The 57,671-nt window shown below is 48.2% G+C and carries 48 protein-coding genes, 9 tRNA genes and 1 pseudogene (1 of these 58 running past the window's edge); 16 read left to right on the top strand and 42 right to left on the bottom strand.

What is annotated here, in order from left to right; genetic code table 11:
* The 3 genes from H579_RS0107090 to H579_RS30065 all read right to left on the bottom strand — a co-directional run.
* A protein-coding gene (locus tag H579_RS0107090; RefSeq protein WP_028300097.1) for a hypothetical protein crosses the window boundary here: on the bottom strand, positions 1-219 show its 5' portion. 129 nt of this gene lie to the left of the window's left edge; only the first 219 of its 348 coding nucleotides appear in the window; its start codon is at positions 217-219; the stop codon falls past the left edge of the window.
* A 40-nt stretch (positions 220-259) separates the two neighbouring features.
* The gene (locus tag H579_RS27715) at positions 260-2,242 is read right to left on the bottom strand and encodes a diguanylate cyclase (protein WP_051227398.1); all 1,983 of its coding nucleotides are present in this window, start codon (positions 2,240-2,242) and stop codon (positions 260-262) included.
* 348 nt (positions 2,243-2,590) lie between these two features.
* On the bottom strand, positions 2,591-2,932 hold the full coding sequence (locus tag H579_RS30065; RefSeq protein ID WP_028300096.1) for a LysR substrate-binding domain-containing protein: 342 nt from the start codon (positions 2,930-2,932) through the stop codon (positions 2,591-2,593).
* Between the two features lie 513 nt (positions 2,933-3,445).
* Between H579_RS30065 and gbdR the strand changes: the two genes are divergently transcribed.
* Positions 3,446-4,588 (top strand): choline metabolism transcriptional regulator GbdR, encoded by a 1,143-nt coding sequence (gbdR, locus tag H579_RS0107075; protein ID WP_028300095.1) that lies wholly within the window; start codon positions 3,446-3,448, stop codon positions 4,586-4,588.
* 119 nt (positions 4,589-4,707) lie between these two features.
* Here gbdR and H579_RS0107070 read toward each other — a convergent pair whose 3' ends face one another.
* The 9 genes from H579_RS0107070 to H579_RS0107030 form a co-directional block, all read right to left on the bottom strand.
* The gene (locus tag H579_RS0107070; protein ID WP_051227397.1) at positions 4,708-5,850 is read right to left on the bottom strand and encodes a flavohemoglobin expression-modulating QEGLA motif protein; all 1,143 of its coding nucleotides are present in this window, start codon (positions 5,848-5,850) and stop codon (positions 4,708-4,710) included.
* A 563-nt stretch (positions 5,851-6,413) separates the two neighbouring features.
* Entirely contained in the window at positions 6,414-6,689 is a 276-nt protein-coding gene (locus tag H579_RS0107065; protein ID WP_028300093.1) for a TIGR03643 family protein, read from the bottom strand.
* A 45-nt stretch (positions 6,690-6,734) separates the two neighbouring features.
* Positions 6,735-6,881 (bottom strand): DUF2256 domain-containing protein, encoded by a 147-nt coding sequence (locus tag H579_RS28505; RefSeq protein ID WP_084623999.1) that lies wholly within the window; start codon positions 6,879-6,881, stop codon positions 6,735-6,737.
* Between the two features lie 249 nt (positions 6,882-7,130).
* Positions 7,131-7,685, bottom strand: a complete 555-nt coding sequence (locus H579_RS0107055) for a helix-turn-helix domain-containing protein (protein WP_051227396.1) — start codon at positions 7,683-7,685, stop codon at positions 7,131-7,133.
* Between the two features lie 478 nt (positions 7,686-8,163).
* Entirely contained in the window at positions 8,164-9,030 is an 867-nt protein-coding gene (gene purU / locus H579_RS0107050) for a formyltetrahydrofolate deformylase (protein WP_028300091.1), read from the bottom strand.
* 296 nt (positions 9,031-9,326) lie between these two features.
* Complete coding sequence (locus H579_RS0107045; RefSeq protein ID WP_051227395.1) at positions 9,327-9,992, bottom strand: sarcosine oxidase subunit gamma; 666 nt, start codon at positions 9,990-9,992, stop codon at positions 9,327-9,329.
* Entirely contained in the window at positions 9,985-13,002 is a 3,018-nt protein-coding gene (locus tag H579_RS0107040) for a sarcosine oxidase subunit alpha (protein ID WP_028300089.1), read from the bottom strand. Before H579_RS0107040 ends, H579_RS0107045 begins: the two co-directional genes overlap by 8 nt.
* A 13-nt stretch (positions 13,003-13,015) precedes the next feature.
* Positions 13,016-13,303 carry a sarcosine oxidase subunit delta gene (locus tag H579_RS0107035; protein WP_028300088.1) on the bottom strand — a complete coding sequence of 96 codons (288 nt, stop codon included), beginning with the start codon at positions 13,301-13,303 and terminating at the stop codon, positions 13,016-13,018.
* A 29-nt stretch (positions 13,304-13,332) separates the two neighbouring features.
* Complete coding sequence (locus H579_RS0107030; protein WP_028300087.1) at positions 13,333-14,586, bottom strand: sarcosine oxidase subunit beta family protein; 1,254 nt, start codon at positions 14,584-14,586, stop codon at positions 13,333-13,335.
* 612 nt (positions 14,587-15,198) lie between these two features.
* Here H579_RS0107030 and H579_RS0107025 point away from each other — a divergent pair.
* From H579_RS0107025 to H579_RS0107010, 3 genes and pseudogenes are all read left to right on the top strand, one after another.
* Positions 15,199-15,408 (top strand): addiction module protein, encoded by a 210-nt coding sequence (locus H579_RS0107025; RefSeq protein WP_028300086.1) that lies wholly within the window; start codon positions 15,199-15,201, stop codon positions 15,406-15,408.
* Between the two features lie 25 nt (positions 15,409-15,433).
* Positions 15,434-15,835: pseudogene (locus H579_RS30060) on the top strand (hypothetical protein); the annotation flags it as partial.
* 225 nt (positions 15,836-16,060) lie between these two features.
* Positions 16,061-17,335 (top strand): MFS transporter, encoded by a 1,275-nt coding sequence (locus H579_RS0107010; protein WP_028300085.1) that lies wholly within the window; start codon positions 16,061-16,063, stop codon positions 17,333-17,335.
* A 188-nt stretch (positions 17,336-17,523) separates the two neighbouring features.
* On the opposite strand, the gene H579_RS0107005 is transcribed toward H579_RS0107010, so the two are convergent.
* Positions 17,524-18,462, bottom strand: a complete 939-nt coding sequence (locus H579_RS0107005; protein WP_028300084.1) for a LysR family transcriptional regulator — start codon at positions 18,460-18,462, stop codon at positions 17,524-17,526.
* Between the two features lie 310 nt (positions 18,463-18,772).
* On the opposite strand from H579_RS0107005, the gene H579_RS0107000 reads away from it, so the two are divergent.
* From H579_RS0107000 to H579_RS0106980, 5 genes are all read left to right on the top strand, one after another.
* Positions 18,773-19,744: a TauD/TfdA family dioxygenase gene (locus tag H579_RS0107000; RefSeq protein WP_028300083.1), complete on the top strand. Its 972-nt coding sequence runs from the start codon at positions 18,773-18,775 to the stop codon at positions 19,742-19,744.
* Between the two features lie 179 nt (positions 19,745-19,923).
* Complete coding sequence (locus H579_RS0106995) at positions 19,924-21,438, top strand: FAD-linked oxidase C-terminal domain-containing protein (protein WP_051227394.1); 1,515 nt, start codon at positions 19,924-19,926, stop codon at positions 21,436-21,438.
* A gap of 1 nt (position 21,439) precedes the next feature.
* Positions 21,440-22,543, top strand: a complete 1,104-nt coding sequence (glcE, locus tag H579_RS0106990) for a glycolate oxidase subunit GlcE (RefSeq protein ID WP_211224680.1) — start codon at positions 21,440-21,442, stop codon at positions 22,541-22,543.
* A 34-nt stretch (positions 22,544-22,577) separates the two neighbouring features.
* Entirely contained in the window at positions 22,578-23,825 is a 1,248-nt protein-coding gene (glcF, locus tag H579_RS0106985) for a glycolate oxidase subunit GlcF (RefSeq protein WP_028300080.1), read from the top strand.
* A 46-nt stretch (positions 23,826-23,871) separates the two neighbouring features.
* Positions 23,872-24,897, top strand: coding sequence for a TRAP transporter substrate-binding protein (locus H579_RS0106980; RefSeq protein WP_028300079.1), 1,026 nt, complete (start codon positions 23,872-23,874; stop codon positions 24,895-24,897).
* Between the two features lie 347 nt (positions 24,898-25,244).
* Here the strand turns inward: H579_RS0106980 and H579_RS24625 are convergent, their stop codons facing one another.
* The 8 genes from H579_RS24625 to H579_RS27705 form a co-directional block, all read right to left on the bottom strand.
* Positions 25,245-26,255 (bottom strand): DUF1835 domain-containing protein, encoded by a 1,011-nt coding sequence (locus H579_RS24625; RefSeq protein ID WP_051227393.1) that lies wholly within the window; start codon positions 26,253-26,255, stop codon positions 25,245-25,247.
* A 143-nt stretch (positions 26,256-26,398) separates the two neighbouring features.
* A complete protein-coding gene (locus H579_RS0106970; protein ID WP_028300078.1) occupies positions 26,399-26,884 on the bottom strand; it encodes a P-loop NTPase family protein in 486 nt (161 codons plus the stop codon).
* A 61-nt stretch (positions 26,885-26,945) separates the two neighbouring features.
* A complete protein-coding gene (locus H579_RS24620; RefSeq protein WP_036565616.1) occupies positions 26,946-27,482 on the bottom strand; it encodes a GNAT family N-acetyltransferase in 537 nt (178 codons plus the stop codon).
* A gap of 85 nt (positions 27,483-27,567) precedes the next feature.
* A complete protein-coding gene (locus H579_RS24615) occupies positions 27,568-27,759 on the bottom strand; it encodes a glycine zipper domain-containing protein (RefSeq protein ID WP_036565612.1) in 192 nt (63 codons plus the stop codon).
* Positions 27,760-27,782: 23 nt separating this feature from the next.
* The gene (locus H579_RS0106955) at positions 27,783-28,268 is read right to left on the bottom strand and encodes a hypothetical protein (RefSeq protein WP_028300077.1); all 486 of its coding nucleotides are present in this window, start codon (positions 28,266-28,268) and stop codon (positions 27,783-27,785) included.
* A 163-nt stretch (positions 28,269-28,431) separates the two neighbouring features.
* Positions 28,432-28,830 (bottom strand): hypothetical protein, encoded by a 399-nt coding sequence (locus tag H579_RS27710; RefSeq protein WP_051227392.1) that lies wholly within the window; start codon positions 28,828-28,830, stop codon positions 28,432-28,434.
* 93 nt (positions 28,831-28,923) lie between these two features.
* Positions 28,924-29,247: a heavy metal-binding domain-containing protein gene (locus tag H579_RS0106945; RefSeq protein ID WP_028300076.1), complete on the bottom strand. Its 324-nt coding sequence runs from the start codon at positions 29,245-29,247 to the stop codon at positions 28,924-28,926.
* A gap of 135 nt (positions 29,248-29,382) precedes the next feature.
* Complete coding sequence (locus H579_RS27705) at positions 29,383-29,784, bottom strand: hypothetical protein (protein ID WP_051227390.1); 402 nt, start codon at positions 29,782-29,784, stop codon at positions 29,383-29,385.
* A gap of 334 nt (positions 29,785-30,118) precedes the next feature.
* Here H579_RS27705 and H579_RS0106935 point away from each other — a divergent pair, with 334 nt between their 5' ends.
* Positions 30,119-30,370, top strand: a complete 252-nt coding sequence (locus tag H579_RS0106935) for a hypothetical protein (RefSeq protein WP_028300075.1) — start codon at positions 30,119-30,121, stop codon at positions 30,368-30,370.
* A 46-nt stretch (positions 30,371-30,416) separates the two neighbouring features.
* On the opposite strand, the gene H579_RS0106930 is transcribed toward H579_RS0106935, so the two are convergent.
* A complete protein-coding gene (locus tag H579_RS0106930; RefSeq protein ID WP_028300074.1) occupies positions 30,417-31,022 on the bottom strand; it encodes a pyridoxamine 5'-phosphate oxidase family protein in 606 nt (201 codons plus the stop codon).
* Between the two features lie 547 nt (positions 31,023-31,569).
* On the opposite strand from H579_RS0106930, the gene H579_RS0106925 reads away from it, so the two are divergent.
* Entirely contained in the window at positions 31,570-32,751 is a 1,182-nt protein-coding gene (locus tag H579_RS0106925; RefSeq protein WP_028300073.1) for a pyridoxal-phosphate-dependent aminotransferase family protein, read from the top strand.
* 133 nt (positions 32,752-32,884) lie between these two features.
* On the opposite strand, the gene H579_RS0106920 is transcribed toward H579_RS0106925, so the two are convergent.
* From H579_RS0106920 to H579_RS0106850, 15 genes are all read right to left on the bottom strand, one after another.
* Complete coding sequence (locus H579_RS0106920) at positions 32,885-34,744, bottom strand: SurA N-terminal domain-containing protein (protein ID WP_028300072.1); 1,860 nt, start codon at positions 34,742-34,744, stop codon at positions 32,885-32,887.
* Positions 34,745-35,000: 256 nt separating this feature from the next.
* Positions 35,001-35,077, bottom strand: a tRNA-Asp gene (locus H579_RS0106915).
* A gap of 23 nt (positions 35,078-35,100) precedes the next feature.
* Positions 35,101-35,373 (bottom strand): HU family DNA-binding protein, encoded by a 273-nt coding sequence (locus H579_RS0106910; protein WP_028300071.1) that lies wholly within the window; start codon positions 35,371-35,373, stop codon positions 35,101-35,103.
* Positions 35,374-35,495: 122 nt separating this feature from the next.
* Positions 35,496-37,931: an endopeptidase La gene (gene lon, locus H579_RS0106905; protein ID WP_028300070.1), complete on the bottom strand. Its 2,436-nt coding sequence runs from the start codon at positions 37,929-37,931 to the stop codon at positions 35,496-35,498.
* Between the two features lie 180 nt (positions 37,932-38,111).
* Positions 38,112-39,398: an ATP-dependent Clp protease ATP-binding subunit ClpX gene (gene clpX, locus H579_RS0106900; protein ID WP_028300069.1), complete on the bottom strand. Its 1,287-nt coding sequence runs from the start codon at positions 39,396-39,398 to the stop codon at positions 38,112-38,114.
* A gap of 144 nt (positions 39,399-39,542) precedes the next feature.
* The gene (clpP, locus tag H579_RS0106895) at positions 39,543-40,166 is read right to left on the bottom strand and encodes an ATP-dependent Clp endopeptidase proteolytic subunit ClpP (protein ID WP_028300068.1); all 624 of its coding nucleotides are present in this window, start codon (positions 40,164-40,166) and stop codon (positions 39,543-39,545) included.
* 72 nt (positions 40,167-40,238) lie between these two features.
* A complete protein-coding gene (tig, locus tag H579_RS0106890) occupies positions 40,239-41,573 on the bottom strand; it encodes a trigger factor (protein ID WP_028300067.1) in 1,335 nt (444 codons plus the stop codon).
* Between the two features lie 289 nt (positions 41,574-41,862).
* Positions 41,863-41,939, bottom strand: a tRNA-Pro gene (locus H579_RS0106885).
* A gap of 28 nt (positions 41,940-41,967) precedes the next feature.
* Positions 41,968-42,043, bottom strand: a tRNA-His gene (locus H579_RS0106880).
* A 66-nt stretch (positions 42,044-42,109) separates the two neighbouring features.
* Positions 42,110-42,186: transfer RNA gene (locus H579_RS0106875), tRNA-Pro, on the bottom strand.
* Between the two features lie 31 nt (positions 42,187-42,217).
* Positions 42,218-42,293, bottom strand: a tRNA-His gene (locus H579_RS0106870).
* 62 nt (positions 42,294-42,355) lie between these two features.
* A tRNA-Pro gene (locus H579_RS0106865) sits at positions 42,356-42,432 on the bottom strand.
* 36 nt (positions 42,433-42,468) lie between these two features.
* Positions 42,469-42,544 (bottom strand) — tRNA-His (locus H579_RS0106860).
* Positions 42,545-42,567: 23 nt separating this feature from the next.
* Positions 42,568-42,644, bottom strand: a tRNA-Arg gene (locus H579_RS0106855).
* A gap of 13 nt (positions 42,645-42,657) precedes the next feature.
* A tRNA-Pro gene (locus H579_RS0106850) sits at positions 42,658-42,734 on the bottom strand.
* Between the two features lie 210 nt (positions 42,735-42,944).
* Between H579_RS0106850 and folD the strand changes: the two genes are divergently transcribed.
* Positions 42,945-43,802, top strand: a complete 858-nt coding sequence (gene folD / locus H579_RS0106845; RefSeq protein WP_028300066.1) for a bifunctional methylenetetrahydrofolate dehydrogenase/methenyltetrahydrofolate cyclohydrolase FolD — start codon at positions 42,945-42,947, stop codon at positions 43,800-43,802.
* A gap of 108 nt (positions 43,803-43,910) precedes the next feature.
* Here folD and cysS read toward each other — a convergent pair whose 3' ends face one another.
* Together cysS and H579_RS0106835 are read right to left on the bottom strand one after the other, a co-directional pair.
* The gene (cysS, locus tag H579_RS0106840) at positions 43,911-45,296 is read right to left on the bottom strand and encodes a cysteine--tRNA ligase (RefSeq protein ID WP_036565610.1); all 1,386 of its coding nucleotides are present in this window, start codon (positions 45,294-45,296) and stop codon (positions 43,911-43,913) included.
* A 6-nt stretch (positions 45,297-45,302) separates the two neighbouring features.
* Positions 45,303-46,985: a glutamine--tRNA ligase/YqeY domain fusion protein gene (locus H579_RS0106835; RefSeq protein WP_028300064.1), complete on the bottom strand. Its 1,683-nt coding sequence runs from the start codon at positions 46,983-46,985 to the stop codon at positions 45,303-45,305.
* A gap of 482 nt (positions 46,986-47,467) precedes the next feature.
* Here H579_RS0106835 and H579_RS0106830 point away from each other — a divergent pair, with 482 nt between their 5' ends.
* From H579_RS0106830 to acnB, 3 genes are all read left to right on the top strand, one after another.
* On the top strand, positions 47,468-47,968 hold the full coding sequence (locus H579_RS0106830) for a peptidylprolyl isomerase (RefSeq protein WP_028300063.1): 501 nt from the start codon (positions 47,468-47,470) through the stop codon (positions 47,966-47,968).
* 78 nt (positions 47,969-48,046) lie between these two features.
* Complete coding sequence (locus tag H579_RS0106825) at positions 48,047-48,766, top strand: UDP-2,3-diacylglucosamine diphosphatase (RefSeq protein ID WP_028300062.1); 720 nt, start codon at positions 48,047-48,049, stop codon at positions 48,764-48,766.
* Positions 48,767-49,115: 349 nt separating this feature from the next.
* Positions 49,116-51,719 (top strand): bifunctional aconitate hydratase 2/2-methylisocitrate dehydratase, encoded by a 2,604-nt coding sequence (gene acnB, locus H579_RS0106820; protein WP_028300061.1) that lies wholly within the window; start codon positions 49,116-49,118, stop codon positions 51,717-51,719.
* Positions 51,720-51,843: 124 nt separating this feature from the next.
* On the opposite strand, the gene H579_RS24600 is transcribed toward acnB, so the two are convergent.
* The 3 genes from H579_RS24600 to H579_RS27700 all read right to left on the bottom strand — a co-directional run bounded on the left by H579_RS24600 (position 51,844) and on the right by H579_RS27700 (position 56,291).
* On the bottom strand, positions 51,844-52,884 hold the full coding sequence (locus H579_RS24600; protein ID WP_051227389.1) for a CaiB/BaiF CoA transferase family protein: 1,041 nt from the start codon (positions 52,882-52,884) through the stop codon (positions 51,844-51,846).
* Between the two features lie 352 nt (positions 52,885-53,236).
* Positions 53,237-53,698, bottom strand: a complete 462-nt coding sequence (locus H579_RS0106810) for a CreA family protein (protein WP_028300060.1) — start codon at positions 53,696-53,698, stop codon at positions 53,237-53,239.
* Positions 53,685-56,291, bottom strand: a complete 2,607-nt coding sequence (locus H579_RS27700) for a bifunctional diguanylate cyclase/phosphodiesterase (RefSeq protein WP_157834569.1) — start codon at positions 56,289-56,291, stop codon at positions 53,685-53,687. Before H579_RS27700 ends, H579_RS0106810 begins: the two co-directional genes overlap by 14 nt.
* A 149-nt stretch (positions 56,292-56,440) precedes the next feature.
* Between H579_RS27700 and H579_RS0106800 the strand changes: the two genes are divergently transcribed.
* On the top strand, positions 56,441-57,247 hold the full coding sequence (locus H579_RS0106800; RefSeq protein ID WP_028300059.1) for a substrate-binding periplasmic protein: 807 nt from the start codon (positions 56,441-56,443) through the stop codon (positions 57,245-57,247).
* The last annotated feature ends 424 nt before the right edge of the window (positions 57,248-57,671 follow it).

Here is a 57,671-nt window from a genome sequence, read left to right as displayed (position 1 = left end):
CAGCGCATACAGAGCTTCAACTTCGGCAGACGCCTTTGCTTGCTCCAGGTTATCAATAGAATCAAAAATGCAAATAACCGACAGTGACTCAGGAAATTTGTTGAAGTTTGCAATATGGGTTAACCATTGAAAGCCTTCGACACGATCCAAAGCAGCATCACATACATGAGTCAATGCTGTGATTAAATTTTTTTCTATCTTCTTATCCGTTTTCTTCATGAGGCTCGCCGAGGAGGTTAGACACAGGCGCTATCATAACCTAAGCATCACCTGGTAACAGATGATCAACACAACAAACATCATTACGGCCATTATCCTTGGCTTGATAAAGCGCGACATCCGTTCGCTCCAGCAAGCTTTCTGCATTATCGTTAACCTGGTACAGGCTGACACCAAAGCTTGCGGTAACACAACCCACTTCAGGAAAACTTTGCTGCTCAACATGTACCCGGAGTTTTTCAGCCAGACGGATAGTCGACTCTAAATCACTTTGCGGACAGATAATAAGAAATTCCTCTCCCCCCCAGCGACCAACTATCTCGCTGCCCTGGCACACGGCTCGTAGAATAGAGGCAAACTCTTTCAGGACCAGGTCACCCACATTGTGACCAAAGCTATCATTAATCGCTTTAAAGTTATCAATATCGAGCAAGATAATGGTAAAGCCTTGATGACCTTGACCCGCATACTCCAGCTGTTGCGACAGAGATTCATACAGCTTGTGCCGATTAAACAACTGAGTCAGCGGATCAGTTTCTGCGATTTTGGCAAGGAGCTTATTTTTCTCGTGCAACTCCTCGGTACGCTGCTTAACCTCATCTTCCAGTTTCCTGTGATACTCCTGAGTTAACTCCTTTGAATGCCGCAGTTTCTCGATCATACGACCAAAGTTTTTAAACAGAACGCCCATCTCGCCAGAGTACTGGGTTGGCAGTTCATGCTCTAAGTTGTCATCACTGATCTCTGTCGCAATACTGGATACACTTTGAATGGGGACAAACAAACGAAAGTAGTAGATAAAGCCAATGGCCAGATACAAGAATGCCAATATAAAAGCAACTGACACCTGCATTCTTTCATTGACCTTGCCTAAAGTGCCTATAATGGCTGAATTAGGTACCGCATTGATAATCGTCCAGCCTGTCGCCGGGATTTGTACCGCACTGACCTGATATACTTCTTCCTGACCTGAAGCCTGCACCACGTCCAATTCAAACGACAGAGATCCTTTATCGGCGAGTCGCTGCATGACACTGCCAGATAACTGATTCAGTTCAGAAAAATCAGAGATCACAGACTCTGGGTTATCTTGCTGCTGCCTAATCAAATGTTGTGGGGATAAGTAATAGAGCACACCGCGGTAACTGTCTTTGTTCCTGGCTTCAATCTCATCATTGCATATCTGCTGATTAGTTGAGATCGCTTTACCATAGCGGGAGGTCACTACAATAGTGGAGTTATCATACAGCTCGATATCTTTTAGAAAGGCATCCAGCAGCTGTTGAATCTTAATATCGTGAGAGGTTACACCCTTCAGCAGGCCTTGCTGATCATAAAAGGGGTAGGAAACCGTCACCATTTGCCCCTCTCCAGCCAGATCACTATAAGGCTCTTCCCAGCCAAAAGTTTTGTTCTCAAAGTCAGCTGCCAGATACCAGTGTTTGGTGGTCGGAGCTGTGGAAGCACTGGAATATTCCAGGCTTACACTGGGGTAGATATGAACCAGATCATCTTCTGTACTGATATAAACCCAAGAGTACTGATAGTTCTCATAGATCCCCTGAATCAGATATTTCACATCTTCAGCTGCAGCGATTTGTCTGGCAACATCACTGTCAAAGTGAGTTTTTTTATCAACAAAGCTGGTCAGCGCAGGTGATTGAAACGGAGTTTCTGGCCTGTTGCTGCCATCATGATAAAACGCCCAACTGGTTTCAGTGCGATGCATTTTTGAGCGCCATTCTTCCGTCTGGCTCAAGCTTTGCTCGGGTAGGGCCTCGTATGCACGCATATAAGCATCAGAGATAATCTTGGTAGTAAACGCGACCTTATTAAGTTCTTCATCCACCTGCTGGGCAACCGTTCGTGTCATGGTTGCCATATCAGTCAAAGCCTGTGACTTAGCTTGCCCTGATAAGGTTGAAAAAACAAAATTTAGCAGCAGGAAAATCGCTGCAGCTTCAATCAAAATAATGCCAAAGAAGATCTGCTTGGTGTTAAAACGATGTAAAAGGGTCGTCATATCAGTCTATCTTCTGTATTCCAAACGCCGTGTTCGCTTTAATTATCCATTATTGATACTTAAATTTTACTCTAAACAAGATATCAATCAGGTAATCTGGACAATACAAGGTTTTTTACAGTGTAAGTACCTTATTACCAGTACGAAAAGACCAGGAAAAGTATTGTCGCCCCTTAAAACAGGTGACAAAATTGCTACCAACAAAGCAAAAACCATTTGATCTGCAAGGACTTTAGCAGAATAATCCGATTCAGCCACCTGGGGTAAACCCTAATGTTATCTACCCGCTGATACAAATCAGGTTATTGGCCCTATGGCGATCATTTCCCAAACAAAATCCCTTTTATATTATACGCTCTCTGACTGCGCTACCCTGTTGAAATGGTAACAGATTAACTGGTAGAAGCGACTAATATGAATTGGTTTATCACCCATATACTGATGCAAGAAATAAAAATGCCACGCACGCCCATGAACCTCAGGTAATACTTGCACCAAACGTTCTGCTCTAATATCGGCCTGGACAAGGAGGCCAGGGCATAATACTACCCCCATGTGATTCAGTATCATCTCACGCAACGTCGGTAACGTGTTGGTTTTTATAGTACTATCAATCGAGTATAGCTGCCTTTTCCCTGTCTGAGTATCAAGTAAGTCCAATTCCGTATGTTGCCACCGTCCCGTCACCATCACTTCTGGCTCAAGTAGAGAAAACTCAACACATAACTGGCTCATGGCAGGTATGACAATATTTTTTCAAAAAATGGCGGCACTGAAGCTTTAAATAATAGATGTGAAGGCAGTGTTTAAAACGAGCCTTCACTTATTCTTAGACTTGATCTACCTAAAATAAAAAGCGACATCCAGCCCTCAAAAAGCGTCATAGCTCTATCTTTTTGGCCCACAAACCAGCTATAAACCTTTCCTTGGATAACTGGCTAACTACCGGCTTGAGAATAAGTCTTCTAACGTACGTTAGACTCATCGTTGAGGCGTTTTTTTCAGCTACCCTACATTCAAATAAATGTCGTATCCTCTAGATACAACACAAGGTGCCGTCAGCACTGGACGCAAACCTGACCTTGCATAGCATTCCGATAGTAAAATAGAAAAACAATCGACTTGCCAGCGTGTAAAGCGGCCTCACAACAGGAGGCATTTTACTTCCATGAAGACTGGCGAGCACTAAGGTGCACTGAGCTTATGAGCAATTCCAATCAAGAACATACCAGCAGCCGCAGAGTACGCACCATAGGCTTTCTGCTGCTGAACAACTTCACCATGATCTCTCTGGCTTCAGCAGTAGAAGCTTTGCGTATGGCTAACCAGTTATCCGGTGAGGAACTGTATGCCTGGTACACCCTGACTGAAGACGGTGAACCCATCAGCGCCAGTGATGGCATTAAAATCACACCCGATGCCAGTATGTATTCCAATCTATTTCTGGATACCGTGATAGTCGCCGGAGGAGTCAATGTCACCAAGGCCTATCACAAAAAGCATATCAGCTGGTTGCAGGAGATGGATCGCAAGGGCTGCAAACTGGGCGGAGTCTGTACCGGTCCTTATCTGCTGGCAGAAGCGGGCCTGATGGATGGTTATGATTGTAGTGTGCACTGGGAGTATCTGGCTTCCCTGCAAGAAACCTTCCCGAAAGTAAACTGCTCGAATCGTCTGTTCAGTATGGACGGCAAACGCATGACCTGCTCCGGGGGCACCGTACCGCTGGATATGATGCTGAATATGATCAAGCAGGAGCATGGTGCTCAGCCATCTGCGGCTATCTCAGAGATGTTTATCTGTGACCGTGTGAGAGATGAAAGTGATCAACAGAAAGTTCCTCTGCGTCATGTCTTAGGTACCAACCAGCCTAAGCTGTCGGAAGTGGTCGCTCTGATGGAAGCCAATATCGAAGAGGTGATTGGTATGGATGAACTGGCTCACTATGTCGGGCTCTCACGCCGCCAGCTGGAACGAGTCTTCCAAAAGTATCTGCACTGTTCGCCGTTTAAGTATTACCTGAAGCTCAGACTGCTTAGAGGCCGTCAGCTATTAAAACAGAGCACTATGCCCATTGTAGATATCGCTACTGCCTGCGGTTTTGTCTCAGCGACCCACTTCAGTAAATGCTATCGTGAGCAGATGGGCGTTGCCCCAAGCGAAGAGCGTACGACCATGACCAAGGAAGAGAAAGCCAAAGTGCGCGAAGCTGAGCAGAAGCTCCCCTCGCAGAAGCCACCGTTCAAATCGATGAGAAGCTATCAGGAGTCGTTGGCAAAAGGGGCATTTACCGAAGCCAAAGCAGAGTCGACCTTTGGCTCGGTGAATCTAAAAGAGGGTAAGTAAAAGCGCGCGCAGCACTGGCTACTATTGATGGATTCCACCGGCCCTCAAAAGTATTAACCGATAAGGACCCGAGCTTTTTAAACCCTTCACATCAATGGTTAAACATATTCCAACCGCTGCTATTTAATCGCATGCGCCATAAAGCGGCTGACACCTTCAATAGGACTAGGCTGGCTGATTGCCGGGCTGATATAGGTCGGGGCATTCAGATAGCCTTTATTAATCAAACGTGTGACCAAAGGTAATTGCTCTATAGACACCTTACCGGCCAACAGGTGATGGAAATCCGGGCAATTTTCATAGGCATTCAGCATCTGATGAAACCCTTGCAGATACAGATAATCTTTCGTAAAACCACCACCCCGATACACCCTGGCACAGATTGTAAAAGCCAGTTGATCATCCACCTTGTACTGCTCTTTCAACAGCTGAAATGTGCGTTTAAAGTCTTTCTCAACCAGCATCGACTGAACCGCAATCACCCGTAAAGCCAATACCTTCAGCCGGGGGACTGTCAGATAGCCCGCCAGGTACTCACACAAAATCGCCAACCCTTCCTGCGTGGTAGTATTAACCGGACTGCCCAGTGATAGAATGTTCAACGGCTGCTGTCGGGCATTTAATGTTGTCACCAGATGCACACCCAGCTCATGGTGAGCCAGCGCATAGACTTCAGTCTGACACACTTTTGCACGGGTATTGATTCGCACCCGAGTACCGGATACAAGCGCATTAGCAATCATGCCTTCAGATAACACAAGCTCATATTGATAACCCTGCATATCCGCGAACGCTTTCAAGTGAGCCAGAATACCTTCCGCATCAACCGGTACACTATCCTCTACACCCAATTCGTTAGGCACATGCAAAACAAAGTGCGCGTTACGAATATCTTTGACTGTTGGCTCACCGTAGTAACGCAGAGAATCATAGACAAAGTCACTGGTACCAACGGAACGATACTGGTCCAGTTTATCCACGTAGGACTCAATCACTTCGCTATAAAGCTGTATCAGATCGGGATCAGGCAGATTCTCAACCGGCAATTGATAGAGCGCCCTTTTACGTTGGAAAAGATCGATCTTGTGTTGCTCATAAACAAACGCAGGATTGAGCGTACACTTTGAGTCAAAAAACGCCTGTTTCTGCTGCTGAAAGTTCTTTGGCGCCACGGCTTCAAGAATTTCAACACCATTAACCAGCGCATACAGCTCACGATCAAGCTGTGCCAAAACGGGGTGATCGACCACAGATTTATCCATAATGGGGTCTCCTGAGAATAGGAATGACCAAGGGCGTTTAAAGGAAGGCTGAGCACCGGAACAGCCCCACAACCCTGGCTAACAAAAAAGCAGCAAAAAAAGCAAAAAAAGCAAAAAAAGCAAAAAGACAAAAAACTGTCTTTTTGCTGCGTGCACCAAGGGTGAAAATATTGGCTTAGAAAATGATCAAACTGTGTCTTTTGATCAGCCAGTGTTCCAAGTGGGCGATTTTTAATTCAGTTGCCAAACCAGGTCAATGTTTTTTTTCACGGCACGAATCCCCTTGTTACACCCCTGCTATTTATAGCACTAATTAAAACAATCGCTTTCAATACTCTTGCTATACAGATCTGTATAAAATCATTTACTTATCCACGGCCATTGTCTTCAATACATGGTATAGCGCTTAGGTAATGGATAGCCCTAAGTCTTTACAACACAACACCTAAGCGGACACATACCCCCTCAGATCACGATAAATCATGCTGGTGTTAAAACTAATATTTTTAGCGCTAACGCAGACCCAAGCGCTCAGCCAGCACCCTGCTACCGGCTTAATGCTCTTACTTGCCTGAGCGTATTTTATATTGAGTTGGGCAATAACCCCGGCTGATATTAGGATCTCTCAACTGCTGATGCTTACTCTTCCGACCCGATACGCGCTTGCGCCATAAGCGAAATGAGCCTGGCTTTAAAGAGCCGCGCATCAAAGCGATCACATCAGGCTCTGTTAGGCTCCAATTTAATGCAATCGCTTCAAAAGGAGTACGATCTTCCCACGCCATCTCGATAATACGCGACTTATCCGCTTCAGATAATTGATAGGATGTCTTAGCCATTAGACTCTCTTCTTTAAATACAGGAAAACCCTGTTCCTGATTCTGTTATGTTTCAGTAATGCTGCTTTTGCCAGAGCGACAACGGCGGGAACAATAGATCACCTGCTCCCAATCCTTTTGCCACTTTTTTCTCCAACTGAACGGCCGGTTGCATACGGGGCATACTTTCCAGGGCAGATGGGCTTTCTTCACTTTGATTACTCTTCGTCATCCATAGTCATATCAACAAGCGCTTTACCAGCAACCTATCTCCTACGATGGTTGGCAAAAATCAGATTAACGCTCAGCTGAAAAAGAGACCCTCTGTTAAAAGATACAACCTGCAAAAAGAAAGGATATTTTGAAAAGGGCTACTCTGGAAAACATTACCCGAATGGTATTCCTAAACAGGCGCTGACTGAAAACTTGCCCGGAAGTTATGCTTTGTTCAGATAGCTCCTGTTATGCCGTGACCCACAACACCTCGGCATCCTCATCACCAGAAGAGAGCAGATTTTGCCCCATGCTACAGTCGTAGTAGATACTATCGCCTTTATGCAGCTCAATGGGCTCATAAAACTCTGAGAAGAGCACGATACTCCCCTTCAGCACATACAAAAACGCATCGCCACGATCTTTTTCTTTTACTTCTTCAGTAAACTCACGTACCGAACGATTGGTGATTTTTAATACCGTAGGCATCAGTTTTTTATTGGAGATCTGCTGCGCCAGAGCATGATCCGGGTTTGGAGCGCGGGTAATATCCAAACGGGCAAAAGGTTTAGGCTTATCCATCAGACGCTCAAACAACTGCGGCAAATAGATATTCAAACCGATCGCTATGGACTGAAGCGTTTCAAAGCTGGGAGAAATTTGATTATTTTCGATCTTAGACAGCGTGGATTTTGCGACCCCAGTTATCTGTTGCGCTTTTTCCAGGGTATAACCTTTTTCCTGACGGAACAGACGCATAGTGCGGCCAAAATCCAAGGGCTGGCGATTATTATTGATATCCATAGCGGTGAGCCCCTTAGGTTTGATATCAGAGTAAGCTGGATAAGCGAAGCGCCATCCGACGCTGACTCAGATACCGGATGATTGTCGGAAGGCAACTTACGGCTTTTCCAACCTGCAACAACTTATCTGGATTGGTATTAACGTGATCAGAAAGCGGAACCTCTGAGAGTCCTACAGGGGATGGAGGACTCAGTCTCGGCATGACAGACTCAGAGGTTCCTTAACGGGTTGAGCTAAAACAGCATCCCCTATACGAAGCGGCTGTTTTATACCATTCCTGATAAGTTTCTTGATATCAGAGTAGATGGATGAGCGGAGCGCCATCCGACATTGACTCCGATACCGGATGATTGTCGGAAGGCGCCTTGCGGCTTTTCCGACCTACAACAACTTATCGGATTGGGTATTAGCTGCTAGCAAATCAGTTACTACTCTCAAATTAATTACTGCTCTCAAATTAATTACGACTACTCTCAAATTAATTGCTAAAGACAACAGTACGACTGCCACTTAAGAAGACGCGCTTCTGAATGTGGTAACGCACAGCGTTAAACAGAGTAACGCGCTCAACATCCTGGCCTTTCGCCACCAGATCTTCCGGATAATGGGCATGGTCAACTACCTGGATACCCTGAGTAATGATTGGGCCTTCATCCAGATCGTTATTCACGTAGTGCGCCGTCGCACCCACCATTTTCACGCCCTTCTCCCATGCCTGGTGGTAAGGCTTAGCCCCTTTAAAGCCTGGCAGCAGTGAGTGGTGAATATTGATCGCTTTACCATCCAGATAGCGACACAGATCCGGTGACAGCACCTGCATATAGCGAGCCAGTACCACCAGCTCAATATCGTACTCTTCCAGCAAACGGATCACTTCCGCTTCCTGCTGAGGCTTGGTGTCTGCCGTGATGGGTAAATGGTAATAAGGAATATCATGCCACTCGGCCAGATGTTTCAGGTCCGGGTGGTTAGAGATAATCACAGGTACATCGATATTCAGCTGACCGGTACGGTGGCGGTAAAGCAGATCGTTCAGACAGTGGTCAAACTTGGACACCATAATCGCCACCCGTGGGCGATGTTCCGGTTCGGTTAACTGCCATTCCATATCGAACTCTGCGGCACAAGGGCCAAGCTCTTCGGAAAACACCTCAGGGCTAAAATCGTCTGCCTGAGGAGTAAATTCAATACGGATAAAAAACTTGCTGGATGCACGATCATCAAAAGAATGAATTTCATCCACGTAATTTCCAGAGGTCGCCATATAACGGGTGACCACATCCACAGTACCTAACTGGCTCGGACAGGTTGCAGTAAAGATCCAGGGTTTTGTTTTGTTAGTCATAACGATCTCTTTATTATTGTTAGCGGACTGATTGAGCTGGAAAGCGCGATGACGATCAGAGCAATCAGGTGTTACAGAAGAAAACCGCATCCCCTCACCCAAAAAAATGTGTTCGCTACAAAACATCTTTTCGGCAGATACACCCCATGTACATAAAGGGGAGCGGTTTACAGCATCCTGTCTGCTAGAGGTACAGACAGGACCCTGATTCGGTTAGACACCTAAGCCTGACTTCAGACTTAGGTGTCAGTGCTTAATTACTTAAGCATGTGGACCAGGCGTCAATCACCAGACGCTTAGGCCTCGATCACCAAGCCGAACTCACGACTGGCGTCTTGAATCCACAGCCAGATGTAGTCAGCAAAGCTGCGACGAATCACCAACTCAAAGCGCTTGTCACCGGTGCGGCGGATGATGGCACTGCTCTTGGCAAATACCGTCGATACCACTTTACCAACCGGGAACTCTTTCGGGTGCAGATCAATCGGCGTGGATTTTTTCAGCATATCTACAACGTTGTCGCCCGACAGTTCCAGAATGGTAGAGCCACCGCTGGAGTTCACCAGCGAGTGATGGCCTTCCATCTCTTCGCGGAAACGGGTTTCCACTTCGAACGCTTTCTCGCCCGGCACGACGATCAACCACTCATCCGGAGAGATCCAACGAATAGAAACATCACCTTTCTCCACTGAAGTCAGTGGTTGCAGTGGCAGAGCCACATCCAGAACACGCACTACCGCAGCGAGCTGCTCAGTATTGTTTGGATTGCAACGCAGCGTCAGGTGCGCCTGCAGCTTGTTTTCACGCAGGTGTACACCACCTTTGCGAACGCCTTTCTTGGACAACGCGTCCAGTTCAGCATGATGCAGCGGCGATTGACCAACAATGTCTGCACCCGGCAGTTGATTCATAATTGCCACGGTATCTACTGGCTTTTCTTCTACAACGACATTATCAGACATTTTGACGCTCCCCTTTAGGGTCCAGGAAGATCGGACTACAGATTTCTGCTTCTATAACTCGGCCATCTGCCAGTGGGTAGAATACTTTCTCACCCATCTTATCCAGGCCACCTTTGACAAAGCCCATGGCGATGCTACGACCCAGGTTAGCACTCCAGTAACTGGAAGTAATGTGACCCACCATCGGCATTGGGATTGGCGCATTAGGATCCAATACACCCTGTGCACCTTCCGGCAATACCACGTTTGGATCAAGGGTCTTCAGACCCACCAGTTGTTTACGGTTCGGGCGTACACAATCCTCACGAGCCATGCCACGCTTACCGATAAAGCTGAATGGTTTATTCGGAGATACACACCAGCCCATACCCAGATCGTATGGGTGAACAGAGCCATCCGTATCCTGACCGGCAATGATAAAACCTTTCTCTGCACGCAGAATGTGCATGGTTTCTGTGCCGTATGGTGTCAGGTTGTACTTGGCACCGTGCTCGAACAGTTTTTCCCACACATGCAGACCATAGTTGGCCTGAACGTTGATCTCGAACGACAGCTCACCGGTAAAGGAGATACGGAATACACGTGCTGGAACGCCAGCAACCTGCATCTCTCTCCAATCCATAAAGCCTAAGTTCTCTTTCGACACATCGTAATCGGTCAGTTCCTGCAGCAGCTTACGGCTGTTAGGACCTGAGATGGTCATCGTGGCCCAGTGATCGGTTACGGTGTTGAAGTACACTTCCATCTCTGGCCATTCAGTCTGATGGTACAGCTCCAGCCATTCGTAAACGCGGGCTGCACCGCCAGATGTAGTGGTCATGACGAAGTGATTCTCGCCCAGGCAAGAGGTCACGCCATCGTCAAACACCATGCCATCTTCGCCACACATCAGACCGTAACGACATTTACCGACTGCCAGTTTAGCCCAGGCGTTGGTGTAAACACGGCCCAGGAATTCACGGGCGTCTTTACCCTGGATATCGATCTTACCCAGTGTAGATGCGTCCAGAATACCGACGGATTCACGGGTGGCTTTACACTCACGGTTCAGCGCATCCTGCATGGACTCACCCGCTTTCGGGAAGTACCAAGGACGTTTCCACTGCCCCACATCCTCAAACTTAGCGCCGTTCTCAACGTGCCACTTATGCATCGCGGTGTAACGTTTAGGATCAAACAGCTCACCACAATCACGACCGGCAATGGCACCGAACGTCACAGGAGTGTAGTTTGGACGGAAAATTGTCGTACCGGTCTCTGGAATGGTCTTGTTCAGCGCACTTGCCGCAACCGCCATACCATTGATGTTACCCAGCTTACCCTGGTCCGTACCGAAGCCCATGGCAGTGTAACGCTTCACGTGTTCGATAGACTCGTAACCTTCACGACAGGCCAGTTCGATACCCGCAGCCGTTACGTCATTCTGGTAATCCACAAACTGCTTCGGTGCTTTTGCAGTCGACTTCAGGTGCGGAATGTGGAACAAAGTCATTGGCTGACCTTCGTTCACCTCAACCGCTTGTGGCAGAACCACTTCAGCCGCCTTCATGCCCAGAGCTGCAATCGCATCCAGAGCCGCTTGCTGACCTTCAGCCAGTGCTTTGCTGGTGCTGTAGCTACCATTGATCGCACCTGCCGTCAGCTGCTTCTGTACGGTCGGTCCTGGTAGGAAACCCACGACTTCTTCATTCCAAACCGGACGACTACCGGTGTGGCAAGACAGGTGAATCACCGGACTCCAACCGCCGGAAGACGCAACCGTATCCGCACTGATCTTAGTCACAGAACCCGCAACTGACTTACCGTCCGCGCTGATCGGTGCAACAGAGACACCGGATACACGCTTGCTGCCCTGTACTTCGATTACCGCAGAACCTGTGATCAGATTCAGGCCACGCTTGCGAGCCGCATCAACACGATCACCGCTTGGATTCTTACGGGTATCAACCACAGCCGCAACACGACGACCGGCATCGTGCCAATCCAGTGCCGCCTGGTAACCGGAGTCATTCGTGGTCATCAGTACCAGATCATTACCTGGCACCACACCGTAACGGGTGATGTAGGTCGAAACGGCGTTAGCCACCATACAACCCGGTACATCGTTGTTAGCGAATACCAGTGGACGCTCATGTGCACCTGTCGCCAGTACAACCCACTTGGCACGAACACGGTGCATACGCTGACGCACCTGACCGTCTGGTGCACGATCGGCAATATGATCGGTGCGACGCTCATGAATGGTCAGAAAGTTGTGATCGTGATAGCCGTTCACAGTAGAACGTGGCAGCATCATCACATCGTCATAGCCGCGCAGCTCATCAACAACAAAGCTCACCCACTCGCTGGCTGGCGCGCCATTCAGAGTCTCTTTGCTGCTCAGCAGACTGCCACCGAATTCGGATTGCTCATCAGCGATGATCACACGGGCACCACTGCGTGCTGCAGTCAGCGCCGCAGCCAGACCCGCAGGACCGGCACCCACAACCAGAACGTCACAGTGCTGATTCACCTTGTCGTACATATCCGGATCATTTTCCAGAGGTGAACGACCCAGGCCCGCTGCTTTACGGATGATGGACTCGTAGGTATCCCACATAGACTGCGGATACATAAAGGTTTTGTAGTAGAAGCCCGGTGGCATCATATTGCCACCGACTTTACCCAGTACGCCCATTACGTCAGTATCAACACTTGGCCAACCATTGGTGGCACCGGATACCAGACCGTTAAACAGCTCTTGCTGAGTGGCACGTACGTTAGGCACCTGAGTGGCCTCAGTCGCACCCAGCTGCATGATTGCATTCGGCTCTTCCGCACCCGCAGCGATAATGCCGCGCGGACGGCTGTATTTGAAACTACGGCCAATCACATCGATGCCGTTAGCCAGCATCGCAGAAGCCAGTGTATCGCCTTGGTAGCCCTTGTACTGCTTACCGTTGTAGGTAAACGTCAATGGCTTGGAGCGGTCGATGCGACCTCCACTCTGGAGGCGGTTTTTCTGTGTCATGGTTCCGCTCCTCTTATTCTTCTGTTACGAAAGATGGCTGTTCGCCAATCTTATAAACTTCTTTGATTTCGTAGGTCTGGGTGTCACGGGTCACATTGAAAAATTTGCGACAACCCGCTGCGTGCACCCACAACTCATGGTGCAGACCACGAGGATTCTTACGGAAGAACAGGTACTCACCCCACTCTTTATCAGAGCACGCTTCCGGGTCCAGAGGACGGGCAATATGGGCCTGACCTTTCGCGTGGAACTCTTCTTCTTCCCGGTATTCGCCACAATGCGGACAATAGATATGAAACATCGATTCTTACTCCTCAGACTCTGCCCGTATTAGTGTGCTACACCAGCAGCGCCGTGCTCATCAATCAGCGCGCCATTGTGGAAACGGAACATAGAGAACGGCTTAGCCAGTTCATGCATCTCGCCTTTCGCCAGAGATGCCGCAAATACGTTGCCGGAACCCGGAGTCGCCTTAAAGCCACCAGTACCCCAACCACAGTTGAAGAACAGGTTCTTAACCGGCGTTTCACTGATGATCGGACAAGCATCAGGGCAGGTATCAACAATACCGCCCCACTGACGGTTCATGCGCACACGGCTGAAGATAGGGAACAGCTCAACAATCGCCTGTACCGTGTGTTCAATCGTTGGGAAAGAACCACGCTGGCCATAGCCGTTATAACCGTCAATACCGGCACCGATGACCAGGTCACCTTTATCGGACTGGGATACGTAACCGTGTACATGGTTAGACATCACAACCGTATCCAGAATCGGTTTAATCGGCTCAGATACCAGCGCCTGCAGCGGGTGAGATTCCAGCGGCAGCTCAAAACCAGCCATCTTAGCCAGCACACCCGAGTTACCCGCCACAACACAACCCACACGATCCGCTTTGATTTCGCCGTAACGGTTGGTTTTAACGCCAGTAATCGTACCGTCTTCAATGATCAGATCGGTGACTTCAGTTTGCTGAATCAGATCCACACCGTGCATATCCGCACCACGCGCAAAGCCCCAGGCCACAGCATCGTGACGGGCTACACCACCACGCGGCTGCCAGGAAGCACCCATGATTGGGTAGCGGGTGTTTTCAGAACAATCCATATGCGGCACGATCTCTTTGATCTGCTTAGGATCCAGAACCTCACCATCCACACCGTTCAGACGGTTAGCATTCACACGACGCTCAATATCACGCATATCCTGCAGAGTGTGACCCAGGTTCAGTACACCACGCTGAGAGAACATTACGTTGTAGTTCAGATCCTGAGACAGACCTTCCCACAACTTCATCGCGTGCTCATACAGGTGAGCTGCCTCGTCCCACAGATAGTTGGAACGAACAATAGTGGTGTTACGCGCGGTATTACCGCCACCCAGGTAGCCTTTCTCAATGACCGCTACATTGGTTACACCAAACTGTTTTGCCAGGTAATAAGCTGTCGCCAGACCATGACCACCACCCCCAACGATGATTACATCGTACTTCTTCTTCGGTGTTGGGTTTCTCCAGGCACGCTGCCAGTCTTCGTGGTGGTTCAAGCTGTGTTTAAACAGCCCGAAGCCAGAGTATTTTTGCATTGTTATAACCCTCTCTGGATGCCAGCCAACCTGGCTGAAAAACCAGCTTAGAAGCGACGGTCTATTGTGACCGCTTCACCCCATTCAGCTCTTTCTTGTTACTGCTAAGGCCGAGTAATCACCTATGGCAGGATTGTCATTTGCAGCCTGCCGCAATGGTCAGATCTAAGCTTTGGCTGCATTGTGAGAGTAATACTAAACAGAGCGGGTTTAACGTAGCTGCTTAACTGCGGCCCAATAATGTCGATTTGCGACACCCCCATTATTTGCGACATCTAAACTGTCGTAAATTCAGCGTTGCTTAACAGCGGGCATCCCCAAGAGCAATGCCAACCTGTGACAAACCCATTATTTGCGACATCCAAACTGTCGTAAATTCAGCGTTGCTTAACAGCGGGCACCCCCAAGAGCAATGCCAACCTGAGGCGCGCCATTATTTGCGACATCAGATCAGCTAAATCATGATGCAAATTCGTAGAGGGGGAATTTAGAGAGGAAGGCGCTGGGGGATACCGGGATAGTCCAGAAAGCTCAATCAAACCCTATATGCCTTAGCCTGAAATAAGCGTTACACTAGGGATAACCTTTCCAACTCCCCCTCTGGAGTAAACCATGAAACCAGAGCTACGTGAGTTGCCTATCAGTCAACGTGTCCAGCTCGTAGAAGATATCTGGGACAGTATTACTGAAGACCAAGGTGTACTATCAGTTACCCAAACACAGAAAAATGAGCTGGATCGACGTCTGGAAAACTATCAAAAGGATGGTGACCAAGGCAGAAAAGCCAGCGATGCATTAGACGCTATCAGGAAAAAACTATGAATTATCAAGTTCGGTTTCTAAAGAAGCTGAACGGGATATTGAGGATGCTCCACAGTGGTATGAAACACAGAGCCAAGGACTAGGACACAATTACCTTGATCAAATTACTGAAGCTGTAGCCAAAATAGCAGAGAACCCTTTGCAATACCCGGTGGTACACAAAGGCATTCGTCGAGTTCTGATCAACAAATTCCCATTTGGTATTTATTTCCGATTAATTAATAGAGGATACTGTTCTGATCTTTGCTGTTTTACATGCCAGTCGAGATCCGAATATTTGGAAACAGAGACCAAGTTTCAGGCATTGATACTGGCTTACCCTAAATTGGGACAACTACAGGCAATGGGGACCAGGCAATGGGGACAACCACAGGCACCACCCTTTTCTGACTTCATGTGGAGTTATTGCAGGTTGGAAAAGCTGTAGGCGCCTTCCGACAATAGCCGCGCACCCAAGCCAATGCCGGATGGCGCTTCGCTTATCCAACCTCTGATACCAAGAAATTTATCGGGAATGATCCTGAACTCAAATTTAGTAAAAACAAATATATTCAGACAAACCATGCTCATTTTTCTGGTATCTTGATTTGGAAAATATCAGAATCGCTTAATTGCGCTATGTACTTAAAACACCTACCGTTAAGGTCTTGCTATGAGTTCTGCTACTGCTCAGCCGCTCCCACCATCAGAAGAATATCTATCCGAACAGCATCAACGTGGCAATATCTGGCGCTTAACTGCTGCTCAAGCCCTTGCGGGCGCTAACTCCGTTGTCACTTATGCCACTGGAGCCATCATAGGCAATACTCTGGCACCTGATCCCGCGCTGGCCACCTTGCCAATCTCCGTTTTTGTTGTCGGTATGGCCCTGTGCATTTTGCCTTTTGGTGTGCTGGCTAAGCGTTATGGCCGCAGAGCCGCTTTCCTGGCTGGCACAAGCGCTGGTATCATCACCGGCCTGCTGTCTATGCTGGCATTAATCACCAGCTCCTTCTGGTTATTTTGTGTCGCAACGCTGTTTGGCGGTGCTTATGCTGCTGTAGCGCTCTCCTTTCGCTTTGCCGCCACCGATGGCGTTGAACCCAAAAGGCAGGCCAGAGCCTTATCTCTGGTTATGGGCGGTGGGGTGCTTGCGGGTATTATTGGTCCGCAACTGGTGACCTGGACCATGTATCTGTGGCCACTGCATATCTTTTCCGCCACCTTTGCCGTACAAGCCGCCGTTGCAGCTCTGTCTGCCTTTCTGCTTTGGGGAGTGCATCAACCTAAAACCACACAGGCGCTACAGGGCGAACAAGGACAGGCGGAGAAAAACAAACCCGCAGGACGTCCACTCAAAACCATTGCGTTCAAGCCACGCTTTATTGTCGCGGTAACCTGTGGTGCCGTGTCTTATATGGTGATGAACTTCCTTATGACTGCTGCCCCCTTGGCGATGCACTTCTGCGGTCACTCCCAGACCTCTTCAAACCTGGGGCTACAGTGGCATGTGATCGCTATGTATGCTCCCAGTTTTTTTACGGGTCGTCTGATTGAACGCTTTGGGGCAATACAGATCTCGCTGCTGGGCCTTGGCTTAACGGCCCTATCCTCCACCGTAGGTTTGAGCGGTATTGAAGTCCCCCATTTCTGGTGGATGCTGATTCTATTGGGCCTGGGTTGGAACTTTGGCTTCTTAGGGGCGTCAGCACTGGTATTGCAGTGTCATCGCCCGGAAGAGAAAGTGCAGGTGCAGGGACTAAACGATTTTATTGTTTTTAGTGTAATGGCTGTTGGCTCTTTCTCTTCTGGTGGAATTCTGGCGCTGTATGGTTGGGATCAGGTTTTATGGGTATCTTTTGTACCCGTTGCTCTGGCATTACTGCTGTTTGCGTTGATTAAACAGCGTAGACAAGATGCTGATCAAGCCCGCAGTAGTTCCGTGTAGCCTTTATGTGTCTATATGTCTATGTCTTTATGTGTCCAGATTTACAATCCCTGCACCCTGTAGTAGTCGGGCTTTGAAGACGCTACTCCTAAAGAGGCGTTTCACCACATACTGCAGGGCATAAAGAGATCGGCCCCTATCACGTATTTATCACGTATTCGTCTGTAGGATAACGACAAACCAGGCGGTTAACCCTCAGACCGCTGTAATGCCTCACCGTCGAGTATATTTTGCTCACACAGGGTGGTGATCACATCGATCACCAGCCCTTCTATTGCACGACAGGCTGTCGTCACGGGTCGGTCTTTCAGGCGAACCAAGGCATGAACCCGGTCAATGGAGGGCTGAACAACTTTTAAAGCATCTAACTCGCCTCGCTGTAGCTCGACGCTCATCACATCCCGAGGAATAATGCCGTTGGCAATACCGCTATTGATCATGCAGCGCAAACCCAAGCCTGTATTTTGCTCGTAACAGATATTGAGAGGTCGGCGGGTTTCTAATGCGGTTTGTTCAATATGCATGCGGACATTATGGGGCCGTGCAGGTGCGACCAAGGGGTATTCTGATAGCTGCTCAAACAGAATGGTTTTTCCATCATGCCCTGCGCCGAGATCTTTGCCTACCAGATACATCGACTCGCGGTAGACCGGCAGTACTTCCACATCACTCAGATCCGCTGCGTTAGGGATCAGCCCCATATCAACCTTGCCATCCGCTACATGCTGAGAGGCCACTATACTCATCGCATCGGAAAGCTTGAGTTGCACCTCAGGAAAGCGCCGGGCTGCTTCGGTCACTAGCAACGGCAATAGGGTATAAGCCTTGGATGCGTCCACCACCAGACGAACTTCGCCTCTGGGAGAGATAGCATCTGAGATCACATCGGCACGGGCGTTCTCAACCTGGCGTAGAATCAGGCCCGCATGATGCACCAGCTTTTCCCCTGCAGGCGTGAGCTGTACACCTTTAACCGTGCGGGTAAACAGACTGACCCCCAGTGTTTTCTCAAGGGCAGAAATCTGATTACTCAGAGCAGGCTGGGCGATATAGAGCTCACGCGCCGCTGCAGAGACACTGCCCAGCTCCGCAATCTTAAGAAAATATTTCAGCTGATTGAGTTTCATATTCCTGCTCCCATCGTCTTTCCACCATCACCTTTTCCCCATCACCCGGCAGCTATCGCCCGATGCCTATCACCTGACAACACTTAGCACCCGGCAACACTTAGCACCCGGCGCCACCAGTCCGTTCTATCTCACCACCATAAATCAGGCCATATTTTTTTAATATGGATAAGCATATCAAATATGTATTTTTTCTAATATCAAATCCTGTTTACAGTGGACACCGTTGCTTCTCATCTGACGAGACACAACCCCGCTGTTTAACCTGTAGCATTTGTAGGCAGCATTAAAATAATAAGAGGAATAAAGTATGAGCGTCATTTGTAAAGAGAGAATCGAGGGTCCATCGGCCTGGAAAGGAAAAGATATCAAGGATGACAATGCCTTGGTTTATCACTGGTCGGATCAGGCCATTGCCGTTCTCGAAAGAGCCTTGGAAAACGTTAAGCAGAAAGGGCTACAGGTTCCCAACTTCACCAAAGAAGATTTCCCGATCAGTGAACTTGCTGAAGAGATCACTTACTTCAATGAGGAGCTGGAAAATGGCAGAGGTTTTGTCCTTATCCGCGGTTTACCCATTGAACGTTATACCGATGAAGAAGCGGCCATTATCTATTATGGTTTAGGCCTGAATATGGGCACTCCGGTTTCACAAAACATCAAGGGCGATATGCTGGGCCATGTGAAAAACATTGGTGCGGCGGATACCAGACAAGTTCGCGTTTATGAAACCAATGAATACCTGCCTTATCACGCGGATCTGTCTGATGTGGTTGGTCTCTTGTGTCTGCGTAAAGCAAAATCTGGCGGCATGAGCAGTATTTCAAGTGCGATGACTCTCTACAATGAGATTCTGGAAAAACACCCGGAGTATCTGGGTCTGCTGCATCGCCACTTCCTGTTAGAGCACCTGAATGATGGCGATGTGGGTTCCACGCCAATTTTCAGTCATTACAAAGGCAAGTTAAGCGCGATGTATCTGCGCCAATACATCGAAATCGCTCAGGAAAATGCGGGCCTGCCTTTATCTCCAGTGGAAGTTGAAGCTCTGGATCTGATCGATTCCATTCTGGTCGATCCGGATATTCGCCTGGATATGCTGATGGAACCGGGTGATATCCAGTTCGTCAATAACTACTATATTTTCCATTCCCGCACCAGTTTTGAAGACTACGACGAGCCAGAACGCCGACGTCATCTGTATCGGTTATGGCTGAAGATGCCGAATGCGAGAGAGTTAGCGCCTGATTTCCCAGGACGTAATGGTATTTCAAAGCGCTAAAACTCAGAAAACACCATGCTCGCATTTTGCTCGTCACCCCATAGGGAGACTCTGTTATGTAACAGCTATGGGGTGGCAGCATTTTTTGAGCATGGTCGTGATTTCAGTGCAATACAGCGCAATACAGCGTATTGACGCGCATAAACCGCCTCCATCCGTCAAAAAAACTGAGCCACGCTATGACACTCAGCCCAGACTCTTTGCATCCAGACTCTCAGCATCCAGAAGCGCAGCGCGAACAAAGATTGAATGATCTTCTGCCACTGCTAAGGCAGCTGATTCCAACGCAATACATTATTACCGAAGTTGAGCAGCTGCGGGCCTACGAATGTGATGCCTTTACCACCATGCGCCAACTGCCTCTGTTGACCGTATTGCCGGACACCATTGAGCAAGTCCAGCATGTGATGCGCTGCTGTCACCAGCTGGATATTCCAGTGGTGGCCCGGGGCGCAGGCACCGGATTGACTGCCGGTTCCATGCCGGTGGAGAACGGTGTCCTACTGGGCATGAGTCGTTTTGACCAAATTTATAATATAGATCCCGACAACCGCACCGCGCTGATTGGCCCCGGTGTCCGAAATCTTGCTGTGACTGAAGCGGCAGCGGTACATAATCTCTACTTCGCACCGGACCCCTCTTCTCAGCTGGCCTGCTCCGTCGGCGGCAATGTGGCCGAAAACGCCGGTGGCGTGCACTGTCTTAAGTACGGCCTGACGGTACACAATATCCTTGAACTGGAAATGGTCACCGCCAGTGGCGAGCTGATTACTCTGGGTAGCGCTGCGTTAGATGCGGCAGGCTATGACCTGACGGCCATTCTGACCGGTTCAGAAGGTTTACTGGGTATCGTGGTTCGGATACGAGTAAAACTGCTGCCCCGTGCGGAAAGCTGCCGGGTGATGCTGGCAGCTTTTGCCACCATTGAAGATGCCGGTCAGGCTATTGCAGCGGTCATCGGAGCTGGCATTATTCCCGCCGGTCTGGAAATGATCGACCAAACGGGTATCTGCGCCATTGAAGAGTTAATGCATGCCGGTTATCCGGTGGATGCCGCAGCGGTCATCATCTGTGAACTGGACGGAGGTGAAGCGGAAGTCGAAGACGAGTTGCAGCAGGTGATCCAGATCTTCCGTGAGCTGCATGCGACCGATATACAGATTGCTGAAGATGCTGAGCAAAGCACCCGTATCTGGGCCGCCCGTAAAGCGGCCTTCCCCGCATTAGCCCGATTGGCACCGGACAACTACATTATGGACGGCACTATTCCCCGCAGAGCACTGGCTCAGGTGTGGAAACAGATCAATCTGCTGGCCGACCAGTATCAATTACAGGTGGTGAACGTCTTTCATGCCGGTGACGGCAATATGCACCCCTCCATCCTGTTCGACTCATCGAACGAAGAGGAGCACCAGCGCGCCTTTGAGCTGGGAACCCGGATTCTGGAGCTGTGTATCGAGGTCGGCGGTACGATTTCCGGTGAACACGGTATCGGTCTGGAGAAGATCAACCAGATGTGTCTGCAGTTTAACCCTCAAGAGCTGGCGCAATTTCATGCTCTGAAACAGGCTTTTGACGCCAAGACGCTACTCAACCCCGGCAAACAGATCCCCACGCTGGCCCGTTGTGCGGAGTTCAACGGTCTGCATGTCCATAACGGTGAAATGCCGTTTCCCCATCTGGAGCGCTTCTGATATGCCTGTAAACCCAATGACATCATCTGAAGAAAGCCTGGCCGATCAGGTTATCCAGGCCTACCGGGATAAACAGCCGCTCAGGATTGTCGGCGGTGGCAGTAAATCGGCATTGGGACATACCGTAACAGGTACAGACCTTTGCCTGAATCACTATCAGGGCATCATCAACTATGAGCCTTCCGAACTGGTGATTACCGCCCGCGCCGGAACGCCGCTGCATATTATCGAAGCCACGTTGGCCGAGCAGGGCCAGATGTTGGGCTTTGAACCGCCCCGTTATAACAATAAGGCGACGCTGGGCGGCACTATCGCCTGTGGTCTGTCTGGCCCACGCCGTCCCTATAGTGGTGCCGCACGGGATTTTGTTCTGGGCTGTCGCATGATTAACGGGAAAGGCGAGCGGCTGAATTTTGGCGGTCAGGTGATGAAAAATGTCGCGGGCTATGATGTCTCGCGTCTGATGTGTGGTGCTCAGGGCACCTTAGGTGTGCTGTTGGATATTAGCCTTAAGGTCGTGCCTCGTCCGCAACTGGAACAGACTCTGAGTCTTGAGTGTGATGAAACTCAGGCACGTACCCTGCTCAACAATCTGGGACTGAAGCCACTGCCTATCTCGGCCACCTGCTATCAGGACGGTCAACTCTGCATACGCTTGTCCGGCAGTGAGTCTGCCGTGATGGCTGCTGCACAGTTTATTGGAGGAGAGCAGCAGATTGGCGGAGAACAATTATCAGGGGACGAAGCATTAACAGGGCGCGAACAGCTCTGGCAGCAACTGAGAGAACAGCAGCTTCCGATCTTTAAACAACCTTTTTTCTGGCGACTGTCACTGCCTCCAGCTACCGGCCCGCTACCTAAAGAGATCGTCGAGCAGCAGGTGATCGAATGGGGCGGCGCTCAGCGCTGGATCACCAGCCAGGCTGACCCGGAAACCGTCTGGAATCTGGCCCGGAGCTTAGGCGGCCATGGAACACGGTATGGCACAGATGAAAGTCTGCGTCAGCCTTTAGAACCGGGCTTGTTCAAACTCAGTCAACAGTTACGCACCAGCTTTGATCCAGAGAGAATTCTCAATCCTGGTCGCCTTTATCCCACGCTCTGATGTCAGCCATCTCTAACGACTAAAGGAAGATACTGTGCAAACCCAGATTGCCGAACCTTTACAACACACCGATATTGGCTCAGAAGCTGAAGCGATCCTGCGTAAGTGTGTCCACTGTGGTTTCTGTCTGGCTACGTGCCCGACCTATAAACTGACCGGGAATGAGCTGGATAGTCCCCGTGGGAGAATATACCTGCTTAAGCAGGTGTTCGAGGGCAACCCCGTCAGTCGCGATACTCAACGGCATCTGGATCGCTGCCTTAGCTGCCGCTCCTGTGAAACCACCTGTCCGGCCAGTGTGAACTATCACCGCCTGGTGGAAATCGGCACACCTTTGATCGAAGCCGAGGTGCCCCGTAATCTGAAACAGCGCTTATTACGCCGGGCTATTCTATCGGTTCTGCCTTACCCGCGCCGTTTCAATCCGATTCTGAAAACCGCCCGACTAATACGCCCACTGCTGCCAGGCCGGTTAGCCAAGACCATTCCTCCACTGTCGCAGACCCGTCTTAAACCTGTGGCCGCTAAGCCATCACCTGTGACCGCCGAACCATCAACAAACCGTCGAATGTTACTGCTGGAGGGCTGTGTCCAACCCGGTCTGGCACCAGAGATTAATCAGGCGGCCACCCGGGTACTGGGGCACTTGGGTATCTATCTGGAAACCGCCCCGGCTGCGGGTTGCTGTGGAGCCCTGAGTTATCACCTGCACCAGCAAGAGGATGGCCTTGATTTTATGCGCCGTAATATTGATGCCTGGTGGCCTTTGATCGAACAGGGTTGCGAAGCGATCGTTATTACCGCCAGCGGTTGCGGTACAACCGTTAAAGAGTATGGCGATCTGCTCAAAAAGGACCCGAATTACGCTGATCGTGCACAAAAAATCTCAGCACTGGCGGCAGATCTGGTCGAAATTGTGGCTGCAGAGGATCTATCCAGACTGAACCTCCAGCCGGATGCTAGCCTCGCCTTCCAATGCCCGTGCTCACTTCAGCACGGACAGAAACTGGGAGGGAAAGTCGAAGCCCTGCTGGGTCAACTGGGCTTTGATATGAAACCTATCCGGGATAACCATATCTGTTGCGGTTCTGCCGGAACCTATTCCATTTTTCAGCCAGAGCCGGCCTCTGAGCTGCGCAACAATAAAGTGCAGGCGCTGCAGGACAGCGGCGCCCAGGAGTACATCTCAGCCAATATTGGCTGTATTACTCACCTGTCTCAGACAGCCGACCAAGCTGTCAAACACTGGATCCAGATACTGGACCAGGCATTAAAAAACTGATCAATCCAGATCAGTAGAACCATAAAAATAAAAAGAGGGACTCTCTATGAAACTGCAAAAGCTAATAAAACCAATCGCAGGCTTAACACTGGGCATGACCTTATCAGCCGCAGCCCTGGCTGAAACTACGATGCGTGTCGCCAGCTGGCTACCGCCAACCCACCCCCAAAATGCCGTTGTGCTGGATACCTGGGGCAAGTGGATTGACGAAGCCACCGAAGGCCGTGTGAAGATGGTCGTTGAATACGGTATGGGACACCCAAAAAGTTTGTTTGATCTGGTCGAGGATGGTGTCGCCGATGCCAGCTGGAGCGTGCATGGCTACATTCCCGGGCGATTTAAACTGACCGAAGCCGTAGAGCTGCCTAACCTGAATGCCAGTGCCGAAGCGGCTTCCGTTGCCCTTTGGCGGGTTAACGAAAAATATTTCAAGCAGGCCAATGAACATGAAGGCCTTCAATTAGCCGCACTCTTTACCCACGGCCCAGGACAGATACACCTGGCAAAGCCGATCAAATCCCTGGAGGAACTGAAAGGTCGTAAGATTCGTCTGGGCGGTGGTATTCAAGGCGCATTAGGTGAACGGATGGAAATCACCCCGGTAGGCGCCCCGGCACCTAAGGTTTACGAAATGATGCAACAGGGCGTCGTTGATGGTGTTTTTATCTCAGCCAGTGAACAGAAAGCCCAGCGCCTAAGCGAAGTTACAAAGCAGCTGGTGCTACTTCCGGGCGGCATGTACACCATGAGCTTCTCTATGTTCCTTAACCCGGACTTTATGGAGGGACTCAGCGAGGCTGATCAGCAAGCGATTATGTCTGTTTCCGGCGAGAAATTGTCCGCTTTGGCTGGCCGAGCCTGGGATGCTGGCGATATTGAAGGCCTTAAAGCTGCGAGAGACGCCGGTGTTTCAATTGTTGAGGTGAAACCGGGCGATCCTATGGATCAGGAGTTTAAATCGATGGTGAAAGGTATGGATGAGGAATACCTGGAACGGGTTGCAGACCGGGGGGTTGATGCTGAAGCAGCCCTGAAAGAGCTACGTGAAATTGCAAGAAGCTATAAGCCTTAACTCGAACGCTTAACTCTTTTTCACTCAGATCTATTCCGAACAAAAGCCAGCCTATTTCTAACAAAAAGCGCTGGCTTTTGTCATTCTTAATCACAGAAAATAATTCCTGCCTTTTCCCATAGGTCAATATCCTGCTTATTATGTTCGGAGTGTGTACGAATTTATTTCCACAATCTCAGCATCAATAACCAACTACCTTAGCGAGATTCTCGCCTTTTAACGCCTTAAGTCCGGCAGACTGCTAGTGATAACAATGGCCCTCCTCAACCGGCAAGCCGCTATCACCGGGGGCTTCAAGCTAAGATAAGAATTAAACCTTAAAGAGTGCTCGATTTATTGGAGCAAGTTCAGAGCTTAGATAATGACAAACAGCGCCTACCGGCCTCAGTAATCTGTACAGGGTACTTGGGCCAGTGTTCATCACCAGTCTTGTCGTTGTCACCAGACCGGCCTCCCTCATCAGGCTGCGAGGAACCTATTGTGATTAAAGGCTCTGGACACTCTGCCATCTGACGCAGAATATACCAATACATCAGGTCACCCAACCAAGGCAGAGGTTCTTTTTCTGACATATAACGACCAAAAAGACGGCCTGCGGTTAAGCCTTCATATTCCGTTAACAGCTCCAGCGTAAGGAGCTCTGTCAAACGTAATCCAGTTTCTGGATCAGGCTGTTCCTGTAAATGACGCCGCAAGGCTTGGGCCATCATGGGTATAGCCAGTGGTTTAGGGCTAAAAGCTAGCTGTTCCAGGCTTTCAAGGTCTTCAGCGCTATCATAAGCACATAATGCCAGCCAAACCTTCTCACCCAGCACTAGCTGCTCAGTGGTGACAGGCGCTTTATTGTGTAGCCAAAGATACCTTAATAACTCAGGAGTTAGCTGGCCTAAACCAATAAAATCCTCAACACCTGGCACCTGATCGACACAGATCATCTCCAGAGGCAAAGTGAACTCTGGGAATGCTTGCTGATGACGATAAAAACGGCTGAGCAGGTAGGCCAGAATCAGCTGGTCATAACTGTCATGCTCAAACCAGAGCACAATCTTTTGCCATGGTGAATCAGGCAACAGACAAACAGCCAGGCCATCGTATGCTTGACGCCCCCTAGCTAAGGCATCATTGAGTTCTAGTTGATAAGCCTGAGCAATAAACTTACTGCGCAGTGGAATTAGCTCATCAGGTGGCAAATCAGCAATCGGTCCCTGACAAAAGGGATCACTAAATTCCAGAAACTGACCACAGAAACCGGCCAGTTCAAGACCATGCTTAATATCACTGCCACAGCGAATATGCAGCGTCTTTGGGCTATCCAGAGTCTCACCAGATAGCGATGGACTTTCAATATGGGCCTTCATACTACCCTCCATACACCCAACTCTCGCATATACTCATCGGAAAGAGACTCTTTCTGTCTTTGCTTAATTGTATTAGTTCATATCAGGTCTGACAGCGGTTACTGTAACCCCAATCAGCATACTGCCTTCACTGGCATTTTGATTTAGAGGTGTCTATTGCAGGTAAATTGAGTTTTTTTGCCCTGAAAGCTTGCAAACAAAGCCTCATGAGATGCCTGTGAAAATACATCTTTCCGTATAGGATATTGTGCAATCCAATCAATCAGCATGGCTAAATTCTCATCCTGTGCGGCCTTACTCTCATATTTTTGCGGCTCCCAGGGCCGCTGTTTAGCATTAACTATGCAAAGGTCTACAGGCAGATTCAAGAAGATAATCTCTGTAGCCTCGGGCAAGGCAAGCTCCAGCAGATCAGAGTAGCAACCTTCAATTACCCAGCTGGAATGAGCCGTGATAAAAGCATCAATAGCCTGCTTCGACTCATCGATTGGCTTTCTTTGCACTGGCGTCGTCGGTAGCCAGGCAATCAAGTCTAAATCCAGATGAGATAAGCCATTAGTCTGACAAAGTTTTTTTGCCAAGGTGGATTTACCGGAACCCGAATTACCAAAAATTACAACCCGACGCACGACTACTTCCTCGTTTCTCTCTACTCATTGTCAGTATTATCCGGCAAGCTCCGCCTGACAGCTACTCAACCAGCTTCCGTAATTTAATCGTGTAGATCTTTAATGTTTGCGGCATACCATTAATAACTCGGTAATTGGGAATAGTCCCTGTCTGTCGCCCACCCAATCTCAGTGCTACCGCGATACTGGCTTTATTTTCAGCCAGGCATTGAATCTCAACACGCTGGATCAGACCTTCTGCTTTTAAGTGTTCACAAAATCCCGTCACGGTTTGCGTCACGATGCCGTTGCCTTGGTAATCGGAATGAAGCCAATAACCGATCTCAGCACAAGCCCTGGACTGACGGACCACCTTGACTCCAAACACACCAACAACTGTATGATTAAACTCAATTTTATACCAAGCAGCGCCATTTAAACCGCTTTTTATTCGACGCTGTAAATAGCCTCGAGTTGTTTCAATATCAGTAACCGAATCCACCCAGTCCAGGTATTGGCCTAGATTGTTACGATCACTATCAATCAGGGGGAACATCACTTCCGCATCTGAAAATTGAAGGGGAACTAAAGCGATGGCCGATGAGATCTGAATAGACATAACCACTCTTCAACAAAAACACGACAATATACAGATTGCGCTCTAAGCCAAGCCAATAGCGCAAACGAACACACTCTACTGCTTACTACTCAGCATCCTTTTTATCAGCTTGATGGTGTTTACTGACGTAACCAAGCGCAGCCCCTATAGCGATGCCCAAAGCGATGCCTAACCCTACGTTACTCATCGCAGCACCGATTCCAGCACCTATCGCTACACCCAATGAGATACCCAGAGCAATAGGGGTTTCACCTTGCTTATCATTTGAATCAGACATAGTGATATCCAATAAAACGTGACTCAGCCCTTTCGATCACAACGATAGACGGTTCCATAAGTTTGACTTCTTAAAATCAGCTTGGATTGGGATAGCTCGATCACTTCCGCAGATTCACTGACCTTTTTCGGAAACATATCCTGGATATTAAGAATATAATCAAACTCAGGATGGCTGATATTGACTACTTTTACATTCGTAAAAGTGCTGACCAAAAAGCCGTTACTCACTTTCCAGGTTGCGTTCCCCGTAACAGAGTATTCAATCTCAGGGTATGCCGAAGAAGCTTGCAACTTTAAAGTAGCTCGGGTACTTGAACGATGATTTCCGAGGTAGGTATCCTCTGAAGCAATTTTCATTCGAAGGGAGCCATTTTCTACCCTCGCACTACATCCCCAGCTGCCATAGAGAGCTGTTGTTATAGCCTGAGCTTTAACGCTTTGATCAGAAGCAACATCTGCTGAAAAGACTACAGAGAAAAGAACTGGCAACAAAGAAAGCTTATCCATTTTTATCCTTAATAAACACTTGAACAACAGTATCTATTCAACATGGTGCAAAGAGATCTGCAACCTGCCATAAGTTAATGAAAAAATTCTTTCACTACTGATGTTAAACAAAGTGTTGTATTTGACAACGGTCCTACTATGGCCAGACCGATAAAACCATAACCTAATCGATACACAAAGTCGGTCTGGCAACGCCATCAACGACACGGGCCTTACAGCCAAACAAATTGGTTGAGTGATGACACTGGCCTTCCACTGCATCCCCAGCTTTAATACCTCGTTTTGAGACAATACAGGCTACTTCGCACTGCTTGTTATCACTGCAACGCTTACCTCTATCACTCGTGGGTAAGACACAAGCCGCTTTTTGCCGTCTACCTACCTTTTCCCAGCTCCCTCCTGCCTGATGACAGCTTTGTTCCGACGTTAGGGAGTAAGCAAAATCCACTAGTGTTTGACTATCTCCCGGCTGCATGTCTCCACTCACAGTTGCCCCAGAACTGCAACCATGCAGCAGCATCAATACGGTTATCAGCAGATTAAACTTGATAAGTTTCAGCATCGGTAGATCTCCAGACGTAGATTAATAATCCTTTGCGCTGTAAGGCCGCTGGTTTTAACACTTCATGGGACGTCCCAGCCTTTAAACAGTATGTTATTCAATGGCTTTTAGCTTTACCGCTGTACCAAACACCATAATTTCAGATGACCCATCCATGATAGCACTTGTGGTAAAGCGTATCCCCACGACTGCATCGGCCCCCTTATCAACAGCGCTCTGTACCAAGCGCTGAATGGCTAAATCCCTGGCTTCCGACAACATCTCTGTATAGCCTCGAATTTCACCACCCACTATACTTTTTAAACCCGCCATAATATCCCGGCCAATATGCCTTGATTGCACAACATTGCCAGTCACAACACCAACAATCGCAGCGATATCCCGACCAGGAATAGTGTCTGTAGTTGAATAAATCATAGAATTCCCCTCTGAAAAACAGCTGTCCTCGACTTCATCTGAGCGTCATGAGATAGACGCTCTAACAGGATGCGCTAAGAGAGATCAAATCGCAAAAAGGCAATTTTTCAAACGATCTATTATCTGTACTAACCATCAGCTCTGCCCAACCCGGTTTAAACCCTGTGAAACGCTTTTTGCCCAGCGGATAGCCTCTGCAAGATTAGGAAAGGATCTTAATTCAGCACCTTTAATGGAACGTACCTCATAGCTGAAAATTCGGCTTTGCTGACGGGTATAGGTCACCACTGCTGCATAGCAGATTTGGTTACGCTCAATAAGTTCCATAGTGGCAACTGGATCAAGGGAATAAGAGTGCACACGATCACTGATATAAACGATGGGCTTTCCTGGGCTATGTTTTTGAATCAATGAACTTAAGGCATCAACGAAATCACTTCCGGCATTGGCTCCTTCAAAAATACGGCCAATAAAGTAACCTTCAAAGAATTCAAACTCACCTAGGTTCTTGATCACTTCTACACAACTTTGTTTCATGTGCTCATTCCCTGAGTTTAGAATACGCCTGAAAATCAGACCAAGAAAAGCCACAATGACGACTTAAACTAACTGACATCAGCAGTCGCCTTAAGGCTCAAAGGCGTTTACATTACATCAAATAATAGATGAAAAAAGCATTTTTTCTCATTAACGGCCTGTATCTACTTTTATACTCTGCCCTGGCCCCCGTTAGCGCTTTTTATAAACCAGGACCTGACACATAAGATGGGGATGAATAACATAGCTCAGTTATCAGAACCGACAGCTTATCTATCGCATAGCTGTGCACTTCCAGCTAAGATGCGGGGCAATTATTGATAAGAGTAGAAATATGGCTAAACCCAATAAAAAAGCCCCCGAGGCATCAGTAAAGATCTACTGCTCTGTTTGCAAAACTCAACTATTTAAATATAAAAAGGGCGGCAAGGGCTCTCTGGTAAAATGCTTTAAAGAGCGCATTACTGAGGACCATACGACAACCTCCTGCACCTGCCCTAAGTGCGGCACCGTGTTTGCCCGCGAAATGCTCATTCGGGGCACACCGGCTTATAAAATCATTAGCGGCAAGGCCTTTATGAAGTAAGCCCTTACTGAATAGCGGCAAAGTAAGCGCCTCTTACACCTAAGCGCTATAGAGTCTGTTTATAGCGCTCGATCATCTTCTCCTGGGATTCAGCCTCACCCTCGACTTTAAGCTGATCATTAATCATCTTGCCCATTGAAGGTAATACTGAGCGTTCGATCTGAGCCTCAGGATTCCAGAGTTCGGAGCGCATTAAGGCTTTGGCACAGTGTAAAAAAACCTCTTGCACAGTAATTTCAATACAGCTTTTCGGTGGGTTGCGTTCAGCAGAGAACAGTGCGAGATGTTCTGCTGCTACAGATACTTTAGCAGTGCCATTGACCCTTAGGGTTTCATCAACGCCGGGAATCAAAAATAAACAGCCGACTCTTCCCGTCTCTAAAATATTAACCAGGCTATCCAGGCGATTATTGCCTTTGGCATCGGGTATTAAAATACGCTGATGATCCAAAATATGAATAAACCCAGGCTGACCTCCTCTTGGAGAACAATCAACTCCTCCCAACCGGCTATAGCTTGAAAGCAATACAAAGGGAGATAGCTGAATAAAGCGAACAGAGTGCTGCTCTAGCGCATCCAACTGCTTATCTTTCGCTCGCCCTGCAGCAAAGCCATATAAATCTCTCAACTGTTGCTCTGACTCCAAATACATAATGGTCCTTATCGGTGTTCTTCAAATAGCTGTCACTTTAATCTTACTATCGACCCTCTATAGCAAAACGACTCAAGTCACTGCCCTGATTTATGACGCAATATTCTGACACAACGTGGCGATCAAGGTTCAAGTTATTCCCTCTGCCGCCACGGAAGCAAACAGAAACAACCCTGACTATGATAAGCCATGACCCCTAGGTTCTGATTAAGCCAAAGGTTTGTATCTACTCTATTTTTTGTGTAGCTTTTGGCTGGATATGCAAACAGAGATATCTCTTCTGCGATAAGGCATTGCGATACAAGCAGCTTGACCATCTCATAGTACTCTCATGTACTCTCATGCACACTATCGCGACTAAAGAGTGAATGTTGATTTCTCAGACATTATGGACAATAGGTAATGAAGCCGCAGTTTAGCTCAACTTCCAGTTATCAATGTATGCAGAAACTTTAATACAAAGTACGTTTACTCCGGCAATTATGCTTCGATACGCTAAAAACAAGCCCGGTGCCTTCCGGGCGATCTTTCTTTAAGGACTGACTCAATGACCACTTACCGCTCTTTTTACCCACCTGTTCGTACCTTGATGGGCCCTGGACCTTCTGATATTGATCCTCGTGTTCTGGCTGCCATGTCACGCCCGACCATAGGTCACTTGGATCCAGAGTTCATTACGATGATGGATCAGGTCAAGAGCATGCTAAAAACGGTTCTGAAGACCGAAAACGAGTTGACGCTCCCCGTTTCTGCACCTGGCTCTGCTGGTATGGAAGCCTGCTTCGTCAACCTGATTGAACCAGGAGACAAAGTCATTGTATGCCAGAATGGTGTCTTTGGCGGCCGTATGAAAGAAAACGTCGAGCGCTTTGGCGGCACGGCCATTATGGTACAGGACGATTGGGGACAACCCGTTGATCCAAATAAAGTAGAGGCAGCCTTTGCTGAACACCCTGATGCTAAGATTCTGGCCTTTGTTCACGCAGAGACCTCTACCGGCGTTCGCTCAGACGCGAAAGCTCTGTGCCAGATCGCACAAAAACATAACGCCCTGACTATTGTTGATGCCGTTACTTCCATGGGAGGAATTGAACTGGATGTAGATGGCTGGGGCATTGATGCACTGTATAGCGGTACTCAGAAATGTCTATCCTGCCCTCCTGGTATCTCTCCGGTAACCTTTAGTGAAAAAGCCGTTGACGTCGTTAAAGGCCGCAAAACAATCGTTCCTAGCTGGTTTCTGGATAAGAACCTGGTTATGGGTTACTGGGGCGGAGGTGGCAAGCGCGCTTATCACCATACGGCGCCGGTAAATGCTCTTTATGCTCTGCATGAGGGTCTTGTTATGCTGCTGGACGAAGGGCTGGAAAATACCTGGCAACGCCATGAACTACATCATAAAGCACTAAAAGCGGGGCTCGAAGCGATGGGTATGGAGTTCCTGGTTGATGAAGAGTATCGTCTGCCACAACTGAACTCTGTAAAAGTACCGGAAGGTGTTGATGAAGCCGCAGTACGCAGTGCTCTGCTGCAAAATTACAGCCTGGAAATTGGTGCGGGTCTGGGCGCTTTAGCTGGTAAGGTATGGCGTATCGGTTTAATGGGTGCCAGCTGCAACCGTCGTAATGTCATGCTGTGCCTGGATGCGTTGGAAAACACGATTCGTGCACAAGGGGTAGAGCTAGGTCGGGGTGCTGCCGAGGCTGCAGCCAAAGTTTATGAAGGCTAAGCTGTAACCACCCAGGCATAACTGCTCTATGCAAAAAGCCCGGCAATTAAATTGCCGGGCTTTTTATTAATGATCTTTAATTGATCACTACTGTGGCTCACTAATCAGTAAGTGTCTGTCCATTTGCAAATGCCTATAGACGTTTTACATCAGCTTCGTCACTAATGGCTGTACGGAACAACTGCACATCATTGCGCATCTGGTTCAATTCAATCGCCTGCTTATAAAAAGCAACCATCTCTTCTTTGACCTCAGGCTGACTGACTTCACTGACAGAAACCAGGTATACATCCCCATCCTGAATTGCTTTCCCGACACCATTCAGTCCAATACTAAATGCTGTACGTACAATAGCTTGTGGCAACACCTGATCTACACGAGAGACATCATTAATAATCGCAAGCTCAAGACCATTATCCTTTGCAACCTGCTCAAGAGTGTTATCAGCAGAAACAGAAGCCAGCAGCTGGTCAGCCTGAGCTGTCATCTGATCAATACGTTTCTGTTGCTCCAACTTAGCCTTGATCTGACCCGATACATCCACCAGAGTCTCTGTAGTCGCCTCTTTTACTTCAGCAACACGGACAACCACAGCAGTGCGATCATCCAATTCAATCAGATCGCTGTTCTCACCATCCAATTTTAAACGCTGAGAAAAAGCAGCACGAATTACTTTCGGATCAGCGGCAATACCCTGACCACCCTGAGCAGAAAACAGTTCCGTTTTCGCTTCTTTCAGTTTCAGCTCTTCTGCTACTGAAGACAGGTCATCAGACGCAAAGGCAGCATTTGCCAGTTCTTCGGTCAATGTCAGATAAGCTTTAGCTGCTTCAGCATCTTTCAGCTCATCTGCCAACTCTGCCCGCATCAGTTCAAAGCTGGCTACTTCAGCCTGAGATTTGCGATCCAAACGAACCAGATGTACGCCGAAATCGGTCACGACTGGCTCTGATACCTGACCTTGCTCCAAAGCAAACAAAGCACTTTCAAAGTCATTGTCAAATGCACCCGCCTCTACAAGGCCCAGCTCACCACCCAGATTAGAAGAACCGATATCTTCAGAGACTTCTTTCGCCAGATCAGCAAAAGACTCACCCGCATCAATACGGGCTTTAATCTGGTTTAGCTGTTCAATTGCCTCAGCTTCTGTGCGATCTTCAGTTTCCAACAGAATATGAGATGCGTAGTAGGACTCCTGCTTCAGCGTTTTCTGACGATAAGCCTCATAGGCGCCCTGAAGCTGCTCTTCCGTCACATCGACATTCGCTGCCAGATCATCCTGACTCAGCTGGATATAGCTTAACCTGACCATCTCAGGTACAGCAAACTCAGCTTTATTAGCATCGTAATACTGCTTGATCTCATCGTCTGTTACTGTCACCGCTTGGTCAGCAGCCTTAATCTGTACATAATTAATGGTACGGGTTTGGCTATCAAGCTGGAGCACACGCTCAATATACTTGTCAGGCGTAAAACCACTTAAGCCGATACCTGACTGCAGTTGGTTAATCAGTACATCTTTTTTCAGTTCCTGGCGGAATTGAAGCGGCTGAAGACCAACATTGCGCAACATGGCATTAAATTGATCAACACTGAACTTGCCATCTGCACCACGGAACTCTGGTGTATTCAGAATAAGGCGATCAATTTGCAAGTCACTGACCATAAGGCCAGCGTTCTGGGCAGCCTGAACCGCCGCTTCACGTTCAATCAGTCCCTGCAATGCACTTGAACGTATCATATTCTCGTTCAAACTTGACGGATCAGCATCAGGCCCCATCTGGGTTAAAATCTGACGCACCTGACGTTGAGTGGCTACTTCCAACTCATAACGACTGATCTTCTCATCGTTTACGGTAGCTACTTCATCACCACCACTGGTAAAAGCACCAACAATGGCTTCCGCACCAAATAGTGCAAATGTGATGATAATAAAACCAACAATGACCTTCACCACCCAGCTGGATGAGTTATCCCTGATGTTCTGAAGCATTTAACAATCTCTACTGATTTATTTTTCAAATGTCATCGATTATAACTGCCTGAACCTGAATACAAAATGCCATGGGACAGAAATATACAGGCTGAGACAAAAATATCCGGCTACTCTTACGTTTACAGACAATAAATGAGCCTGTTTGGTTTCACTGCACGTCACAAGAGATCTTTATTTAACTCATAGATATAAAGAAACGGACCAAAACGACAGGTATAAAAAAAGCACACCGACTAAGGTGTGCTTTTTTATTTGGCGGACCGGACGGGACTCGAACCCGCGACCCCCGGCGTGACAGGCCGGTATTCTAACCAACTGAACTACCGGTCCTGAAATCAGCTTAACTAATCCAATTAGTTAACAGCGTCTTTCAGAGCCTTACCTGGCTTAAAGGTAGGCACTTTAGCCGCCTTAATTTCGATAGGCTGACCAGTCTGTGGATTACGACCAGTGCGTGCCGCACGCTCTTTTACAGAGAAAGTACCAAAGCCAACCAATACTACTGAATCACCCTTTTGCAGAGACTCAGACACAGTTTCGATCATTGCATCCAGTGCGCGACCAGCAGCAGCTTTAGGAATATCAGCAGACGCAGCAATCGCATCAATCAGTTCAGACTTATTCACTCTTCACCCCTTAACAGAACGGCCTTTTAAGGCCAAAAACAAATGCGTATAGATCATTGGTGGCTTACGCAAAAAACAAGGCGCAATTTATACCAATAGACCTTTTAAGCGTCAAGTAATCTTCAGTGAGTACTTGCCTTAGATGACGAACTTTCTTCCTTAACCGCTGCAGACTCTTCCTTAGGCATGGCATCCTTCGCTACATAGGGCGTCGGCGCATGAGCCAGAGCAACCTCCAGAACCTCATCAATCCACTTAACCGGACGAATATCCAGCTCAGATTTGATGGCATCTGGCACCTCTTTCAGGTCTTTTCGATTCTCTTCAGGAATAACGACCGTTTTTATACCACCACGACGGGCTGCCAGCAATTTTTCTTTTAACCCGCCAATAGCCAGTACTTCACCCCGCAGCGTGATCTCACCGGTCATTGCGACAGTACTCTTCACTGGAATTCCAGAGAGAACAGAAATCATCGCCGTACACATACCGATACCGGCACTTGGGCCATCTTTCGGCGTTGCACCTTCCGGCACATGAATATGAAGATCTTTTTTCTCATAGAAATCAGGGGCTATACCCAGAGTTTCCGCGCGGCTACGCACTACAGTCATCGCTGCCTGAATCGACTCTTTCATCACATCACCCAGAGAACCGGTTTGCGTCATGCGCCCCTTACCTGGCACAGCAGCCGCTTCAAGATTCAGCAACTCACCACCAACAGATGTCCACGCCAAACCAGTTACCCGGCCAATCTGGTCCTCTTCATCCGCTAAACCGTAAGAGAACTTGCGTACACCGCAGTACTCTTCAATTTTCTCTTCCGTCAGATGAATCGGTTTATCAAACTTCTCTGAGCCACCCTGAATCAGTTCGCGCACAGCCTTACGACAAACCTTGGCGATTTCACGCTCCAGGCTACGCACACCCGCTTCACGAGTGTAGTAACGAATCAGCTCCAGAATTGCATCTTTATCCAGTGCCAGCTCTTTATCAGTCAGGCCGTTCTGTTCAAACTGCTTCTTAACCAGATAACGCTCAGCAATCGCCAGCTTCTCATCTTCGGTGTAACCCGGAATACGGATCACTTCCATACGATCCAGAAGCGGACCTGGGATATTCATGGAGTTAGACGTACACACGAACATCACATCGGATAGGTCGTAGTCTACTTCCAGATAGTGGTCGCTGAACTTGCCGTTCTGCTCCGGGTCGAGCACTTCCAACAGGGCGGACGCCGGATCACCGCGATGATCCATTCCCATCTTATCGATTTCATCAAGCAGGAACAGTGGGTTTTTAACGCCCACTTTCGCCATACGCTGCAGCAGCTTGCCCGGCATAGAACCGATATAGGTGCGACGGTGGCCACGAATCTCAGACTCGTCACGCACACCACCTAACGCCATGCGTACATATTTACGGTTGGTGGCACGAGCGATAGATTGACCCAGAGAGGTTTTACCGACACCGGGAGGCCCAACCAGACACAGTACAGGGCCTTTAATTTTTTTAACGCGCTTCTGTACTGCCAGATAATCCAGAATACGCTCTTTAACTTCTTCCAGACCGTAGTGCTCTGCTTCCAGAATCGCCTCGGCTTTTTCGATATCGTGGGAAACTTTGGAGCGTTTTTTCCACGGCAGACTGACCATCCAATCGATATAACTGCGAACAACGGTTGCTTCAGCCGACATCGCCGACATCATCTTCAGTTTCTTCAGCTCATTTTCAGCCTTTTCCTTGGCTTCTTTTGGCATACCCGATTCTTCAATCTTATCTGCCAACTCATCGATTTCTGAAGCACCATTATCCAGCTCGCCCATCTCTTTCTGAATAGCTTTCATCTGCTCGTTCAGATAGTACTCGCGCTGGTTTTTCTCCATCTGCTGCTTCACACGACCACGGACGCGCTTCTCAACCTCTAACAGGTCAATCTCTGTCTCAATATAGGTCATGATCTGTTCAATGCGCTCACGCACATCTTCCAGTTCCAACAACTTTTGCTTCTCTGCCACATTCAGCGACAGATGGGCGGACATAGTATCGACCAGGCGGCTCGGATCAGTAATATTTTTCAGGGAATTCAGTACTTCCGCCGGTACCTTTTTGCTCAGTTTGACGTACTGTTCAAACTGGTTCATCAGTACATGACTCAGGCTTTCCGATTCACGTTCACTTAACTCTTTGGCACGGTGATGCTGTACATCAGCCACCATGTAATCGTCATTGTCACTAATCTTAACCAGCTCGGCGCGCTCAGCACCTTCTATCAGTACTTTTACAGTACCGTCCGGCAGCTTTAACAACTGTAATACAGTTGCAACAGTACCAATATCATATAAGTCATCAACACCCGGCTCATCAATACCGGCATCTTTCTGTGCTGCAAGAAATACTTTTTTACTGTCGGCCATTGCTGCTTCTAATGCACTGATCGAACGTTCTCGACCAACAAAAAGCGGCAATACCATTTGGGGAAAGACAACCACATCGCGCAAGGGCAGCAGCGGATATGTTTGTGCTTCTACGGAATCTTTAACCTGTTTCTGCTCCATAGCAGAACCACCTCTAACCTTGGAAGGACTGGCCAATCCAGTACCTGAAATACTTTTCTTGTAACGTTGGGGTTAATTTGCCTTTTACAACCCTTTGTTATTACAAAAAAATTAATATCACTAAACGTACTAATCAGATAAAAAAAAAGGCCCACAGGGGGCCTTTTTATACAGAAGATACTACCCTTGGTCACCTGACGCTAAGTCAGTTTGGTCATTGGAATAGATTAGCAGAGGTTCAGACTCTCCGCTGATTACATTCTCATCAACCACAACCTTGGAGATACCCTCTTCGGAAGGAATGTCATACATGGTTGGCAGCAACACTGACTCCATGATAGAACGCAGACCACGTGCACCCGTCTTACGCTCCATCGCCTTACGGGCTACAGCCTGCAAAGCTTCATCACGGAATTCCAGTTCAACCTCTTCCATCTCAAACAAACGGGCATACTGCTTGGTTAGCGCATTTTTAGGCTCTTTCAGAATCTTAACCAGCGCTTCTTCATCCAGCTCCTGCAAGGTTGCCACAACGGGCAGACGGCCAACAAACTCAGGAATCAGACCAAATTTCACCAGATCTTCCGGCTCAACATCCTGTAGGGTTTGACCCACTGTTGCTTCAATATCCTTGCTCTTCACTTCGGCGGAGAAACCAATACCACCTTTTGATGAGCGATCCTGAATTACTTTTTCCAGGCCAGCAAACGCACCGCCACAGATAAACAGAATATTAGACGTATCTACTTGCAGGAACTCCTGCTGAGGATGCTTGCGGCCACCTTGCGGCGGAACCGATGCAACCGTACCCTCAATCAGTTTCAACAGTGCCTGCTGAACACCCTCACCGGATACATCCCGGGTGATTGATGGGTTATCAGACTTACGGGAGATCTTATCGATCTCATCAATATACACTATGCCTCGCTGAGCTTTCTCTACATCGTAATCGCATTTCTGCAGTAGCTTCTGAATAATGTTTTCAACATCTTCGCCCACATAACCGGCTTCGGTCAGCGTGGTAGCATCAGCAATGGTGAAAGGAACGTTCAACATACGAGCCAGCGTTTCTGCCAGCAATGTTTTACCGCTACCCGTAGGACCAATTAACAGAATATTACTCTTACCAAGCTCGACACTTCCTTTCTGAGTAGCACCGTGCTTCAGGCGCTTGTAGTGGTTATAGACCGCTACCGCCAATGTCATTTTTGCCTTCGGCTGCCCAATAACATACTCATCAAGAGTGCTACGAATCTCTTTAGGCACAGGCAGACGATCACCGTCTTCTTCGGTCGTACTCTCTGTTACTTCTTCGCGAATGATATCGTTACACAGGTCAACACATTCATCACAGATATAAACAGAAGGACCGGCAATCAGTTTACGTACTTCGTTCTGGTTTTTTCCACAAAACGAACAATACAGCAGCTTGCCGCCGTCATTACCAGAATCATTTTGATGGCCCATTCGTTACCTCAGTTCACTTACGGTAGCTATTGCCACTTTACAAATTTCAAGGCCAATTACAGCAACCGCTGCTACCAACCCCTGTTCACTATTCAGGGTCAGCTGCAGCGATTTGTGCGTATTACCCTAAACAACAATTTGGACTTATTCGCCGCCCATGGCGCGCTGATCAAGTACTTTATCAATCAGACCATACTCAACCGCTGTCTCACCGTCCATAAAGTTATCACGGTCAGTATCACGGGCAATCTCTTCAATCGGCTTGCCTGTATGGTGAGACAATACTTTGTTCAGTTTTTCTCGAATTGTCAAAATTTCGCGAGTGTGGATCTCAATATCACTCGCTTGCCCCTGGAAACCACCCAGCGGCTGGTGAATCATCATACGTGAATGAGGCAGGCAGTAACGCTTACCTGCTGCACCACCAGAGAGCAACAATGCCCCCATACTGGCCGCCTGACCGATACACATGGTGCTGACATCAGGCTTAATAAACTGCATGGTATCGTAGATGGACATACCCGCAGTCACGGAACCACCCGGAGAATTGATGTACAGGTGAACATCCTTATCCGGATTCTCCGATTCCAAAAACAGCAACTGAGCCACTACCAGGTTGGCCATATGATCTTCAACCGGGCCTACCAGAAAGATCACTCGCTCTTTTAATAGACGGGAGTAGATATCATACGCACGCTCGCCACGTGATGATTGTTCAACCACCATAGGGACTAAGCCCGCGTTCATGATCTCAAATGGATTGCTCATATGCATATTCCCTTAGTAAAAATGCCTGACCCCATAATAGAGGTCAGGCCATGAAGACGTCAAAGAGTTAAATTACTCAGCCGCTTCTTCTGCTTCTTCCTGCTGTGGAGCTGCAGGCTTGATCGCATCATCGTAAGACACTTCAACGTCATTTACAGTAGCTTCTGCCAGCAGGTTTTCAACTACCAGCTCTTCCAGCACTGCAGATTCCAGCTGCTGACGCATCTGGTCGTTGCTCATGTAGTAATCAACAACTTCATCTGGGTCCTGGTAAGACTCAGCCAGCTTCTCTACGTATGCACGCAGAGCGGCTTCATCCGCCTTCAGTTCTTTCGCTTCAACAACGGAAGCCATCAGCAGACCCAGTTTAACGCGCTTCTCAGCTTGCTCCTGGAACAGTTCTGCAGGCAGTTGTGACGCATCAAAGTTAGATGGACCACCAAACTGCTGAACCGCTTGCTGACGCAGAGCATCGATCTCATTGCTGATCAGGGCTTTAGGTACGTCGAACTCGTTACCCTTAACCAGCGCATCAACAACTTGCTCTTTTACTTTGTTTTTGATGGTTTGTTCCAGCTCACGCTCCATGTTTTTCTTAACATCGGCACGGAACGCTTCAACACCACCTTCTTCAACACCGTACTTAGCGAAGAACTCATCATTCAGCTCAGGCAGCTGTTTCTCAGATACTTTATTCACTTTCACTTTGAATACTGCATCTTTGCCTTTCAGCTGTTCAGCCTGGTAATCTTCCGGGAAAGCAACATTAACGTCTTTCTCTTCACCCGCTTTAGTACCTACCAGCTGAGCTTCAAAACCAGGAATAAAGGTGCCGGAAGACAGACCCAGGTCATAACCTTCTGCTTTACCACCTTCAAATGCTTCACCATCGATGAAACCTTCAAAGTCAATATTTACCTGATCCTGCTCTGCGGCTTCACGCTCAACTTCAACCCAAGATGTTTGTTGTTCACGCAGAACATCGATCATCTTATCCAGGTCTTCATCAGTTACGCTGGCCGCTGGCTTTTCTACAGTCAGATCACTCAGAGAGCCTACTTCAACCTCCGGGTAAACTTCCAGAGTTGCAACAAACTCCAGATCTTTACCTGTTTCGTTTACTTTAGGTTCGATCTCAGGGAAACCGGCTGGATTCAGTTCTTCCTTAGTAATCGCTTCAACGTACTGAGTACGCACAACTTCTGAAACAACTTCAGCACGAACATCAGCACCAAACTGACGACGCACATAGCTCATTGGCACCTTGCCACGACGGAAGCCGTTGATACGTGCGCTTTTTGCAGTCTGCTTCAGACGCTCTTCAACTGCGTTATCAACCTGCGCTGCTGGCACCTGAATTGTGACGCGACGCTCAAGACCAGAAGTCGTTTCAACGGAAACTTGCATGAAAAATCCTCGTAATACTTTTAATGCTTCTTTTGTAAGCTGAAAGAAATAGATTTTAAGAGTAGATAGAGCCGCAAGCAAGCGGTTATGCACCCACAAGACACTTGTTTGTTAAGAAAAAAACCAAAACTGAACCAAATGGTTGTTTTTCGAACAATACAAAGCAATACACTGAAAAATAAAGGGTAAATTCGAAAGCGACTCAAGCTACAATAGAACAAAAGTACTTAAAGATAAAAAGACGAGAAAGACGAGAAAGGAAAAACAAGAAGAAAAACCAAAAATTAAGTGGTCGGGATAGAGGGATTCGAACCCCCGACATCCTGCTCCCAAAGCAGGCGCGCTACCAGACTGCGCTATATCCCGATATACTACATAAAGCAAAAAAGTAATATGGGGTGAACGATGGGGCTCGAACCCACGACAACCGGAATCACAATCCGGGGCTCTACCAACTGAGCTACGCTCACCACTAACGCCTTACAGGCACAATCAAAAAACACCATAACCAACAAACAAAAAGATTGCTGATTAAATGGTCGGGATAGAGGGATTCGAACCCCCGACATCCTGCTCCCAAAGCAGGCGCGCTACCAGACTGCGCTATATCCCGATATACTACATAAAGCAAATGCAAGGCAAGATGGGGTGAACGATGGGGCTCGAACCCACGACAACCGGAATCACAATCCGGGACTCTACCAACTGAGCTACGCTCACCACTAACGCCTTACAGGCACAACTAACATCATAACCAACAAACAAAAAGATTGCCGATCAAATGGTCGGGATAGAGGGATTCGAACCCCCGACATCCTGCTCCCAAAGCAGGCGCGCTACCAGACTGCGCTATATCCCGAAAAACACACTCAAACAATATACCAGCAAGAAAAAATGGGGTGAACGATGGGGCTCGAACCCACGACAACCGGAATCACAATCCGGGGCTCTACCAACTGAGCTACGCTCACCACAAACCCACACCAGACACTTATGGCGCGCCCAGCAGGACTCGAACCTGCAACCTACGGCTTAGAAGGCCGTTGCTCTATCCGGTTGAGCTATAGGCGCTTTACAAGTCCAGTGGTCGGGATAGAGGGATTCGAACCCCCGACATCCTGCTCCCAAAGCAGGCGCGCTACCAGACTGCGCTATATCCCGAAAACTTGCTAGTCAAAACAGCTTAACTCTGCTGCCTCAACATGGCGACGCATTCTATAGATACTATTTCGGCAGGTCAACACTATTTTTAAAATATTTCTAATTTTTCCATTTAGATACAAGGCGTTAACCTGAATATTCCCCCTGGCAGCACATCGTGCGACAATATAACCCTTGTTACCCAAGTCTCGGCAGGAGCACCCCCAAAACATGAGCGCCAATATCATTGATGGCAAGCAGATTGCACTTAATGTGCGTGATAAAGTATCCAAAGCAGTAGAACAGCGTATCGCCAACGGTCAACGTATCCCCGGCCTGGCAGTTGTTCTGGTCGGTAACGACCCCGCTTCTGAAGTGTATGTACGCAATAAGAAAGCGGACTGTGAAAAAGCAGGCTTCAAGTCCTTTTCATACGACCTGGATGAAACTACCACTCAGGAACAGCTATTAGGTCTGGTCGACGAACTGAATGCCAACCCGGAAGTAGATGGCATTCTGGTTCAGCTACCATTGCCAGCACACTTGGATTCCGACTTAATTTTAGAGCGTATCGAACCCCACAAAGATGTTGACGGCTTCCACCCGTATAACATTGGCCGCCTTGCTCAACGCTTACCAGCACTGCGCCCTTGTACACCCAAAGGCATTATGACCCTACTGGAAAGCACCGGCGAAGAGATTCGCGGCAAAAAAGCCACCATCGTAGGTGCTTCCAATATTGTAGGCCGCCCTATGGCAATGGAGCTGTTACTGGCTGGCTGTACGGTAACGGTTACTCACCGTTTTACCAAGGATCTACCAGGGGAGCTGGCAGATGCCGACATAGTAGTTGTGGCAGTCGGCAAACCAGGCATCGTAAAAGGCGAATGGATCAAAGATGGCGCAATTGTTATTGATGTAGGTATCAACCGTCTGGACAACGGCAAACTGGTTGGCGACATTGAGTTCGAACCTGCTGCGGAACGTGCCGGCTGGATCACACCAGTTCCGGGCGGCGTTGGCCCTATGACCCGTGCAGCTCTACTGGAAAATACACTGCAAGCAGCAGAGAACCACGATAAAAACTGATCTGGCTTATTAAAGACTTACAGGTTTTATCAGGCTGTTAGAATTTTAAAAGCCATAAAAAAAGGGCGCCAACTTGGCACCCTTTTTTATTCTCGCTTTATCGACTCATTACTCACGCACCCAACTGGTACCTTCGCGAGAGTCTTTCAGAATAATACCTTGCGCAGCCAGTTCATCACGAATGCGATCAGACTCGGCAAAATCTTTATTCTTACGTGCCTGGTTACGGGCTTCAATCTGAGCTTCAATATCACCTTCACTCAAGCCATCCGCCGCAGGCTCACCTTTCAGGAAGCTATCCGCATCCTGGTTGAACAGACCCAGCACATCACCAAACAGCTTCAGATAACCAGCCAGCTGACCCGCCTGCTCAGTATCACCTTCTTTCTTAGCGATATTCAGCTGTTTAGCCAAGTCAAACAGCACCGCAAACGCCTCTGCAGTATTGAAGTCATCATCCATTGCGGCTTTAAAGCGCTCAACCCACTCACCTTCAGCAGGCACTTCAACAGCATCAACACCCTGCAACGCAGTATAGAAACGCTCCAGCGATTGACGGGCTGATTTCAGACCATCTTCAGAGTAGTTAATCGGGCTACGGTAGTGGCTGGACAACAGGAAGTAACGAATCACCTCTGGATTGTATTTTTCCAGCACATCTCGAATAGTGAAGAAGTTCCCCAGAGACTTGGACATCTTCTCCTGATCCACGCGCACCGCACCAGCGTGCATCCAGGTATTGGCATATTTCTCGCCAGTAGCCGCTTCAGACTGAGCAATCTCGTTTTCATGGTGCGGGAACGGCAGATCCGGGCCGCCACCATGAATGTCGAAATTATTACCCAAGCAGCAAGTAGACATCGCTGAACACTCGATATGCCAACCCGGACGACCTGGACCCCAAGGGGAATCCCAGCTGACCTCATCTTCTTTAGCTGATTTCCACAGCACGAAGTCCATTGGGTTTTCTTTCGCATCTTCTACATCAATACGGGCGCCAGCCTGCATCTCTTCCAGATTACGATTGGTCAGCTTGCCGTAGTCAGCAAACTTATTAACGCGATAATAGACATCACCGTTATCTGCTGGATAGGCAAAACCCTTCTCAACCAGCGTCTGAACCATATCGACGATATCACCAATGTGGTGAGTCGCACGAGGCTCCAGATCAGGACGCAGCACGCCCAGGCGATCTTCATCATCATGCATCGCCTGAATCATACGCTCGGTCAGTTCATCCACGCGCTCACCATTCTCATTGGCACGACGGATAATTTTGTCGTCCACATCGGTGATATTACGCACGTAAGTTACATCATAACCACGATGACGCAGATAGCGGGTGATCATATCAAAGCCAACCATAACGCGGGCATGACCAATATGACACAGGTCGTATACGGTGATACCGCACACATACATCTTGATCTTGTTTTCTTCAATTGGCGTAAAGACTTCTTTTTTACGCGTCATTGTATTGTAGATCTGCAACATACCCTGTTATCCCTTTTTCTGGATCTTGGCCCAGCTGTCTTTCAGGCCTACTGTTTTGTTAAATACCAGTTTGCCATCAACGCCGTGATCATAACGATCCGCTACAAAGTAACCAATACGCTCAAACTGGAAGCTATCTTCACCCACTGCAGTCAGCAGGCTTGGCTCACAGTAGCCGGTGGTGACGGTCAGAGATTCTGGATTGATAAAGTCCAGGAAATTAGCGTCTTTGTGACCATCTGGATTTTCATCGGTAAACAGGTTTTCGTACAGACGCACTTCAGCCGGTACCGCATGAGCTTCAGATACCCAGTGAATCACACCTTTCACCTTACGACCTTCCGGGTTCTTGCCCAGCGTCTCAGGATCATAGGTACACAGCAGCTCTACTACTTTACCGTTTTCGTCCTTGATCACTTTTTCACACTTGATCACATAAGAGTTACGCAGGCGAACTTCACGACCTTGAGTCAGGCGGAAGAATTTCTTCGGCGCATCTTCCATAAAGTCTTCCGCTTCGATCAGCAGAGTGCGACTGAAGGGTACGGTACGCTCACCCATCTCTTCGTGAGCAGGGTGCGCAGGTACAACGTACTCTTCTACCTGATCTTCTGGATAGTTAGTGATAGTTACTTTAATCGGGTCTAGCACACACATCGCACGCGGCGCATTCTCTTCCAGATCAGAACGCAGCGCGTGATACAGCATAGCGACATCAACCACACCGTCACTACGGGTTACACCCACCATATCGCAGAACTTACGAATAGAGTTTGGCGTATAACCACGACGACGCATACCTGAAATAGTCGGCATACGCGGATCATCCCAACCTGCCACATGATTTTCGTCTACCAGCTGCTTCAGTTTACGCTTACTGGTTACCGTGTAGTTCAGGTTCAGACGAGAGAATTCGATCTGCTTAGGCTGAGCCGGTACAGGCAGGTTTTCAATAAACCAGTTATACAGAGGACGGTGATCTTCAAACTCCAGTGTACAGATAGAGTGTGTAATACCTTCAATCGCATCAGACTGACCATGAGCAAAGTCATAGTTTGGATAGATGCACCACTTATCACCGGTCTGATGGTGATGAGCACGACGGATACGGTACAAAATCGGATCACGCAGATTGATGTTTGGCGCGCTCATATCGATCTTGGCACGCAGTACCTTAGCACCGTCGTCAAACTCACCGGCACGCATACGCCCGAATTGATCCAAATTCTCTTCAACAGAGCGATCACGGAACGGGCTGTCTTTGCCCGCTTCGGTCAGCGTACCACGGTACTCACGCATCTGTTCCGCGTTCAACTCGCACACGTAGGCCTTACCTGCTTTGATCAACTCAACAGCATATTCATACAGGGTATCAAAGTACTCAGAGGTGTAACGCACTTTGCCAGCCCAGTTAAAGCCCAGCCATTTTACATCCTCTTGGATAGAGTCAATATATTCCTGGCTCTCTTTCTCTGGGTTGGTATCATCAAAACGCAGATTACAAGCACCGCCAAAGTGCTCCGCCAAACCAAAGTTCAAACAGATCGACTTAGCATGACCTACGTGCAGGTAACCATTAGGCTCAGGTGGAAAACGAGTACAGATCTGCTCGTATTTACCGTTTGCTAGTTCTTCTTCAATAATATTGCGAATAAAATTCGGTGCGGCCGTTGTCTCGGTATTGCTCATAATCTTAGGCAAATCTCTAAATGATCGCGTGAGTGTCGCGGCATCAGGCTTATCGCTTCCCCTGCAACTTTTATCTGAACCCCTTGTACTCTATAGCTTCAGCGAGTAGCACCGCTATAGTGAATAAAGAGCATTAAGCCCGGAAACGTTAACAACCACGAACAGGGCAACTCATCAGATAAAAATATCAGGTATAAAAGCGAGGGACCTTAAATGCCTTTCCATAAGGCTATTTGGCGTGAATTTTCAGGTGCCTGAGGCTGAATTCTCATGCACCTTTCTTTTGCCAAACACGCAAAAGCGGTATTATAGCGTGACGGCTGGTCATTAAGCCATCCTGTTTAAGCAGCGAAATAAAAGTTTCTGAGCGAGAGACGGTATCTTCTCTGGCTTCCAGAGAGAGTAACGTTCAACGACTTTTATTTTGTCAGGTAACGGATAGTACTCTTAAAACCATTAACGATTTAGATTAAGGGCAAACAATGATTGTTCTACACACCAATCACGGCGACATCAAAATTGAACTGAACTACGAAAAAGCGCCGGTTACTGCTAAGAATTTCGAAGAGTACGTAACCAGCGGCCACTACAATGGCACTATTTTCCACCGTGTAATCAACGGTTTTATGGTTCAGGGCGGTGGTTTTGAGCCAGGCATGAACCAGAAAGAGACACGCGACCCAATCGAAAATGAAGCAGACAACGGCCTGTCTAACGACACCGGCACTCTGGCGATGGCTCGCACTATGGACCCTCATTCAGCCTCTGCTCAGTTCTTTATCAACGTTGCAGATAACGCTTTCCTGAACCACACCGGTAAAAACATGCAGGGCTGGGGTTACTGCGTATTCGGTAAAGTTGTTGAAGGTATGGACGTAGTGAACATGATCAAGGAAGTAAAAACCACTTCCCGCGCCGGTCACCAGGACGTACCCGCTGAAGACGTGATCATCGAATCTGCAGAAGTTATTGCTGACGAATAATTTCTGCCGGAATTCCGGACCGGGATTTCCCCCGGTCCCCTGCCTCTGTCCATAAACCTGCCGCAGACTTACCGCTATATGAAACAACTCTTTATCTCTGATCTGCACCTGCAGGCACTTGACCCCCCTGTCACGCAACACTTTTTTCACTTCCTCGATCTGTATGCCACTCAAACAGACCAGCTTTATATTCTGGGCGATTTCTTTGAGTACTGGATCGGTGATGATTTCACCTCAGAACTCACAGAGGCTGTGAGCCAGCGATTGAAAGCTGTAAAAGAGTCCGGCACTGAACTCTTCTTTATGGCTGGCAACCGTGATTTTTTATTAGGTGAAGACTATGCCAAACAATGCGGCATGCAGCTCCTGCCAGATCCTTATGTGATGCCCGCACCACAGCAGCATATCCTACTAAGTCATGGCGACTACCTGTGTACCGATGACACCGAGTACCTTAAGTTCCGGCAGCTATCCCGCAGTCAAGAGTGGCAACACGCTTTCTTATCCAAACCTCTGACCGATCGCATCGCCTTTGCACAACAAGCCAGGCAACAGAGCAAAGAAAGCCAGCAGGACTATAAGCTGATAGATCTCAACGATAGTGCTATTGAAGAAACGTTACGCGAATACCAGTGCCAACTCCTTATCCACGGTCATACTCATCACCCCGGTTTAAGAGGAGTTGCTGAAAGTGAATTCAACCGCCTGACCCTCAGCGACTGGGATCACAATATTTTTTATATTGAGATTATTGATAACGCTCAGCCACAACTAAAGCAGCTGACCTGCTCAAGCTAAAGCCCGGCGCAATTTGGAACAACCCGATACAACTATTAGAAGCAACAGCAAATATTAGAAGCAACAGCAAATCAACAGTAGAAGCAACAGCACCATCCAACCCAAAAGCAGTATAATCAAAGGCATTTGTGTTTGAATGCCTTTTAAGCCCTGCCAGCCCGTTGCAACCCAGCACTAAAGCCTGGTCAGAGACCAAAGTTGAAGCTCTCTCTCCCTAGGTCAACTTAACATTGTCGACATTTTATTCTAAAATCCCCTCACCGAAAAAGGTCGATGAACACATCGAACGCTTTGATTTCACATAAAAAAATTTCCAGAAATCAAAGCACAAACTGATGAGGGTCTAATCGTGCTTGAAGCATATCGCAAACACGTCGAAGAACGCGCTGCAGAAGGTGTTGTACCTAAAGCGCTCAATGCTGAACAAACCGCCGATCTTGTAGAGTTGCTAAAAACCCCACCCGCAGGTGAAGAAGACTTCATTCTGGATCTGATCACAAACCGTGTATCTCCTGGCGTTGACGAAGCAGCCTACGTAAAAGCCGGCTTCCTGTCTGCTGTTGCTAAAGGCGAAGCCTCTTCCCCACTCATCAACCGTAAACATGCGGTTGAACTACTGGGCACCATGCAAGGTGGCTACAACATCGAAACCCTGGTTAAGCTGTTAGATGACGATGACCTGGGCACTGTGGCTGCAGAACAATTAAAACACACCCTGCTGATGTTTGATGCCTTCTACGATGTTGCAGATAAAGCCAAAGAAGGTAACGAGAATGCAAAAGCAGTTATCGAATCCTGGGCGGCTGGCGAGTGGTTCACTTCCAAGCCTGAACTGGCTGAAAAGATCACACTGAGCGTATTTAAAGTCACCGGCGAAACCAATACTGACGACCTGTCTCCTGCGCCGGACGCTTTCACCCGTCCTGACATTCCTAAGCACGCCATGGCGATGCTGAAAATGGAACGTGACGGCATCACTCCAGACGAGCCAGGCGTTCAAGGCCCTATCAAACAGATTGAAGCGCTAATCGCCAAGGGCCACCCTGTTGCTTATGTAGGTGATGTTGTGGGTACGGGTTCTTCCCGTAAGTCGGCAACTAACTCTGTACTCTGGTTCTTCGGTGACGATATTCCGCATGTGCCAAACAAACGTGCAGGCGGTTTCTGTTTCGGCGGTAAGATCGCACCTATCTTCTTCAACACCATGGAAGATGCAGGCGCACTGCCCATCGAAATGGATGTTGAAAAACTGGCTATGGGCGATGTCATTGACGTTTATCCCTATGAGGGCAAAGTTTGCAAGCACGGGACTGACGAAATCGTCAGCACCTTCGAGCTAAAAACTCAGGTTCTGTTGGACGAGGTACGCGCTGGCGGCCGTATCCCCCTGATCATCGGTCGAGGCCTGACTGAAAAAGCCCGTGAATTCCTGGCCCAAGGTCCTACCGATCTGTTCAAACGCCCTGATCAACCTGTAGACACTGGCAAAGGCTTCTCCCTGGCACAGAAAATGGTGGGTAAAGCCTGTGGTCTGGAAGGTGTTCGCCCGGGTACATACGTAGAGCCTAAGATGACAACAGTCGGGTCTCAGGATACTACAGGCCCTATGACCCGTGATGAGCTGAAAGATCTGGCCTGCCTGGGCTTCTCTGCTGATCTGACCATGCAGTCTTTCTGTCATACCGCAGCTTATCCTAAACCTGTCGATGTCCAGACGCACCATACCCTGCCTGATTTCATTATGAACCGTGGCGGCGTATCCCTACGTCCAGGTGACGGTGTAATCCACTCCTGGCTGAACCGTATGCTGTTACCTGATACGGTAGGTACGGGGGGCGACTCTCACACCCGCTTCCCGATCGGTATCTCTTTCCCTGCGGGCTCAGGTCTGGTTGCCTTCGCAGCAGCCACTGGCGTCATGCCTCTGGACATGCCTGAGTCTGTACTGGTTCGCTTTAAAGGCGATAAATTACAACCCGGTATCACTCTGCGCGACCTGGTAAATGCAATTCCTTACTACGCCATTAAGCAAGGCCTGCTAACCGTCGCTAAAGCCGGTAAGAAAAACATCTTTTCTGGCCGTATCCTGGAAATTGAAGGCCTGCCAGACCTGAAAGTTGAGCAGGCGTTTGAACTGTCTGACTCAGCGGCTGAGCGTTCTGCAGCAGCATGTTCTATCAAGCTGAATGAAGCTCCTATCACTGAATACCTGAACTCCAATATCACCATGCTGAAGTGGATGATCGCAGAAGGTTATGGTGATGTGCGTACTATCGAACGCCGTATCAAAGGAATGGAAGACTGGCTGGCAAACCCAGAACTGCTGGAAGCCGATGCGGATGCTGAATATGCCGCTGTGATCGAAATTGACCTGAGCGACATCAAAGAGCCTATTCTGGCCTGCCCGAACGATCCGGACGATGTAAAACTACTATCTGAAGTTGCTGGCGAGAAGATTGATGAGGTCTTTATCGGCTCCTGTATGACCAATATTGGTCATTTCCGTGCGGCGGGTAAACTACTGGATGCCTCGGGCAAGATGGTTCCGACCCGTATGTGGATCGCGCCGCCCACCAAGATGGATGCAGCTCAATTAACTGAAGAAGGTTACTACAACATCTTCGGTCGAGCGGGTGCCCGTATGGAGATGCCAGGCTGCTCCCTGTGTATGGGTAACCAGGCCCGTGTCGGTGATAACACTACGGTAGTCTCAACGTCTACGCGTAACTTCCCTAACCGTCTGGGTACCGGTGCGAATGTTTACCTCTCTTCTGCTGAACTGGCGGCTGTTGCTGCTCTGACGGGTAAATTACCGACCGTTGATGAGTATATGGAGTATGCGTCTAAGCTGGATACCATGGCTGACGATGTATATCGTTATCTGAACTTCGATCAGATTGACTCTTACCAAGCGGCAGCGTCTAAGTTCATCCCTCTGGCCCAAGAGGCTTGATCGTCTACTGAGGCAAATTAAATACCCAATAAAAACCCGGCATCTGCCGGGTTTTTTATGCTTTCTTGAAAATAAAATCTGCAATAAGAACAAAAGATACTTATAGCACAGGCTTGAATTAAGCTTATTTAAGCTGAAACGGTGTGGCTAACTGCTGTAAACCATCTGTTGTACGGACCAGCCCTCTTGCCTGAATATGCGGGTGCTGACTGGCTTCTTCAAAAGTCAGCACAGGCTCAACACAGGCATCCAGATTCGCAAACAAGTCACACCAGTGAGTAAAGGTTTGACTAACAAACACCTCTTGAAGGGCTTGCTTAACTTTCTTTTGACTATCCGGCGTAAAATCAGCACAGTTATCGGCTAAGCCCTGCAGTTCCAGTGCTTCCAGCAGGACTTTCTGGAACTGAGGCTCAAGACTACCCACTGCCATAAAACGCCCATCAGAGGTTTCATAGTAATCATAAAAGGTACCGCCATTGAGCCAACCGGTTTCCGCTTGCGGTTGCTCCCCTCCTGCTAACGCGGCAGCCCCTGCCATACCATTTAAGGCAAAAGCAGCATCCGTCATGCTGATATCCAGATATTGTCCCTCGCCGGTCATCTGGCGGTGAATTACAGCCGCCAGAATCGCCATCACAGCATGATGGGAACCACCGGCAATATCGGCTACCTGGATACCCAAAGGCACCGGAGCCTGGCCCTGACGACGGCTGTAATCCATCGCGCCACTGAGTGCCAGATAATTAATATCATGACCCGCACGATCTTTATAAGGCCCCGTCTGACCATAACCTGTAATACTGCAGTAAATCAGATCAGGATTGATCGCTTTAAGGGTCTCGTAATCCAGACCTAAGCGCTTCATTACTCCCGGTCTGAACTGTTCAACCACAATATCGTATTCTTTAACCAGCCGATAAACCTGTTCAACCGCGCCTGACTGCTTCAGATCCAGCTGTATCGTTTGTTTTTGATCATGGAGTTGATGATAAGCTGCAGAGGCACCATTGACCTGAGGCTCCAGAAACTTCACCAAGTCTGGACGGGTAGGAGACTCAACCCGTAATACTTCCGCCCCCATATCCGCTAATAACATAGTGGCGTAAGGCCCTGGCAACAGGGGACTAAAATCCAGTACTTTTAACGTTTGCAATGACTTCATAATCGCTCTTTTTATTGTTGTACAGGCCTAAATAGTCCGACACTTCCCGGGAAAGATATCTCTATTTAGCTGTTTCCAGATGTTTGGTGTTTAGGTTTTGGAGCTTTGAATAGCTTAAAGGCGTCAAAACTTACAAGCTTTAAACCTTCTTTTTGCACTGAGCTTTATCAGCCTATCAAACAATCGTATGACCAAGAAGTCACCTTAAAACAGAGGCGTCACCTTAAAACAGAGGCGTCACCTTAAAGCAGAGGCGTCAGCTGGAATCAGGAAGGCGCAGACTATGCGGCCATACAAACCAAAAAACGCCCGGATGGGCGTTTTTATAAAAGTACCAAAACTGAGCTAAAAGTTAGTTACGCCAAGGCTGAATAGGCACGACTGAGATAGAATTTTTCGGCGAGCCTTCAACGATCTTATCTGAATAAACCAGATAGATCAGAGTATTACGCTTCTTATCGAAAAACCTGACCACCTGCATGCTCTTAAAGATCAGGCTGGTACGTTTATTAAAGACCTTTTCACCGTTTTCCAACTCATCTTTAATTTCAATGGGGCCTATCTGACGACAGGCGATTGAACCGTCTGAACGATCCTCCGCTAAGCCCAGGCTACCCTTAATACCACCGGTTTTAGGCCGGGATAACCAACAACTGATACCATCGATTTTAGGATCATCAAAAGCCTCAATCACAATCTTGTGGTTAGCCCCTAGCATTTTGAATACGGTACTGACAGAACCGATCTCCTCAGCAAACACTGAACTGTTTAACAACATCAAGCCTGCTATAAGTAAGCCCTTAAATACACTCATACTCATCATCCTCCAAATCATTGATATCATCTCTCAAATGCTCTGACTGCTCCATCACAAAACGCTCAAACTCAAGAGCAGAAAGTGGCTTAGCATACAGATAGCCCTGAATCACATCGCAGCCGACAGCACAGAGAAAGTCTCTTTGTTCAGGGCTATCAACCCCTTCAGCAACCACCTTTAGATTTAGCCGATGAGCTAAGGCGATTGTGGCTTCAATAATGCTCTCATCAGAACGATTTTTACCGATGCCAATGACAAAGCTTCGATCGATTTTAAGATAATCCGCATCAATCGCCTTCAGATAGCTGAGCGACGAGTAACCCGTACCAAAATCATCAATGGCCAGTGTCAAGCCTGCCTGTTTCAGCAGTTTGAGATTATGGCTCACCAGGTCAGAATCAACCATTAGAGTCGTTTCGGTGATTTCAATCGATACTTGGCTGGCCGGTATCTCATAGCGATACATCAGATTCAGCAGACGCTCCGAAAGGTTCTCCCTCGCCAGCTGCACCGCTGAAATATTCATTGCGATACGACCAAAGGGCAGGCGCTGTTTGTTCCACTGTGCAATCTGGCTGAACATACTCTCCATCAACCAGTTACCCACATCTAAAATCAGACTGGTTTCCTCAGCCAAAGAGATAAATTCGGCCGGTGAGATCCACTCCCCGGTATCCGTTTCCCAGCGCATCAAAGCTTCGGCTCCGCTCACACGCTGGCTAACCATAGAGATTTGCGGCTGATATTTCAGACTCAGGGATTGGTTCGACTTTACCGCATGTTCCAACTGCTGCTGCAGGAAGACGCGCCGCTTCATTAACTCATCCATTGCGGCATCAAAGAAACGAAATGTGTTTTTCCCTTCGTGCTTAGCCCGGTACATGGCCAAATCAGCCTGACGCTGCAATAACGAAGCATCCAGCTGATCAACCTTACTGAAAGAGATGCCGACACTACAGGTCACTGTAAAGCTGGTATCACCGAACTCGAAAGGTACTGCAACGGTTTCAATCACCTGTTTTGCCAAAGTAGATAACTGCGCTTGACTCAACACGGGCCTGATCAGAATCGCAAACTCATCACCTCCCAAGCGGGCCAGAAAATGTTTATCCTCCAACATCTCAGCCAGATTATTTGTCGTCCGGATCAGCAACACATCACCGGCCTCATGACCCAGGGTGTCATTAATCTCTTTAAAGCGATCCAGGTCAATAAACATGATCGCGGCTGATTCGCTGCCACTGCGATTAAACAGATGATTGAGCTGATGTTCAAAATAACGTCGATTTGGTAAGCCAGTCAGCGAATCATGATCTGCCAGATAGATGGCTCTCTCTTCCGCATCTTTACGGGCAGTAATATCTTCATGGACCGCGACGAAATGACTGATGCTACCGCTACGATCAACAATGGGTGTTACCGTTTGCTCTACAGTCATAACCCGGCCATCTTTATGACGATTAAGCAGTTCGCCGCGCCAACTCTTACCGGCCAGAATGTTTTGCCACAAACTATTGAAAAAGGATTTATCGTGGTGACCTGAGTTAAGAATTCGCGGATTCCGTCCTTCTACCTCATGAAAGCCATAACCGGTTAAGCGAAGAAAGGCATCATTAACCCAGGAGATATTGCCTTGACGGTCAGTAATAAACACCGCATTAGCCGCACTGCGAATCGCTGCACTTAGCAGTTTATTATCACCCGCGATACGATCCCGTCGCTCCAGTACAATCACAATAAAGCAAGTCACGAACAGGATAAGTCCGGATAAAGCCATCATAACCACTGAAAGCATGCGCTCGTCGTGTTTCCAGGCCTTTAGGGCTTCTTTCTCACTGGATTCAATGGTTACGATTAAAGGCAATAAAGAGGTCGAACGGTAGCTCATCAACGCGGCATCGTCATGCGCTTGTCGTATCCGGTATTCTCCCCAGCTTTTCTGTTGTAGTAATTTACGCAACAGCGCTGGTGCGGGCCGGTTTTCAGGAGCAATTAAGGCACTACCATCATAGTGAAAAAGCCGTACAACAGCATTTTGCTCTTCAATAACGGAAGCAAACAGCTCTGTAAAATACTGAGGGTTTATTGCGGCCATTAAAATAGCCTTAGGTTCTCCCAGAGCATCTCGAACAGTCGTACAGAAAGGAATATATTGATGGGGCATCCTATCCGCAAAAGGGTCACCAGGATATCGTCCTTGTTGCGGAGGGGAGATCAGGTATTCTTTCAGAGGGTCCTGAACAAGAGGAGCGATACAGGCTGGCTCAAGCTTCATTCCTTTGCTACCGACTGCGGCAACCCTGATATGCCCGTCCAGATCAAATAGTGTAATAGAGCGGATCTGAGGGGAAATTCTCAGCTGTTCCGTAATTAGTTTTCGTATATCCGCATCCTCGTCTAACTCAGGCAGACTTTCCGCCATGGTTTTGACAACCGCATTGACGGACTGAAAGGAGCGAATAATCGAATCCTCCAGTGCTCGCAATAAACCGGCATTACGGACCACTTGTTCCTGCAGGCTTCGCTGTACACCTCTATCCAAAGTATGATGTAACAACAACCAAAACATCAGGACCACTGTTCCAGCCACCAGAAATACCCACTTCTGATGCCGAACAGTACTTTTAATGACAACCCACCAATTTTTTAACACAGATCATATCGCACTATAGATACACTTTTTTACAATACATTACACATTGCACGACAAACAGCGTCTAAAGTCTTAAGGAATCCTTCATGAAACAGAAACATAAGCTTTCACTGCATTTCATTGCCATCTTACTCGGCTGCAGCTATTTTTCCACATCATTGGCACTATCGGAACGTGAAAAAAGTATTAAGGATAGTGGGCAACTTCGGGTTTGCATCTGGCCGGACTACTTTTCGATCTCTTACAAAAATATTAAGACAGGCAACCTGGAAGGCATTGATATTAAGCTGGCTCAGGAACTTGCCAGTGACCTGAACGCAAAAGTGAAGTTTGTACCCACTCACTTTGGCATCTTTATGAAGGATATTGAACAGGATAAATGTGATATCGCCATGTTTGGTGTGGGCCGCACTAAGCAACGCATGGAGCGTATCGACTTTAGCGAACCTTACCTATCCAGTGGCATGTACGGTATCGCCAGTAAAAGCCATCCTGTCATCAATAGCTGGGAAGACATAGATCAACCCGGGATTGTCGTATCGGTACAAAAAGGCACCTATATGGAGAACGCTATGAAAAGCAGTCTTAAGCACGCGCAGGTTGTGCCGGTCATCAAACATAGTCAACGCGAGGTCGAAGTACGCTCTGGCAGAGCCGATGTTTTTATCACCGATTACCCTTATGGCCAGAAGATGATCACCAACTACGACTGGGCGAAGCTGCTAACACCACAGCAGAAAACCCAACAGTTTGAATATGCTTACGCCATTAAAAAGGGGCAACCTGAGTGGTTAGCCCGAGTAAATCAGTTTGTCAGCGATATCAAAAAGGATGGCAGACTATTACAACATGCCAGAACCTATAATCTGGAACCGATCGCTATTGTCCACTGAACCAACTTTGATCACGGGCCAACTTTGATCACGGGCCAACTTTGATCACAGGGGGCTTACATCACTCGATTTCGGCTATAGTGAAATCGAGTGACCACCAGGAAGCCAAACACCGATACAAAAAGTTTTTTCGATATTGATACACCCCAAGCATTCGCGACAAATAAGCACCATGAAATTACAAACTAGACAGTGCGTAGTTCTGATTTCAATGAACTGCGCATATCCAGTCTAAACTTTCGTTGTTGGAAAGCGTTTTTCTGGTTTTAGTCGATTGTTTTCTATCATCAATATTCATCCTGTGAGCTTGAAGCCTCCATAACGCTCTATCTCTATTCGCTCGCTCAGGAATTTCACCGCGTTTAGCTTTTCAATGGAAACCAAGAGAAATTCCGGCAGCGAAGATCGCATCGCTTGGGCTACA

It is taken from the genome of Oceanospirillum beijerinckii DSM 7166 (assembly GCF_000422425.1).
GTDB lineage: Bacteria > Pseudomonadota > Gammaproteobacteria > Pseudomonadales > Halomonadaceae > Oceanospirillum > Oceanospirillum beijerinckii.
Note: the sequence above shows the minus strand (reverse complement) of the source record. Positions and strands in the feature narration are given on the sequence as shown.

Bases quoted from the DNA above. Each gene is read 5' to 3' on its own strand.
- H579_RS0106800 (WP_028300059.1), top strand. From the start codon at position 56,441: ATGAAACAGAAACATAAGCTTTCACTGCATTTCATTGCCATCTTACTC.
- H579_RS0107065 (WP_028300093.1), bottom strand. From the start codon at position 6,689: ATGGCTAAGACATCCTATCAATTATCTGAAGCGGATAAGTCGCGTATT.
- lon (WP_028300070.1), bottom strand. From the start codon at position 37,931: ATGGAGCAGAAACAGGTTAAAGATTCCGTAGAAGCACAAACATATCCG.
- H579_RS0106955 (WP_028300077.1), bottom strand. From the start codon at position 28,268: ATGGATAAGCTTTCTTTGTTGCCAGTTCTTTTCTCTGTAGTCTTTTCA.
- H579_RS27705 (WP_051227390.1), bottom strand. From the start codon at position 29,784: ATGAAACAAAGTTGTGTAGAAGTGATCAAGAACCTAGGTGAGTTTGAA.
- H579_RS0107010 (WP_028300085.1), top strand. From the start codon at position 16,061: ATGAGTTCTGCTACTGCTCAGCCGCTCCCACCATCAGAAGAATATCTA.
- H579_RS24600 (WP_051227389.1), bottom strand. From the start codon at position 52,884: ATGAAGTCATTGCAAACGTTAAAAGTACTGGATTTTAGTCCCCTGTTG.
- clpP (WP_028300068.1), bottom strand. From the start codon at position 40,166: ATGAGCAATCCATTTGAGATCATGAACGCGGGCTTAGTCCCTATGGTG.
- H579_RS0106945 (WP_028300076.1), bottom strand. From the start codon at position 29,247: ATGATTTATTCAACTACAGACACTATTCCTGGTCGGGATATCGCTGCG.
- H579_RS0107005 (WP_028300084.1), bottom strand. From the start codon at position 18,462: ATGAAACTCAATCAGCTGAAATATTTTCTTAAGATTGCGGAGCTGGGC.
- H579_RS30065 (WP_028300096.1), bottom strand. From the start codon at position 2,932: ATGGTGACGGGACGGTGGCAACATACGGAATTGGACTTACTTGATACT.
- H579_RS0106810 (WP_028300060.1), bottom strand. From the start codon at position 53,698: ATGAGTGTATTTAAGGGCTTACTTATAGCAGGCTTGATGTTGTTAAAC.
- H579_RS0107045 (WP_051227395.1), bottom strand. From the start codon at position 9,992: ATGTCTGATAATGTCGTTGTAGAAGAAAAGCCAGTAGATACCGTGGCA.
- purU (WP_028300091.1), bottom strand. From the start codon at position 9,030: ATGACTAACAAAACAAAACCCTGGATCTTTACTGCAACCTGTCCGAGC.
- gbdR (WP_028300095.1), top strand. From the start codon at position 3,446: ATGAGCAATTCCAATCAAGAACATACCAGCAGCCGCAGAGTACGCACC.
- H579_RS0106920 (WP_028300072.1), bottom strand. From the start codon at position 34,744: ATGCTTCAGAACATCAGGGATAACTCATCCAGCTGGGTGGTGAAGGTC.
- tig (WP_028300067.1), bottom strand. From the start codon at position 41,573: ATGCAAGTTTCCGTTGAAACGACTTCTGGTCTTGAGCGTCGCGTCACA.
- H579_RS27715 (WP_051227398.1), bottom strand. From the start codon at position 2,242: ATGACGACCCTTTTACATCGTTTTAACACCAAGCAGATCTTCTTTGGC.
- H579_RS0107055 (WP_051227396.1), bottom strand. From the start codon at position 7,685: ATGGATATCAATAATAATCGCCAGCCCTTGGATTTTGGCCGCACTATG.
- H579_RS0106980 (WP_028300079.1), top strand. From the start codon at position 23,872: ATGAAACTGCAAAAGCTAATAAAACCAATCGCAGGCTTAACACTGGGC.
- H579_RS24620 (WP_036565616.1), bottom strand. From the start codon at position 27,482: ATGTCTATTCAGATCTCATCGGCCATCGCTTTAGTTCCCCTTCAATTT.
- H579_RS24625 (WP_051227393.1), bottom strand. From the start codon at position 26,255: ATGAAGGCCCATATTGAAAGTCCATCGCTATCTGGTGAGACTCTGGAT.
- H579_RS0106935 (WP_028300075.1), top strand. From the start codon at position 30,119: ATGGCTAAACCCAATAAAAAAGCCCCCGAGGCATCAGTAAAGATCTAC.
- H579_RS0107070 (WP_051227397.1), bottom strand. From the start codon at position 5,850: ATGGATAAATCTGTGGTCGATCACCCCGTTTTGGCACAGCTTGATCGT.
- H579_RS0106830 (WP_028300063.1), top strand. From the start codon at position 47,468: ATGATTGTTCTACACACCAATCACGGCGACATCAAAATTGAACTGAAC.
- H579_RS24615 (WP_036565612.1), bottom strand. From the start codon at position 27,759: ATGTCTGATTCAAATGATAAGCAAGGTGAAACCCCTATTGCTCTGGGT.
- H579_RS0106995 (WP_051227394.1), top strand. From the start codon at position 19,924: ATGACACTCAGCCCAGACTCTTTGCATCCAGACTCTCAGCATCCAGAA.
- H579_RS0106930 (WP_028300074.1), bottom strand. From the start codon at position 31,022: ATGTATTTGGAGTCAGAGCAACAGTTGAGAGATTTATATGGCTTTGCT.
- H579_RS27710 (WP_051227392.1), bottom strand. From the start codon at position 28,830: ATGCTGAAACTTATCAAGTTTAATCTGCTGATAACCGTATTGATGCTG.
- H579_RS0107035 (WP_028300088.1), bottom strand. From the start codon at position 13,303: ATGTTTCATATCTATTGTCCGCATTGTGGCGAATACCGGGAAGAAGAA.
- H579_RS0106925 (WP_028300073.1), top strand. From the start codon at position 31,570: ATGACCACTTACCGCTCTTTTTACCCACCTGTTCGTACCTTGATGGGC.
- cysS (WP_036565610.1), bottom strand. From the start codon at position 45,296: ATGTTGCAGATCTACAATACAATGACGCGTAAAAAAGAAGTCTTTACG.
- H579_RS0107000 (WP_028300083.1), top strand. From the start codon at position 18,773: ATGAGCGTCATTTGTAAAGAGAGAATCGAGGGTCCATCGGCCTGGAAA.
- clpX (WP_028300069.1), bottom strand. From the start codon at position 39,398: ATGGGCCATCAAAATGATTCTGGTAATGACGGCGGCAAGCTGCTGTAT.
- glcE (WP_211224680.1), top strand. From the start codon at position 21,440: ATGCCTGTAAACCCAATGACATCATCTGAAGAAAGCCTGGCCGATCAG.
- H579_RS0106835 (WP_028300064.1), bottom strand. From the start codon at position 46,985: ATGAGCAATACCGAGACAACGGCCGCACCGAATTTTATTCGCAATATT.
- H579_RS0107040 (WP_028300089.1), bottom strand. From the start codon at position 13,002: ATGACACAGAAAAACCGCCTCCAGAGTGGAGGTCGCATCGACCGCTCC.
- H579_RS0106825 (WP_028300062.1), top strand. From the start codon at position 48,047: ATGAAACAACTCTTTATCTCTGATCTGCACCTGCAGGCACTTGACCCC.
- H579_RS0107025 (WP_028300086.1), top strand. From the start codon at position 15,199: ATGAAACCAGAGCTACGTGAGTTGCCTATCAGTCAACGTGTCCAGCTC.
- H579_RS0107030 (WP_028300087.1), bottom strand. From the start codon at position 14,586: ATGCAAAAATACTCTGGCTTCGGGCTGTTTAAACACAGCTTGAACCAC.
- folD (WP_028300066.1), top strand. From the start codon at position 42,945: ATGAGCGCCAATATCATTGATGGCAAGCAGATTGCACTTAATGTGCGT.